The 55,875-nt window shown below is 68.9% G+C and carries 53 protein-coding genes and 1 tRNA gene (2 of these 54 cut by a window edge); 15 read left to right on the top strand and 39 right to left on the bottom strand.

Annotation, left to right across the window (positions count from 1 at the left end; all coding sequences use genetic code 11):
* From ACFYWJ_RS19740 to ACFYWJ_RS19700, 9 genes are all read right to left on the bottom strand, one after another.
* Window positions 1-892, bottom strand: partial view of an MlaD family protein gene (locus tag ACFYWJ_RS19740; protein WP_355280405.1) — the 5' portion only. Its footprint begins 65 nt before the window's first position; only the first 892 of its 957 coding nucleotides appear in the window; it begins with the start codon at window positions 890-892; the stop codon falls past the left edge of the window.
* Between the two features lie 109 nt (window positions 893-1,001).
* Window positions 1,002-1,865 (bottom strand): ABC transporter permease, encoded by an 864-nt coding sequence (locus tag ACFYWJ_RS19735; RefSeq protein WP_355280403.1) that lies wholly within the window; start codon window positions 1,863-1,865, stop codon window positions 1,002-1,004.
* Window positions 1,865-2,716, bottom strand: coding sequence for an ABC transporter permease (locus ACFYWJ_RS19730; RefSeq protein ID WP_355280401.1), 852 nt, complete (start codon window positions 2,714-2,716; stop codon window positions 1,865-1,867). Before ACFYWJ_RS19730 ends, ACFYWJ_RS19735 begins: the two co-directional genes overlap by 1 nt.
* A 342-nt stretch (window positions 2,717-3,058) precedes the next feature.
* Window positions 3,059-3,913, bottom strand: a complete 855-nt coding sequence (locus ACFYWJ_RS19725) for an LLM class F420-dependent oxidoreductase (RefSeq protein ID WP_355280399.1) — start codon at window positions 3,911-3,913, stop codon at window positions 3,059-3,061.
* Window positions 3,898-5,397 (bottom strand): FAD-dependent oxidoreductase, encoded by a 1,500-nt coding sequence (locus tag ACFYWJ_RS19720; RefSeq protein WP_355280398.1) that lies wholly within the window; start codon window positions 5,395-5,397, stop codon window positions 3,898-3,900. The genes ACFYWJ_RS19725 and ACFYWJ_RS19720 overlap by 16 nt, the downstream gene beginning before the upstream one ends.
* The gene (locus ACFYWJ_RS19715) at window positions 5,394-5,777 is read right to left on the bottom strand and encodes a carboxymuconolactone decarboxylase family protein (protein WP_355280396.1); all 384 of its coding nucleotides are present in this window, start codon (window positions 5,775-5,777) and stop codon (window positions 5,394-5,396) included. The genes ACFYWJ_RS19720 and ACFYWJ_RS19715 overlap by 4 nt, the downstream gene beginning before the upstream one ends.
* Window positions 5,774-6,661, bottom strand: coding sequence for an NAD(P)-dependent oxidoreductase (locus ACFYWJ_RS19710; RefSeq protein WP_355280395.1), 888 nt, complete (start codon window positions 6,659-6,661; stop codon window positions 5,774-5,776). Before ACFYWJ_RS19710 ends, ACFYWJ_RS19715 begins: the two co-directional genes overlap by 4 nt.
* Window positions 6,658-7,407: an SDR family oxidoreductase gene (locus ACFYWJ_RS19705; RefSeq protein WP_355280394.1), complete on the bottom strand. Its 750-nt coding sequence runs from the start codon at window positions 7,405-7,407 to the stop codon at window positions 6,658-6,660. The genes ACFYWJ_RS19710 and ACFYWJ_RS19705 overlap by 4 nt, the downstream gene beginning before the upstream one ends.
* 49 nt (window positions 7,408-7,456) lie before the next feature.
* Window positions 7,457-8,926 carry an aldehyde dehydrogenase gene (locus ACFYWJ_RS19700; protein WP_355280392.1) on the bottom strand — a complete coding sequence of 490 codons (1,470 nt, stop codon included), beginning with the start codon at window positions 8,924-8,926 and terminating at the stop codon, window positions 7,457-7,459.
* Between the two features lie 134 nt (window positions 8,927-9,060).
* Here ACFYWJ_RS19700 and ACFYWJ_RS19695 point away from each other — a divergent pair, with 134 nt between their 5' ends.
* The 6 genes from ACFYWJ_RS19695 to ACFYWJ_RS19670 all read left to right on the top strand — a co-directional run bounded on the left by ACFYWJ_RS19695 (window position 9,061) and on the right by ACFYWJ_RS19670 (window position 15,436).
* The gene (locus tag ACFYWJ_RS19695; RefSeq protein ID WP_355280391.1) at window positions 9,061-9,657 is read left to right on the top strand and encodes a TetR/AcrR family transcriptional regulator; all 597 of its coding nucleotides are present in this window, start codon (window positions 9,061-9,063) and stop codon (window positions 9,655-9,657) included.
* A 97-nt stretch (window positions 9,658-9,754) separates the two neighbouring features.
* Window positions 9,755-11,107: a cytochrome P450 gene (locus ACFYWJ_RS19690; protein WP_355280390.1), complete on the top strand. Its 1,353-nt coding sequence runs from the start codon at window positions 9,755-9,757 to the stop codon at window positions 11,105-11,107.
* 47 nt (window positions 11,108-11,154) lie between these two features.
* Window positions 11,155-12,399, top strand: coding sequence for a cytochrome P450 (locus ACFYWJ_RS19685; protein WP_355280389.1), 1,245 nt, complete (start codon window positions 11,155-11,157; stop codon window positions 12,397-12,399).
* 22 nt (window positions 12,400-12,421) lie between these two features.
* Window positions 12,422-13,699 carry a glycosyltransferase family 4 protein gene (locus ACFYWJ_RS19680; protein WP_355280387.1) on the top strand — a complete coding sequence of 426 codons (1,278 nt, stop codon included), beginning with the start codon at window positions 12,422-12,424 and terminating at the stop codon, window positions 13,697-13,699.
* Entirely contained in the window at window positions 13,693-14,424 is a 732-nt protein-coding gene (locus tag ACFYWJ_RS19675) for a methyltransferase domain-containing protein (RefSeq protein ID WP_355280386.1), read from the top strand. The genes ACFYWJ_RS19680 and ACFYWJ_RS19675 overlap by 7 nt, the downstream gene beginning before the upstream one ends.
* Window positions 14,411-15,436, top strand: coding sequence for a prenyltransferase (locus ACFYWJ_RS19670; RefSeq protein ID WP_355280385.1), 1,026 nt, complete (start codon window positions 14,411-14,413; stop codon window positions 15,434-15,436). The genes ACFYWJ_RS19675 and ACFYWJ_RS19670 overlap by 14 nt, the downstream gene beginning before the upstream one ends.
* A gap of 155 nt (window positions 15,437-15,591) precedes the next feature.
* Here the strand turns inward: ACFYWJ_RS19670 and ACFYWJ_RS19665 are convergent, their stop codons facing one another.
* A complete protein-coding gene (locus ACFYWJ_RS19665) occupies window positions 15,592-16,680 on the bottom strand; it encodes a diacylglycerol kinase (RefSeq protein WP_355280384.1) in 1,089 nt (362 codons plus the stop codon).
* An 82-nt stretch (window positions 16,681-16,762) separates the two neighbouring features.
* Between ACFYWJ_RS19665 and ACFYWJ_RS19660 the strand changes: the two genes are divergently transcribed.
* From ACFYWJ_RS19660 to ACFYWJ_RS19650, 3 genes are read left to right on the top strand one after another with little or no spacing between them, the layout of a single operon-like run.
* Window positions 16,763-17,503: a glucose 1-dehydrogenase gene (locus ACFYWJ_RS19660; protein ID WP_355280382.1), complete on the top strand. Its 741-nt coding sequence runs from the start codon at window positions 16,763-16,765 to the stop codon at window positions 17,501-17,503.
* 22 nt (window positions 17,504-17,525) lie between these two features.
* The gene (locus tag ACFYWJ_RS19655; protein WP_355280381.1) at window positions 17,526-18,611 is read left to right on the top strand and encodes an S-(hydroxymethyl)mycothiol dehydrogenase; all 1,086 of its coding nucleotides are present in this window, start codon (window positions 17,526-17,528) and stop codon (window positions 18,609-18,611) included.
* Complete coding sequence (locus tag ACFYWJ_RS19650) at window positions 18,608-19,261, top strand: MBL fold metallo-hydrolase (RefSeq protein WP_355280379.1); 654 nt, start codon at window positions 18,608-18,610, stop codon at window positions 19,259-19,261. The genes ACFYWJ_RS19655 and ACFYWJ_RS19650 overlap by 4 nt, the downstream gene beginning before the upstream one ends.
* A gap of 43 nt (window positions 19,262-19,304) precedes the next feature.
* Here the strand turns inward: ACFYWJ_RS19650 and ACFYWJ_RS19645 are convergent, their stop codons facing one another.
* Both ACFYWJ_RS19645 and ACFYWJ_RS19640 read right to left on the bottom strand, forming a co-directional pair.
* Window positions 19,305-19,889, bottom strand: a complete 585-nt coding sequence (locus tag ACFYWJ_RS19645) for a TetR family transcriptional regulator (RefSeq protein ID WP_355280378.1) — start codon at window positions 19,887-19,889, stop codon at window positions 19,305-19,307.
* Between the two features lie 81 nt (window positions 19,890-19,970).
* Window positions 19,971-20,801, bottom strand: a complete 831-nt coding sequence (locus tag ACFYWJ_RS19640; RefSeq protein ID WP_355280376.1) for an SDR family oxidoreductase — start codon at window positions 20,799-20,801, stop codon at window positions 19,971-19,973.
* Between ACFYWJ_RS19640 and ACFYWJ_RS19635 the strand changes: the two genes are divergently transcribed.
* Window positions 20,686-21,462, top strand: coding sequence for a helix-turn-helix domain-containing protein (locus tag ACFYWJ_RS19635; protein WP_355280375.1), 777 nt, complete (start codon window positions 20,686-20,688; stop codon window positions 21,460-21,462). The genes ACFYWJ_RS19640 and ACFYWJ_RS19635 overlap by 116 nt on opposite strands.
* Window positions 21,463-21,581: 119 nt before the next feature.
* Here ACFYWJ_RS19635 and ACFYWJ_RS19630 read toward each other — a convergent pair whose 3' ends face one another.
* The 12 genes from ACFYWJ_RS19630 to ACFYWJ_RS19575 form a co-directional block, all read right to left on the bottom strand.
* On the bottom strand, window positions 21,582-23,204 hold the full coding sequence (locus ACFYWJ_RS19630) for an acyl-CoA synthetase (RefSeq protein WP_355280373.1): 1,623 nt from the start codon (window positions 23,202-23,204) through the stop codon (window positions 21,582-21,584).
* Between the two features lie 26 nt (window positions 23,205-23,230).
* Complete coding sequence (locus ACFYWJ_RS19625) at window positions 23,231-24,490, bottom strand: hypothetical protein (RefSeq protein WP_387162287.1); 1,260 nt, start codon at window positions 24,488-24,490, stop codon at window positions 23,231-23,233.
* The gene (locus ACFYWJ_RS19620; RefSeq protein ID WP_355280369.1) at window positions 24,487-25,038 is read right to left on the bottom strand and encodes a nuclear transport factor 2 family protein; all 552 of its coding nucleotides are present in this window, start codon (window positions 25,036-25,038) and stop codon (window positions 24,487-24,489) included. Before ACFYWJ_RS19620 ends, ACFYWJ_RS19625 begins: the two co-directional genes overlap by 4 nt.
* Before the next feature lie 31 nt (window positions 25,039-25,069).
* A complete protein-coding gene (locus ACFYWJ_RS19615) occupies window positions 25,070-25,273 on the bottom strand; it encodes a ferredoxin (RefSeq protein WP_355280367.1) in 204 nt (67 codons plus the stop codon).
* Window positions 25,270-26,067, bottom strand: a complete 798-nt coding sequence (locus ACFYWJ_RS19610) for an SDR family oxidoreductase (RefSeq protein ID WP_355280366.1) — start codon at window positions 26,065-26,067, stop codon at window positions 25,270-25,272. Before ACFYWJ_RS19610 ends, ACFYWJ_RS19615 begins: the two co-directional genes overlap by 4 nt.
* Window positions 26,067-27,272 carry a cytochrome P450 gene (locus ACFYWJ_RS19605; RefSeq protein WP_355280365.1) on the bottom strand — a complete coding sequence of 402 codons (1,206 nt, stop codon included), beginning with the start codon at window positions 27,270-27,272 and terminating at the stop codon, window positions 26,067-26,069. Before ACFYWJ_RS19605 ends, ACFYWJ_RS19610 begins: the two co-directional genes overlap by 1 nt.
* Before the next feature lie 146 nt (window positions 27,273-27,418).
* A complete protein-coding gene (locus ACFYWJ_RS19600; RefSeq protein ID WP_355280363.1) occupies window positions 27,419-29,086 on the bottom strand; it encodes a 4Fe-4S binding protein in 1,668 nt (555 codons plus the stop codon).
* Window positions 29,074-30,792, bottom strand: a complete 1,719-nt coding sequence (locus ACFYWJ_RS19595) for an AMP-binding protein (protein ID WP_355280361.1) — start codon at window positions 30,790-30,792, stop codon at window positions 29,074-29,076. The genes ACFYWJ_RS19600 and ACFYWJ_RS19595 overlap by 13 nt, the downstream gene beginning before the upstream one ends.
* Before the next feature lie 93 nt (window positions 30,793-30,885).
* Window positions 30,886-31,776, bottom strand: coding sequence for an SDR family NAD(P)-dependent oxidoreductase (locus ACFYWJ_RS19590; protein WP_387162292.1), 891 nt, complete (start codon window positions 31,774-31,776; stop codon window positions 30,886-30,888).
* Between the two features lie 1,324 nt (window positions 31,777-33,100).
* A complete protein-coding gene (locus ACFYWJ_RS19585; protein ID WP_355280360.1) occupies window positions 33,101-34,030 on the bottom strand; it encodes a hypothetical protein in 930 nt (309 codons plus the stop codon).
* Window positions 34,031-34,623: 593 nt separating this feature from the next.
* A tRNA-Leu gene (locus ACFYWJ_RS19580) sits at window positions 34,624-34,708 on the bottom strand.
* A 50-nt stretch (window positions 34,709-34,758) separates the two neighbouring features.
* The gene (locus ACFYWJ_RS19575) at window positions 34,759-35,271 is read right to left on the bottom strand and encodes a PadR family transcriptional regulator (protein WP_355280358.1); all 513 of its coding nucleotides are present in this window, start codon (window positions 35,269-35,271) and stop codon (window positions 34,759-34,761) included.
* Window positions 35,272-35,374: 103 nt separating this feature from the next.
* Here ACFYWJ_RS19575 and ACFYWJ_RS19570 point away from each other — a divergent pair, with 103 nt between their 5' ends.
* Entirely contained in the window at window positions 35,375-35,929 is a 555-nt protein-coding gene (locus ACFYWJ_RS19570; protein WP_355280357.1) for a hypothetical protein, read from the top strand.
* A 28-nt stretch (window positions 35,930-35,957) separates the two neighbouring features.
* Here ACFYWJ_RS19570 and ACFYWJ_RS19565 read toward each other — a convergent pair whose 3' ends face one another.
* Together ACFYWJ_RS19565 and ACFYWJ_RS19560 are read right to left on the bottom strand one after the other, a co-directional pair.
* Window positions 35,958-37,232, bottom strand: a complete 1,275-nt coding sequence (locus ACFYWJ_RS19565; protein WP_355280356.1) for a glycosyltransferase 87 family protein — start codon at window positions 37,230-37,232, stop codon at window positions 35,958-35,960.
* Between the two features lie 130 nt (window positions 37,233-37,362).
* A complete protein-coding gene (locus ACFYWJ_RS19560) occupies window positions 37,363-37,773 on the bottom strand; it encodes a MarR family transcriptional regulator (RefSeq protein ID WP_355280355.1) in 411 nt (136 codons plus the stop codon).
* Here ACFYWJ_RS19560 and ACFYWJ_RS19555 point away from each other — a divergent pair.
* Complete coding sequence (locus ACFYWJ_RS19555) at window positions 37,763-38,782, top strand: hypothetical protein (protein WP_355280354.1); 1,020 nt, start codon at window positions 37,763-37,765, stop codon at window positions 38,780-38,782. The two genes, ACFYWJ_RS19560 and ACFYWJ_RS19555, sit on opposite strands and share 11 nt — an antisense overlap.
* Window positions 38,783-39,085: 303 nt before the next feature.
* Window positions 39,086-41,161, top strand: coding sequence for a hypothetical protein (locus ACFYWJ_RS19550; RefSeq protein WP_355280352.1), 2,076 nt, complete (start codon window positions 39,086-39,088; stop codon window positions 41,159-41,161).
* On the opposite strand, the gene thpD is transcribed toward ACFYWJ_RS19550, so the two are convergent.
* From thpD to ACFYWJ_RS19525, 5 genes are all read right to left on the bottom strand, one after another.
* Entirely contained in the window at window positions 41,158-42,081 is a 924-nt protein-coding gene (thpD, locus tag ACFYWJ_RS19545; protein WP_355280350.1) for an ectoine hydroxylase, read from the bottom strand. The two genes, ACFYWJ_RS19550 and thpD, sit on opposite strands and share 4 nt — an antisense overlap.
* Window positions 42,068-42,469 (bottom strand): ectoine synthase, encoded by a 402-nt coding sequence (locus ACFYWJ_RS19540; RefSeq protein ID WP_355280348.1) that lies wholly within the window; start codon window positions 42,467-42,469, stop codon window positions 42,068-42,070. The genes thpD and ACFYWJ_RS19540 overlap by 14 nt, the downstream gene beginning before the upstream one ends.
* Window positions 42,466-43,737: a diaminobutyrate--2-oxoglutarate transaminase gene (gene ectB / locus ACFYWJ_RS19535; RefSeq protein ID WP_355280346.1), complete on the bottom strand. Its 1,272-nt coding sequence runs from the start codon at window positions 43,735-43,737 to the stop codon at window positions 42,466-42,468. Before ectB ends, ACFYWJ_RS19540 begins: the two co-directional genes overlap by 4 nt.
* A complete protein-coding gene (gene ectA / locus ACFYWJ_RS19530) occupies window positions 43,734-44,285 on the bottom strand; it encodes a diaminobutyrate acetyltransferase (protein WP_355280344.1) in 552 nt (183 codons plus the stop codon). Before ectA ends, ectB begins: the two co-directional genes overlap by 4 nt.
* Window positions 44,286-44,356: 71 nt before the next feature.
* Complete coding sequence (locus ACFYWJ_RS19525) at window positions 44,357-45,067, bottom strand: response regulator transcription factor (RefSeq protein WP_355280342.1); 711 nt, start codon at window positions 45,065-45,067, stop codon at window positions 44,357-44,359.
* A gap of 291 nt (window positions 45,068-45,358) precedes the next feature.
* Here ACFYWJ_RS19525 and ACFYWJ_RS19520 point away from each other — a divergent pair, with 291 nt between their 5' ends.
* Entirely contained in the window at window positions 45,359-46,306 is a 948-nt protein-coding gene (locus ACFYWJ_RS19520) for a threonine/serine dehydratase (protein ID WP_355280341.1), read from the top strand.
* 6 nt (window positions 46,307-46,312) lie between these two features.
* Here the strand turns inward: ACFYWJ_RS19520 and ACFYWJ_RS19515 are convergent, their stop codons facing one another.
* A complete protein-coding gene (locus tag ACFYWJ_RS19515; RefSeq protein WP_355280439.1) occupies window positions 46,313-47,221 on the bottom strand; it encodes an RNA polymerase sigma-70 factor in 909 nt (302 codons plus the stop codon).
* Between the two features lie 132 nt (window positions 47,222-47,353).
* Between ACFYWJ_RS19515 and ACFYWJ_RS19510 the strand changes: the two genes are divergently transcribed.
* A complete protein-coding gene (locus ACFYWJ_RS19510) occupies window positions 47,354-47,839 on the top strand; it encodes a carboxymuconolactone decarboxylase family protein (RefSeq protein ID WP_355280340.1) in 486 nt (161 codons plus the stop codon).
* A 43-nt stretch (window positions 47,840-47,882) separates the two neighbouring features.
* Here ACFYWJ_RS19510 and ACFYWJ_RS19505 read toward each other — a convergent pair whose 3' ends face one another.
* The 7 genes in view from ACFYWJ_RS19505 to ACFYWJ_RS19475 are tightly spaced (at most 34 nt apart) and all read right to left on the bottom strand, a layout consistent with a single transcriptional unit that may run on beyond the window.
* Window positions 47,883-48,737, bottom strand: a complete 855-nt coding sequence (locus ACFYWJ_RS19505; RefSeq protein ID WP_355280338.1) for an SDR family oxidoreductase — start codon at window positions 48,735-48,737, stop codon at window positions 47,883-47,885.
* Window positions 48,738-48,771: 34 nt separating this feature from the next.
* Window positions 48,772-49,440 (bottom strand): FHA domain-containing protein, encoded by a 669-nt coding sequence (locus ACFYWJ_RS19500; protein ID WP_355280337.1) that lies wholly within the window; start codon window positions 49,438-49,440, stop codon window positions 48,772-48,774.
* A gap of 1 nt (window position 49,441) precedes the next feature.
* A complete protein-coding gene (locus ACFYWJ_RS19495; RefSeq protein ID WP_355280336.1) occupies window positions 49,442-50,731 on the bottom strand; it encodes a VWA domain-containing protein in 1,290 nt (429 codons plus the stop codon).
* On the bottom strand, window positions 50,728-51,744 hold the full coding sequence (locus tag ACFYWJ_RS19490) for a phosphatase (RefSeq protein ID WP_355280334.1): 1,017 nt from the start codon (window positions 51,742-51,744) through the stop codon (window positions 50,728-50,730). Before ACFYWJ_RS19490 ends, ACFYWJ_RS19495 begins: the two co-directional genes overlap by 4 nt.
* Window positions 51,741-54,149, bottom strand: a complete 2,409-nt coding sequence (locus ACFYWJ_RS19485; RefSeq protein WP_355280333.1) for a tetratricopeptide repeat protein — start codon at window positions 54,147-54,149, stop codon at window positions 51,741-51,743. The genes ACFYWJ_RS19490 and ACFYWJ_RS19485 overlap by 4 nt, the downstream gene beginning before the upstream one ends.
* Complete coding sequence (locus tag ACFYWJ_RS19480; RefSeq protein ID WP_355280331.1) at window positions 54,146-55,318, bottom strand: hypothetical protein; 1,173 nt, start codon at window positions 55,316-55,318, stop codon at window positions 54,146-54,148. Before ACFYWJ_RS19480 ends, ACFYWJ_RS19485 begins: the two co-directional genes overlap by 4 nt.
* On the bottom strand, window positions 55,315-55,875 hold the 3' portion of the coding sequence (locus ACFYWJ_RS19475; RefSeq protein ID WP_355280329.1) for a glutamate ABC transporter substrate-binding protein. The gene runs 414 nt beyond the window's last position; 561 of the gene's 975 nt are visible here — the last part of the coding sequence; the start codon falls outside the window, past its right edge — the gene reads right to left on this strand; it ends in the stop codon at window positions 55,315-55,317. The genes ACFYWJ_RS19480 and ACFYWJ_RS19475 overlap by 4 nt, the downstream gene beginning before the upstream one ends.

Here is a 55,875-nt window from a genome sequence, read left to right as displayed (position 1 = left end):
GCACGAGGTCGAGTTCGACGCGGGCGTCGAGCACCGGCCCGTTCGGACCGTCGCGGAACGCGCGGTCGAGCCGATCCATCAGTTCGCTCAGCTGCGTGGCCGAACCCGTCGGGTCGCTGACCGATCCCGAGACTCGATCGAGCAGCATGGTCACGATGGGCAGCAATCCGCCGAAGTAGGGTCGCGCGGTGCCGAACAGGGCGGTGACGGCGGGCAGCAACTCGTTCTGGATGCTCGGCCACATGTAGCCGAACTTGTCGAGATGCTCTTGCTCGGCCAGGTAGCCGTTCCGGTAGCTGGCGTGCAGCACGGTCAGACCGCCGCTCAGCATCGGCGGCACGCCGGCCAGCGCCGCGCCGTAGCGGTCGAACAGCACCGACGGTGGTAGCTGCGCGGTCTCGGTGTAGGAACGCACCGTCGTGCCGATCGCCTGCATGAGCGGAGTGAACGCGCCCAGGTCACGGGCCACGGTGTGCAATAGTTCGGTGAGCCGGGGCGTCAGCACGTCCTCGGTCAGCTCGCCGGTGTAGCTCAGCAGCGAGGCGAGCGTGGCGTCGCGGACTCGATCGGCCCGCCCCTCGGTGAGGTCGACCGTCGACCCGTCCGCCAGGATCACACCGCCGGCATCCGGGTGCACCTCGAGTGCGCTGATGCCGAACAGATTGCCCGGCACGTAGTCGATCGACAGCGCGCTGGTCAGACCGAACAATTGGGATCGGACCAGGTTCAGCTCGATCTGCCGTCGGCCCTGCCCGGCGAAATCGATCCCGCTGACCGACCCGACCCGGACTCCGTCGAGCCGGACATCGGTTCCCGGCCCGATTCCGTCACCGACATAACCGACGATCAGGACGACGTCGATGTCCTCGACCGACTCAGCATCGGGCAACACCCGCCACACTCCGGCAGCTATCAGCGCGAGCGCGACCGCGCACACCCCCAACAACCGAGCTTTGAGTGGCCCGACTTCCGATCCAGGCAATCCATAGACAGGCATGCCGTCACCCCGTAAACGTAATGGGAGATTGGAATCCCCACAGCAGAATTGTCGCGAGCATGTCCAGGGCGATGATCGACACCAGGCTCGCCCGGATGGCCCGGCCCGATCCGATGCCGACACCTTCGGGACCGCCCGTCGCGAAATACCCCTGATAACAGTGGATCAAGACCACAGCGATCGCGAAGATCATCACTTTGATCGTCGCGGCGACGACATCCCAGGTGAGAATGAACTGATCGAAATAGTGGTCATATGTGCCCGAGGGTGTGCCATGTACAACCGTCACGATGAACGCGCAGGAAGAATAGCTCAGGATCAGGGCGACGACGAATGCCGGCGCGACCGCGATAATGCCGGCGATCACACGGGTCGTCACCACGAAAGGCACGGAACGGATTCCCAGTGATTCCAGGGCATCGATTTCCTCCGAGATTCGCATCGAACCGATTTCGGCGGTCATGCGGCACCCGGCCTGCGCGGCGAACCCGACTCCCGCCGCGATCGGCGCCAATTCGCGGGTCACGCCGAACGCCGAGATGAGACCGCTGAGTTGCCCGAGCGACAACAGGTTCAGCGCGCTGAACGCCTCGATGCCGATCGAGGCGCCCATCGCCGCACCCATCAGCAACATCAACGGCACGACCCCACCGCCGACGATGACCGAGCCACGGCCCCAGGTCATATCGGTGATGACGGCGACGGTCTGGCGGCGGTAGCGCACCAGCGTGTAGGGCACCGTCGAGATCACCTGCCAGCAGAACCCGAGAACGAATCCGAGCGAATCGACCGGCCGCAGCGGCGGGAACCGGCGCTGCAGCCAACCCGTCCAGCGAAGCACCGGCGGGCGGTAGGGCGCTGCCGCCATCACGCCATCCTGACCGGCAGAAACATCGTAACCACCTGGGTGATGGCGGTATTGAGGACGACGACGGCCGCGATGGACATCACCACGGCAGCGTTGACCCCGTCCGCGACACCACGCGGTCCCCCCTTGGCCTCCAGCCCCCGCTGACAGGCGATGACGACCACCAGGAAGCCGAACAGAGTCGCCTTGATCAGCGAGACCCAGACATCGACCGGCGTGGTGAAGGAACCGAAGGACTGCCAGTAGCTACCCGGTGTCACATCCATCGCGGTCACCGCGGCCACGAAGCCCGAGGCGATGCCGACGAAAATGATCAGGATGTTGAGCAGCGGAGCGACGAGCATCATCGCCGCGATCCGCGGAACAACAAGGCGCTGCACCGGATCGACACCCATCACACGCAGCGCGTCGACCTCTTCGCGGACGGTACGGGCACCCAGATCGGCCGCGATGGCAGCGGCGCCTGCACCGCCGAGCAGCATCGCCGTCGCCATCGGGGCCCCCTGCTTGATGACGCCGAGCCCACCGGCCGCGCCGATCATCGAATCGGCACCGAGCTGGGACACGATATTGCCGACCTGCGCGGAGACGATGACACCGAACGGAATCGCCATCAGAATGCTGGGCACCGCGGTGACTTTGATGAGAAACCACGCTTGCCGCAGGGTTTCGTCGACCTGAACGCGCAATCGAAAGATATCGGAGACCCCGACCGCGACAGCCTGCGCACCCATTCGCAGCGCCCGCCCCAGCGTCGCAACGCTCGATAGAACGGTGTCGGCGAAATTCTTGCGAATCACAGCCGCCGGGGTCGGAATTGATACCTCGTCGATTTCGGTGTTCATAGTCATCGCGCGACACGCATTCTGAAGTCGAATGATTCGGTGACCGCGCGAACGCGCGAAAAAGCAGCATTGCGCTTTGTCATGAGATTATGTCGTAACTGTTCTACTTCGAGATTGCGGCTGCCGGCCGTGCCGCACGCCAGCCCATCCTGCCACTCCTGTGTGCCATGCCGCGACACTATCATATGATGTGGACCACATTCCAGACATGAATCCAGATTGGTGAGCAGATTACTGTCGGTTCACCGGAACCCGCTGATCAACCGCGTCGGCCGGCGCGAATGCCGAGCAGCTCCCGACAACGACGAGAGGGCGCGAGACTCGTCTCGCGCCCTCTCGTCGTCGGGGCTAGGGAAGCTCCACCGCGGCCAATTTGGCGCTGAGCCGGTCCAGGTATGCCAATACCTCGTCGGCGGACCGGTCCGGCACGCCGTAGAGGACATCGGTGACGCCCTCGGCGGCCCACCGCGCGAGCTTGGCGGGATCCGGTTTGAAATCCAGCGCGACCACACGGGGACGATCCGCCCGACCCGCTTCGGCCCAGATCTTGTGCAGCATCGCGAGCCTGGCCGAGATGTCGGTTTCGGTCGGCGTGGTGATCCAGCCGTCGCCGGTGCGCGCGATCCACCGGAAGGTCTTCTCGGTGCCCGCCGCGCCGATCAACACCGGAATGTGCGGCTGCACCGGCTTGGGCCAGGCCCAGCTGGGACCGAAGCTCACATACTCGCCCTGGTAGCTCGCCTCCTCGTGAGTCCACAGTTCCCGCATGGCCTCGACGTACTCGCGCAGCACGGTGCGGCGCTTGCTCGGCGGCACCCCGTGATCGGTGAGTTCGTCAGTGTTCCAACCGAATCCGGCACCGAGGGTGACGCGCCCACCGGAGAGATGGTCGAGCGTGGCCAGCGTCTTGGCCAGGGTGATCGGGTCGTGCTCGACCGGAAGGGCGACGGCGGTGGACAGTTCGATGTGCTCGGTCACCGCCGCCGCCATGGACAGTGACACCCACGGATCCAGGGTGCGGGTGTAGCGGTCGTCGGGCAGGGAGGCGTCACCGGTCGAGGGATGCGCGGCTTCGCGTTTGACCGGTATGTGGGTGTGTTCCGGCACGAAGAACGACCGGAAGCCGCGTTCCTCGGCCGCCTTGGCGGCGGCCGCCGGCGTGATGCCACGGTCGCTGGTGAACAGTACTAATCCGAATCGCATTGGCGCTCTGTCTCTTTCGTTGTCTGCTCGCACGCGGCCGAGCGGCCGGCTCGACGCCCGTAGAAGCTGCCGTCACCCAGTGACGCGCCACTGGCATAGCCGCCGGTACAGATGCCCGCGGTGCACCGGCCCGCGGCGTGGAGGCCAGGGATCGGGGCACCCGCGGTGTCCAGCACCCGTGCGTCGAGGTCGGTCCGCAGTCCGCCGAGCGGGAAACCGGCGGTGAACCCGCGCATGTCGAAGGCGGCCACCGGGGAACCGATCGGCTGCAGCCATTCGGGCTTCTTGCCCAGCAACGGGTCCGTCCCCTGCGCGGCGTGCTCGTTGTAGTAGGACACCGACTCCCGCAGCGAGCCCGCGGGCAATCCGATCTCGCTTTCGAGTTCGTCGATCGACTCCGCGACCCAGGTGGGCTGCTGACGGAAGAACGGCGTGGCCGTCACAGTGGCGAGGGCCGCTTCATGGGCTCGTTCGTCGATGATCAGGAAGGCCTGGTTGTCCTGCTCGATCAAGGTGGCCTGGCCGATCCGACCGGGGTAGGTGTCCTCGGCGATGTATCGCTGCCCCCGGCCGTTGACGACCACACCGCGGGCAAGCATCTGCGGATCACCGAAGAAGGCGACTTCGGTGGCGTCCATGGCCTCCACCTGCGCGCCGAGCTCCTGCGCGACCTGGATGCCGATGCCGTCGTGCTCCTCGATCGCGGCGGCCGGACGGCCGAGCAAGCGCGGGGCGTATTCGGCCACCATCTCCTGGTTGTAGGCGAAACTGCCGGTGGCCAGGACGACCCCGGTGCGCCCGGCGACGGCGAGGTCCTTGCCGTACCGGCGGGCGAGCACGCCGACCACCCGGCCGCCCTCATCGACGATCAGCCGCTGGATCCGGGTGTCGAATTCCACTCGAACACCGAGCTTTTCGGCGGTCTCGACCAGCGGCTTCATCAGCATGTAGCCGCCGCCCTTCTCCCCCGTTCGCTTGTTCTGCATCTGCGGAACGTGTCCACGCGGCGCGGGCGTGGCGATCGTGTTGAACGGTGCGGCGTTCTCGCCGCCGGAGTACATCAGGCCCTCGTCGTGCGGCGGTTCCCAGCCCGGCTCGCCCCAGAACTCCTCCTTGAACCGGACTCCGCAGTCGACGAGCCAGTGATAGTGGTCGACGCTGCCCGCGCAGTAGTCGGCGATCTTGACCGGATCGGCACTCGGCCCAACGGCGGCCAGCAGGAATTTCTCCATGTTCGCCGCGTCGTCGTCGAAGCCGAGCGCCTGCTGCAACGGGGTGCCGCCGCCGAGGTAGACGAAGCCGCCCGCCAAGGCCGCGGCCCCACCCCAGCCGCCGGTGCGTTCCAGGATCAGGACATCGGCGCCGGCGCGCGCCGCTTCGATCGCCGCGCAGACACCGGCGATCCCGTAGCCGGCGATGACGACGTCGGCCCGGGCGTCCCACTCGGAGATCTCGGCTGCCCGGTGGGGCTGTGCGCCGCTCATGACTGCTTGCGGTGCTGGGACACCACGGTGCCGACGGCGTTGTCGAGCTTCATTCCCGGCGCCCAGCCGATGTAGTGGGTCAGGAACACCGCGATCTCGCGCAACTGCGCTTCGTCGAGTTCGTCGTTGCGCAGTGCCGCGCCCAGCTGGATCTCGGCGACATCGAAAAGCCCTTGGGCACTGAGCGCCCCGAGCAACAGCAGCCGCCGGTCACGGATCGTCAGTCCCGGCCGCGACCAGATCTCGGCGAACAGGTGGTCGGCGGTGATGGCGAAGAGGTCACCGGGGCCGTCGGCGAAATCCCAGCCGTACACCTCGCTCATCTTCGCCAGTCCCCGTTGCCTGCGGCTGTCGCTGTCGGGCTGTCCATCGGTGGTCATGCGGTCTCCTTGCCTAGCAGCTGTTTTCCGACGCCGAGCCCGTCGGCCAACCGCGTGGCGGCCAGCTGGGCCAGCGGTAGTGGCACGTCGAGTCGCTCGCCCAGTTCCACCGCCAGCGCGAGATCCTTCTCGCCGAGGTCGCGGACGTGGCCGAGGATGGGGAACCAGAAGTCGTCGGGGTCGACCGCGCGGGTGGTCTCGCGCAGCATGATCGAGCCCGGTCCGCCGGTGATCGCGTCCGAATGACGCACCACCTTGCCCAGGTCGGCGATGTTCAGTCCGGCACTCTCGGCCAGCCGCTGGGCCTCGGTGGCGGCGGTGAACGCGACGAAGTGCAGCAGGTTGCGGGCCAGTTTCATGCGCGTGCCCGCGCCGACCGGTCCGGCATGCACGATCAGGTCCGAGAAGCAGCCGAACGGTGCCCGGATGCTGTCCACCGCGGCGTCGCTGCCCCCGACCATGACGGCCAGGCTGCCGCGCTTGGCCGCACCCGCACCGCCGCTGACCGGCGCGTCGACGAATTCCACCCCGCGCTCGGCGCAGACCGCGGCGAGCCGCTCCGCGGTCCGGTCGCTGATCGTCGAGTGCACGGCGATGACGGTGCCCGCCACGGCGGTGCTCAGCAGGCCGGCCGGCCCCGTGACGACATCGATGACCTGCGCGTCGTCGAGGACGGTCACACAGATCACCCGCGCCACCGCCGCCAGCGCGGCGGGGTCGGCGGCCGAGCCGGCGCCCTGTTCGGTGAACGGCAGCGTCGCCTCGGGACGCACATCGCAGACCGTGAGCCCGCCCGGCCAGTCCAGCAGCCGCTTCGCCATCGGGGCGCCCATATTGCCCAGCCCGATGAATCCCACCGGGAGATGGCCGGATTCGGTCGTCATCGGATGATCTGCCCGCCGTCGACATTGAGGATCTGGCCGGTGACCCAGCTCGCGTCGTCGGAGAGCAGGTACAGGCACGCGCCGACGAGATCCTGCGGGGTGCCCATCCGCTTGATCGGGATGCGCGAGACCATGTCCTTGACCATGTTTCCGGGCGTGACCGTCTGGGTGGCCTCGGTGTCGATCGGGCCGGGCGCGATGGCGTTGACCCGGATCTTGGAACCGCCGAGTTCGGTCGCCAGCTGCTGGGTGAGACCGTTGATCCCGACCTTGGCCAGACCGTAGAACCCGGAGTACAGCCAGGCGGCCGTGGAGGACTGGTTGACGATGGACCCGCCACCGGCCGCGGTCATCGGCTGCCAGACCGCTCGGGTCACATTGAGCGCGCCGTCGAGGTTCACGCCCATGAACTTCTTGTAGTAGTCCCACGGGACGGTGAGCAGCAGGTCCAGCTTCATCTCGCCATAGATGGCGGCGTTGTTGACCAGGTGGTTGATCGCCCCGAACTCACCGACGGTGAATTCCGCGAGCGCGGTGGCGGATTCGGGGTCGGACACATCGACCCGGTGGAAGACCGCGGTGCCGCCGTCGGCGCTGATCTGCTTGGCGACCTCCTCGCCGCGCTCGACATTGAGATCGGCGACGACAACGTTGGCGCCCTCGGCGCCGAGCGCTGCGGCGTATTCCGCGCCGATGCCCTGGGCCGCGCCGGTGACGATCGCGGTCCGGCCAGTGAAACGTGCCATGGTGTGTTCAGCTCCTCATGCTGGGGTGACAGTGAATTCGGGGTGGAGATCAGGCGGGGGTGGCGACCACTTTGGTTTCGAGGTATTCCTCGAAACCCGCGACGCCCATCTCCCGTCCGATGCCGGATTGCTTGTAGCCGCCGAAGGGCGCGTCGGGGTGGTACCAGAGCCCGCCGTTCACGCTCAGCGTCCCGGTGCGCACACCCGCGACCACCCGCTCGACACGGTCGGGATCGGTGCCCCACACCGCACCGGACAGGCCATAGGGCGAATCGTTGGCCAGCCGGATCGCGTCGGCGTCCCCGTCGTGCGCGATGACGACGAGCACCGGGCCGAAGATCTCTTCCCTGGCGACGGTGGCGGTGTTGTCGAGACCGGCGATGAGCGTCGGCTCGATGAAGAAGCCGTGGTCTTTGTCCGCCGGCCTGCCGCCGCCCACCACGACGCGCCCCCCTTCGGCGCGCGCGATGTCGAGATAGTGCTCCACCCGGTCGCGCTGCCGAGCCGAGATCACCGGCCCGCACACGGTTCCCGGACTCGTCGGATCACCGGCCCGCAGGCCCGACAGCGCCTTGGCCGCGGCGTCCACGGCCGCGTCGTAGGCGGCGCGGGGCACCAGTAGGCGGGTGGTCAGTGCGCAGCCCTGCCCGGCGTGCACGGCGACCGAGAACGCGGTGTAGCTCGCCGCCGTGGCGATATCCGCGTCGTCGAGCACGATGGCGGCCGATTTTCCACCCAGTTCGAGGAAGGTTCGTTTGAGGGTGGCCGACGCACCCGCCATCACCGATCGGCCGGTCTGGGTCGATCCGGTGAAGGTGATCATGTCCACCCGCGGATCCTCGACCAGCCGGGCACCCAGGGTGTGATCGTCGGAGGTGACGATATTGAGCACGCCGGCAGGGAAGTCGGTGTGCTCGGCGATGAGCGGACCAAGGACCGCCGCGCACCATGGAGTGTCGGGAGCAGGCTTGAGCACCACCGTGTTTCCGGCGGCCAGCGCGGGCCCGATCTTCGCCAGGTTGATCTGGTGTGGGAAGTTCCACGGGGTGATGGCGCCGACCACGCCGACCGCTTCGCGCCGGATCACCCGCCTGCTCGAAATCCCCATCTGCTCGGCGACTCCGAGATCGGTCTGCCACTCGTAGTTCTCGGCGAGGTCGGCGGCGAACGACAGGTCCGCGATGGGACCTTCCAGCTGCGGGCCGCTGGTGAGCATGACCGGCGCGCCCACCTCGGCGACGGTGATCGCGCGCAGTTCCTCGATGTTGTCGCGCAGGACATCGCGCAGCTGACGCAGGCAGTGCGCGCGCAGCGCGGGATCGCGGGACCACTCGGTCTCGTCGAAGGCGGTCCGCGCGGCGCCGATGGCGGCGTCCATGTCCTCGGCGGAGGCATTGGCGGCGTGCCCGAGGACTTCTTCGGTCGCGGGATTGATCGTCGCGAACACCCCCGCCCCGCCGGGGACGAGCTTTCCGCCGATCAGCAGCGGCGTGCCGTCGGGAGGAACGAGGCCGTTCATAGAATCTCCGATACATGTCTGGACAGGTGTTCGGACCATAGTTCACATCGACCGCCGGGCGCAAGGCCACGACGGGATGGCGACACCCGGCCGGTAATTGCACCGAACTATTATTGATGATACCGTCCAGACACATGTCCGAACTCGTATCTACCGGTATTGAAGCAACTCGGCGGCGGCTCACCGAAAAGCAGGCCGACACCGTCGACCGCCTGACCACCGCGACGGTCGAGGTCCTGGCCCGCGAGGGCTATTCCGGGACGACGGTCCGGCTGATCGCCGCCGCCGCGGGCGTCGGCACCGCCACCGCCTACACCTACTTCTCCTCCAAGGAACACCTCATCTCGGAGGTGTTCTGGCGGCGCCTGATCGCCAGCCCCGCCGTGGAGTCGAGCGATCCGGATCCGACCACCCGCGTCGTCGCCGTCCTTCGGCAGGTGTCGATGCTGGTGGCCGACGAACCATCCCTGGCCAGCGCCGTCGGGAACGCCCTGCTCGGCGACGACCCCGACGTGGGACACCTGCGGGTTCGCATCGGCTGGGAGATCCGCGGCAGGCTCGCCGCCGCGCTCGGCGTCGACGCCAAGGACACCGAGCGCGTCTCGATGCTCGAACTGCTCTACTCGGGCGCCCTGCTGCAGGCAGGCATGGGACTGCTGTCCTACCTCGAGGTGGCCGAGCTGCTCGAGGCCTCCGCGCGACGCCTGCTCGCCGAGCCGGGCACGCACTGAACGTCACCGGCGGGCCTTGTCGAACCAGCGTAATCATAGTACCGTCCAGACACATGTCCATCACCTGTCTGGACATTTCTCTCGGGAAGGATTGTCAATGACGCTGATCAAGCCGCAGCGAGTGTCCGGAGGCGAGGACGAGCACGGGCACCTCGAGGAGTTCCGCACCGATCCCATCGCACTGATGCAGCGGGTGCGCGCCGAATGCGGCGATGTCGGAACATTCGAGCTCGCCGGGCGAGACGTCATCCTGCTCTCCGGCGCCGAGGCCAACGAGTTCTTCTTCCGCGCCAGCGACGAGGACCTCGATCAGGGTGCGGCCTACCCCTTCATGAAGCCGATCTTCGGCGAAGGCGTCGTCTTCGACGCGCCGCCCGAGCGCCGCAAGGAGATGCTGCACAATCAGGCGCTGCGCGCGGATCACATGCGCGGGCACGCCGTCACCATCGCCCGCGAAGTGGACGCCATGCTCGCCCAGTGGGACGACGAGGGCGAGATCGACCTGCTCGAGTTCTTCGCCGAGCTGACCATCTACACTTCCTCGTCCTGCCTGATCGGGGTGAAGTTCCGCAACCAGCTCGACGGCCGCTTCGCGCACCTGTACCACGAACTGGAACAGGGCACCGACGCCCTGGCCTACGTCGATCCCTACGCGCCGATCGACAGCTTCCGCCGCCGCGACGAGGCCAGGGTCAAGCTCGTCGAGCTCGTGCAGGCGATCATGGACCAGCGCGAGGCGAACCCGCCCACCGGCAAGGACGACCGGGACATGCTCGACGTCCTCATCTCGGTGAAGGACGAGAACGGCATCGCGAGGTTCTCCGCCAGCGAGATCACCGGCATCTTCATCTCCATGATGTTCGCCGGCCATCACACCACCTCGGGCACCGCGGCCTGGACGATCATCGAGCTGCTGCGCAACCCGCAGACACTCGCGACCGTCGTCACCGAACTCGACGAGTTGTACGCCGACGGGTCGGAGGTCAGCCACCATGCGCTGCGCCAGATCCCGAATCTGGAATCGGCCCTCAAAGAGGCACTGCGCCTGCATCCCCCACTGATCGTGCTGATGCGCATCGCCCGCGACGAGTTCGAGGTGTGCGGTCAGCGGATCGCGCCGGGCGACATGGTGGCCGCCACACCGGCGATCTCCAACCGGATTCCCGAGGACTTCCCGAACCCCGACACCTTCGATCCGGGCCGCTACCTCGATCCGCGGCAGGAGGACATCGTCAATCGCTGGACGTGGATTCCCTTCGGCGCCGGACGTCATCGCTGTGTCGGCGCGCCGTTCGCGCTCATGCAGCTCAAGGCCATCTTCTCGATCCTGCTGCGGGACTGGGAGTTCGAGCTCGCCCAGCCGTCGGACACCTACCGCAACGACCATTCCAAGATGGTGGTCCAGCTGCAACAGCCCTGCCGCGTCCGCTACCGCCGCAGGCAGCGGTGACCCGCGCACCCCGGTCCACCACGCCGTCGGCCTTTCAGGAGGAAGCTGTGCCAGCGCCGTCCATCCCCGCCGGATTCGACTTCACCGATCCGGCACTGTGGGAAACCCGAAACCCTGTCCGGGAATTCGCCGAGCTGCGCCGCAACGCTCCGGTGTGGTGGAACTCCCAGCCCGACGACAAGTCCGGCGGCTTCAAAGACGGCGGCTACTGGGTGGTCTCCAAACACGAACACATCAAAGAGATCTCCCGGAAACCGGAGCTGTTCTCCTCCCAGGTCAAGGGCTCGGTCATCCGCCTGCCCGGTCAGATCACGGTCGACCAGATCGAACTCACCAGCGCGCTGCTGCTCAACATGGATCCGCCGAAGCACACAAAGATCCGCCGCATCATTTCCAAGGGCTTCAGTCCGCGCGCGGTGGAAGGGTTGCGCGCCGCCCTGGCCGCGCGAGCGCAGGCCATCGTGGCCTCGGCCAAGGTGGCAGGCACCGGCGACTTCGTCGAACAAGTCGCGTGTGAGCTACCCCTGCAGGCCATCGCCGAATTGATCGGCGTCCCCCAGGAAGACCGCCGCAAGCTGTTCGACTGGTCCAACCAAATGCTCAACTACGACGATCCGGAATACGGCGACACCGCCACGACCACCGTCAGTGACAACGCCTCGGTCGAGTTGCTCGGCTACGCCTGGAACATGGCCGAGCAGCGTCGCGCCGATCCGCTCGACGATATCGTCAGCCGGCTCGTGCACGCCGATCTCGACGGTGAAGCCCTCGGCTCCGACGAGTTCGGCTTCTTCGTGATCCTGCTCGCCGTGGCAGGCAACGAAACCACCCGCAACGCCATCACGCACGGCATGAAGGCCTTCGTCGACAACCCCGACCAGTGGGAGCTGTTCAAGCAACAGCGCCCGCGCACAGCGGCCGACGAGATCATCCGGTGGGCGACCCCGGTGACCGTCTTCCAGCGCACCGCCACCGCCGACACCGAACTCGGCGGGCAGCTCATCCGCGCGGGCCAGCGCGTCGGCTTGTTCTACAGCTCGGCCAATTTCGACGAAGAGGCCTTCGATGATCCGTTCCGATTCGACATCCTGCGCGATCCCAACCCCCATCTGGCCTTCGGCGGCACGGGCGCGCACTACTGTGTCGGTGCGAATCTGGCCCGGCTCGAGATCGATCTGATGTTCAATGCCATCGCCGACGCGATGCCGAACCTGTCGCAGGTATCGGCGCCGGAGCGGCTGCGCAACGGCTGGATCAACGGCATCAAGCATTGGCACGTGCGCTACGAGTAGCACCCGAACGACAGGCGAGAACATGCGCATAGCCCTGCTGTCCTACCGCAGCAAAACCCACTGCGGCGGCCAAGGGGTCTACGTCCGGTACCTGAGCCAGGGCTTGGCCGAGCTCGGCCATCAGGTCGAAGTCTTCTCCGGCCAGCCCTATCCGGAACACCTCGATCCGCGCGTGCGGCTCACCGAGGTGCCCAGCCTGGATCTGTACCGTGACGACGATCCGTTCCGCACTCCGCACCCGCGCGAGATCCGCGACCGGATCGACCTGCTCGAACTCGCCACCATGTGGACCGCCGGGTTCCCCGAGCCGCGCACGTTCAGCAGGCGCGCCGCGCGGCTGCTGCGCTCGCGCGCCGGCGAGTTCGACATCGTGCACGATAATCAGTGCCTCGGTGACGGCCTGCTCGACATCGCCGAACTGGTGCCGCTGGTCGCGACGATCCACCATCCCATCACCAGGGACCGGGCGGTGGACCTGGCCGCGGCGCCGTGGCGACGTAAGCCGCTGGTGCGGCGCTGGTACGGATTCCTCGGGATGCAGCAACGGGTCGCCCGCGCGATTCCCGATCTGATCACGGTCTCCAGGTCCTCGGCGGACGACATCGCCGCGGACTTCGGCGTGTCGCCGCGACAGCTGCACACGGTTCCCCTCGGGGTGGACACCGAGCTGTTCCGGCCTCGCGCCACCGGCCGGATACCCGGGCGGATCGTCGCGGTGGCCAGCGCCGACAAGCCGCTCAAAGGTATCGCCCATCTGCTGAAAGCGCTGGCGCGACTGCGCCATACACGGGACGTGGAACTGCGCCTCGTGGCGAAACTGGAGCCGAACGGACCGACCGAGAAGCTCATCGCCGAGCTCGGCCTGGCCGACATGGTCACCACGGTGAGCGGCCTGAGCGACGAGCAGCTGGCCGAACTCCTCGCCTCGGCGCAGATCGCCTGTATCCCTTCCCTGTACGAAGGGTTCTCGCTGCCTGCCGTCGAGGCCATGGCCAGCGGAACCCCGCTGGTCGCCAGCCGGGCCGGGGCACTACCCGAAGTGGTCGGCGACTGCGCCGAACTCGTCGAACCCGGCGATGTCGACGCGCTGACCAGCCGGCTCGGGGCGCTGTTCGGCGATCCGGGTCGGCTACAGCATCTGGAACGCGCGGGCCGCCAGCGCGCCCTCGACGTCTACAGCTGGGCCGCGGTCGGCGCGCAGACCGTCGCGGTCTACGAACAGGCGATCGAGCGACGTCACCGGGTCAAAACCCGATCTATTCATCCTTCCCCTTCGAACAGCCAGGAGCGCACATGCTGACCGTCGACTTCGATCGGCTGGGCGTCGGCCCGGGAAAACGCGTCATCGACGTCGGCTGCGGGGCAGGCCGGCATTCCTTCGAGGCCTACCGCCGCGGCGCGGATGTGGTGGCCTTCGACCAGAATTCCGAGGATCTGGCCGGCGTGCAGCTCATGTTCGAGGCGATGGCCGATGCCTGCGAGGCGCCGGACTACGCGAAGGCCGAGACGGTGCGCGGCGACGCCCTCGATCTGCCCTACGGTGACGGGGAATTCGACGTCGTCATCGCCTCGGAGATCCTCGAACACATCCCGCACGACAGCCAGGCCATCGCCGAGCTGGTCCGGGTGGTCAAACCCGGTGGCACCCTGGCGGTGACGGTGCCACGCTGGTTGCCCGAACGGATCTGCTGGGCCCTGTCGGATGAATACCACGCCAACGAGGGCGGCCACGTGCGCATCTACCAGGCCGACGAGTTGCGCGACAAGATCACCGCACGCGGCGTGCGGTTCGTGCGCCAGGACTTCGCCCACGCCCTGCACTCCCCTTTCTGGTGGCTCAAGTGCGCGTTCGGGGTCGCCGACGACAAGCACCCGGTGGTAGCCGCCTATCACCGGCTCCTGGTGTGGGACATGATGTCCGCGCCCACACTGACCAGGACCGCCGAAAGCCTGCTCAATCCGCTGATCGGCAAGAGCGTGGCCCTGTACTTCACGAAACCGGCTGTGGCCCATGGCCTTTCTTGATCTTCCCGCGGTCCCCGGAGTCCTGACCACCCGGGATATCCGCCGAACCGGCGAGTCCATCGCCGCCACACAGGAACCCGACGGTGCGCTGCCGTGGTTCACCGGCGGCCACACCGATCCCTGGGACCACATCGAATCCGCCATGGGCCTCACGGTCGCCGGCCTGTGGGACCGAGCGCGCGACGCCTACATCTGGTCGGCCAAGACCCAGCGCGACGATGGCTCCTGGCCCACGCAGATCCGCCAGGGCGTGATCGAGAACGCCGATGCCGACACGAACTTCTGCGCCTACCTGGCCACCGGGATGCTGCATTTCCTGACCGTCACCGGTGATCGCGGCTTCGTCGCCGACCTGTGGCCGACCGTGCGCGCCGGCATCGATTTCGTCCTCGGCCTGCCACGGGGTGCGCACGGCGAAATCCACTGGTCGGCCGGTGAATCCGGCACCTCGGGCGAAGCCCTGCTCACCGGCTGCTCGAGCATCTACCACAGCCTCGGCTGCGCGCTCGAGCTCGCCGACCGCAACGGCGATCCCCGCCCCGACTGGGCGAGCGCGCGCCGCGGGCTCGGCAACGCGCTGCGCGATCACCCGGAAGCCTTCCTGGACAAGAGCCGCTACTCCATGGACTGGTACTACCCGATCCTGGCTGGGGCGCTGCGCGGCCGGGCGGCACACGCGCGCATCGAGCGGCACTGGGGCGAATTCGTCGTGCCCGAGCTCGGCATCCGCTGCGTCTCCGATGCCCCGTGGGTCACCGGCGCCGAGACCTGCGAGCTGGTCCTGGCACTGGACGCCAACGGCAACGACGCCGCCGCCAACGCGCTGTTCACCGCTGTCCAGCACCTGCGGGAATCGGACGGATCCTATTGGACCGGCCTGGTCTTCACCGACGGGAAGCGCTGGCCCGAAGAACGCACGACCTGGACCGCGGCGGCCGTCATCCTGGCCGCGGACGCCCTGTCGCGCACCACCCCGGGCAACGGCATCTTCCGCGACGCGCACCCCAGCTGAACCCGCGTCGGCACCCTCCCGCCGGGGGGGGGGGGGGGCCCCGGGGGGGGGCGCCCCCCCCCGGGGGGGGGCGGCCCCCCCCCCCCCCCGGCCCCCCCCCCCCCCCGCGGGGCGGCCCCCCCCCCCCGGGGCCCCCCCCCCCCCCGGCGGTGGCGTCAGACTCGGACCGCGGCCTCGACGAACCGTCCGGGACGAGTGACCAGCGGAAGATCCAGCGTCGTCCGGATGCCCGACGGCGCGGCCACGACGGTGGCGATCGCGTTCACGATGCGGCCCGCGGCGGCGACGATAGCGGCGTGGTTGTGGTCCCCGTTGCGGCTGGTCGGACAGATGTCGACGTGATACGAGGGCTCACCGACGATCTCGACGCGATAGGAGCCACCCTCCTGCGCGGGTCGCGGCCAGTCCGGGCACAGGTCCTCGCGCAGCCTGGTGATGTGTTCGACGACGATCACCGGCCGGTCCGCGACCATGCCGCGGACCTGGAAGCGCAGCGCGGCCAGACCCCCTTCGGGAATGTGCCCGGCCGCGATATCGAATCCGGTCGGCGCCGCGACCCGTTCGTAGTCCTCGGTGATCGCGTCCAGCGTGAGACCGAGCCCCGAGGCGAGTTGCCGGATCGCGGGCCCCCAGGCGAGGCTGAGAATCCCCGGCTGCAGCAACATCGGGATCTCGTCGAGCGGCAGCCCGAAGCCCATCACGTCGAACATCACGGTCGCGCCGTCGTAGGTGGCGTAGTCGGCGATCTCGAGGCAGCGCACCTGCTCGACGGTCTGACAGGTTCCGGTCAGCGCCAGTGGCAGCAGATCATTGGCGAATCCCGGATCCACGCCGGTGATGAACAGGCTCGAATCACCCTGCTCAGCAGCGTCTTCCACCTTCGCGACAAGTTTGGGCGGGAGCGCGTTCCAGGGATACTGCAGCATTCCCGGCGCCGAACCGACGACATTCACCCCGGCGGCGAGCAGGCGCCGGCAGTCCTCGATCGCCTCCTTCAAACGCGTATCACCCATGGCGCAGTAGACGACGCATTCCGGATCGGTGGCCAGCAGGTCGTCGAGGTCACCGACCGCGGCGATCCCGGTGGTGACCTCGAGTCCCGCGAGCTCACCGGCATCGCGGCCGAGTTTCTCCGGTGACGACACACAGACCCCGGTCAAGGTGTAGTCAGGGCTCTCGAGCAGACCGGCCAGCGCCAGCCGGCCGACGTTTCCGGTGCCCACATGGGCGACACGGATAGGCATCCGTCCTCCTAAACATTCGTCCACTCTATCTTCCAGACACGAGTCTGGATTTCATTCCAGTTTGCATGTTAGCCTCTCCCGCATGGGACGTGTAGACGGAAAAGTCGCCATCATCAGCGGCGGCGCACGCGGAATGGGCGCCGAACACGCGCGCGCACTGGTCGCCGAAGGCGCCAAGGTCGTCATCGGCGATGTACTCGACGACGAGGGCCGGGCGCTGGCCGAATCACTCGGTGACGCAGCGCTGTACGCGCACCTCGACGTCGCCGACCTGGAACAGTGGGAGGCCGCGGTCACACAGGCGGTGAACCATTTCGGCACGCTGAATGTGCTGGTCAACAATGCGGGCATCGTCAACGGCGGGCCGATTCAGAAGTTCGATATGGCCAAGTGGCAGCGGATCATCGACGTCAACCTCACCGGGACCTTCCTCGGTATCCGCGCCTCGGTCGACGCGATGATCGCTGCGGGTGGCGGCTCGATCATCAACGTCTCCTCGATCGAGGGGCTGCGCGGCGCGCCCTGGGCACACGGCTACGTGGCGTCCAAATGGGCGGTGCGGGGATTGTCGAAATCCGCCGCGCTGGAACTGGCCCCGCACAACATCCGGGTGAACTCGCTGCACCCCGGCCTCATTCGCACGCCCATGACCGAGCGCATCCCGAACGACCTGCTCAACATCCCGCTCGGGCGGCCCGCCCAATCCAGCGAAGTGTCGCCGTTCGTGGTGTTCCTGGCCAGCGACGAATCGTCCTACTCGACCGGGTCGGAATACATCGTCGACGGCGGCCTGGTGACCGCGGTGGCCCACAACGGCTCGTAACCACCCAGAAGGAGCAGCGACAATGACCGAAACGGTCCGGGGCATCATCGCCCGCCAGCCCGGCGCCGCCGTCGAAATGGTCCAGATAAACCTCCCCGATCCCGGCGCGCACGACGTCGTGGTCCGGGTGCTGGCCTGCGGCGTGTGCCATACCGACCTCACCTACCGCGAGGGCGGAATCAACGACGAGTTCCCGTTCCTGCTCGGCCATGAGGCCGCCGGCGTCGTCGACCGGGTCGGCGACGGCGTCACCCATGTCGCGGTCGGCGATTTCGTCGTCCTGAACTGGCGTGCGGTGTGCGGGGCCTGCCGCGCGTGCCGGCGCGGGCGTCCGTGGTACTGCTTCGACACCGCCAACGCCGAGCGCCGGATGACCCTCGACGACGGCACGGAGCTCACGCCCGCGCTCGGTGTCGGGGCGTTCGCCGACAAGACTCTCGTCCACGAAAAGCAGTGCACGATAGTCGATTCCGCTACCGACCCCGCCGTGGCGGGCCTGCTCGGGTGCGGCGTGATGGCAGGCCTCGGCGCGGCGCTCAACACCGGCGCGGTCGGCCGGGGCGACACCGTGGCGGTGATCGGATGCGGCGGCGTCGGCGCGGCAGCGGTCGCCGGCGCGAAACTCGCCGGTGCCACCACCATCATCGCGGTCGACCGTGACGAGACGAAACTGTCGGCCGCCGCCGAACTCGGCGCGACGCACTCCGTCGACGCCACCGCGCACGATGTGGTCGAGCGAATCAAGGACTACACCGGCGGTTTCGGTGCCGATGTCGTGATCGATGCGGTGGGCCGGCCCGAGACCTGGCGGCAGGCCTTCTACGCGCGCGACCTTGCGGGGACGGTCGTCCTGGTCGGGGTACCGACCCCGGACATGCGCCTGGACATGCCGCTGCTCGACCTGTTCTCCCATGGTGGCGCGCTGAAGTCGTCCTGGTACGGCGACTGCCTACCCGAACGCGACTTCCCTGTCCTGATCGAGTTGTATCGCCAGGGGCGGCTGCCGCTGGACCTGTTCGTCACCGAACGGATCGGCCTCGACGAGGTGGAGAAAGCCTTCGCCACGATGAAGTCCGGCCGGGTCCTGCGCTCGGTGGTCACCTGGTGACCACCGATTCCACCGCCGTGCCGTCCACCGAGCACATCCGGCAGGTGATCACCTCGGGAACCTTCGAACTCGACGGTGGCAGCTGGGCGGTCGACAACAATGTGTGGGTGGTCGGGGACGCCACCGAGGTCGTCGTCATCGACGCGGCCCATGACGCCGAGGCGATTCGCGAGGCGATCGCCGGGCGAGCGGTCCGCGCGATCGTCTGCACGCACGCGCACAATGATCACATCGGTGTCGCGCCCGCTCTTGCCCGATCGGTCGACGCCCCCGTCCTGGTGCACCCCGGTGACGACATGCTCTGGCGCGCGGTCCATCCGACCGCGCGCTACCAGCCGATCGAGGACGGCCTGCGAATCACCGTGGCCGGCACCGAATTACACGTCCTCCACACGCCAGGCCACTCCCCCGGGTCGATCTGCGTGTGGGCGCCGGAACTGTCGGCCCTGTTCAGTGGCGATACGCTTTTCGCGGGCGGCCCGGGCGCGACCGGGCGCTCCTTCTCGGATTTCCCCACCATCATCGGCTCGATTCGAGACCGCCTGTTCAGCCTGCCCGCCGAAACGACCGTCCTGACCGGTCATGGTTTGAGTACCCGGGTGGGCACCGCGGCCCCCTGTCTCGACGAGTGGATCGACCGAGGCTGGTAACACGCCAGGGAGTGCGGTGACTCGCGATCGACCGGATCGCGAGTCACCCCAGCAGGCGACGAGCGCACCGCTCCAAACGATCGGCCGCCGCGGCGTAGGTCAGATGTCCCATCCCCGCCTGCAGCATCGCGCCGTAGTACACCAATTCGAGGTCCTCGAGATCCTCGACGAGCTCGGGGTTGTCCGATCCCAACGCCTCGACCAGGCGTTCGTGCAGTGCCATGCCGATCCGGACCCGCAGATGCGCGACATCGGGGTCCTCACCGAGCAGGGCTTGGCTCATCGCGGCCGCCAAGGCGGGCTCGTCGGCGACGAGCGTGGATACCTGCCGCAGCACCGCGATGGCGCGGGTCGCCGGATCGGCGTCGGGGAGGTCCTCGGGTTCTGTGGCGGTGAACCGCCGCCAGTACACCTCGGCGATGATGTGATCCTTGGAGGAGAAGTAGGTGTAGGCGGTGGCCGTACCGACCCCGGCCTCGGCCGCGATCAATCGGATGGTGGTGGCCGCGTAGCCTTCCCGAGCCAACACGACGACGGCGGCGCTGGTCAGCCGGGCAACCGTCTCGGCTTGTTTTCCGGTCAGACGGCGCCGGGTGGCTTCCATAGGGTTCGACGCAGGAGCAGACATATGTCCGAATACTACACCGACATCTGTCCAGAATGGTAAAGGCGCCCCGCCTGTCGCCGGACCGACGGGGCGGTGGCACGGTCAGCGATGGAGACGCTCGTTGTAGCCGCGCCGTGCGGACTGGTCGACATCGTCGAGGAAGATGTGGTCGATCCCGAGCCGCCGGACCATGAACTCACTGATCGGCCGCGGCGTCACCTTGTCCATCGCGGCCAGCCAACCGGCTCGGCGCGTCACCGTGACCCGTCGGCGCGGTCGTGCGACCAGGCCCGCGACTGCCCTGGCGACGTCCTCGGGTTCGGCCAGCAGCCCGAAAGGCGCACGCGTCCCGGCGATCATCTCGGTACGGGTGAACGTCGGCAGGACCACCGAGAAGTGCACACCACGGCCACGATGCTCCCGGCGCATCCCTTCGGTGAAACTCAGCACCGCCTGCTTGCTGGCACAGTAGGTCGCCATCCCCGGAGTCGGGTTCTCCCCCGCCAGCGAGGAGATGTTCACGATGTGCCCGCGCCCACGCGAGAGCATCTGCGGCAGTGCCAGTTTCGTGCCGGCGATGACGCCGTAGACGTTGATGTCGAGTATCCGGCGGGTGATGTCGTCGGATTCTTCGACGAAGGGCCCGACGGGCATGACCCCGGCATTGTTGATCAGGACATCTAGGGGGCCGACCACTTTCTCCGCACTGCCGAGGAAGCGCTCGAACGAAGCCGGGTCGGTGACATCGAGCGCGAAGGCACCCGCGAGACCGACAGCTGCCGCCGTATCGGCCGCCGTGTCGAGATCGATGTCGCCGATGACCACCGAGCACCCGCGCGTTGCCAACTCGGCGGCGATGGCCCGCCCGATTCCGCGCGCGCCTCCCGTGATGGCGATCGTGCGCGCCGCGGTCCCGCCGATGCCCCGTTGCATCCTCATCAAGTGTCCGCACCTCCTGGAGGATATGACCGTTGTCTCAGCCGCTATCCATTGCCTTGCAGTGGTGTCCAGAATAGCATCTAGACTTGTGTCCGAAACAGTGTCTTCCACCGCTGAATATGACCGACGGATTCCCGACGACAGGGCCGAGACCTGCGCGCGAATCCTGGATGCCACGATTCGAGTCCTGTCCCGCAACGGCTTCGACGGCCTCAGCCTTCGTGCGGTCGCCGACGATGCCGGAATCACGACAGGCATCGTGCGGGCCTATTTCGGCTCGCGCGAACGACTCGCGGCCGAGACGATATGGCGCAGCCTGTCATTGGCCGCGCACAACCCCCCACCGGCCGGACTCACCGTCGCGCCCGGCCTCGACTCCGACGACACCTCCATGCCGCTCACGATCTCCCGCATGGCGGATTCGGCCGCCGATCTCGGCGACGACCCCAGGATCACCGCGTTACGGGATCGGCTCAGCGCCCGTGTTCGCCGCCGTGCCATGGCCGCCCTCGGACCCGATGCCGATGCCGAATCCGTCGACCTGCTCGAGCGGGTCTACACCGATGCGCTCATCGATGCGGGCACGGGATACAGCTCGCGAATACTCGAGCTGAACGCTGCGCATGCTCCGGAACAGCCGGTCGCCGACCATTGAGCCGAGCTACCGGTTCGCGCCGAGGAGACCGGTCGCGAACCGGGAACAGCAGGCCCACAACAGTTGTCGCACGACCGGACGACAGAGCGCCGTACGGGCGTGCGGCAACGGGCGCCGGGTCAGGGGCGAGCCGACGTCGCGGTCCGGTAGTCGGGATCGCGGCCGGTGGCGTAGTTCTCGGCCCAGCGATAATCAGGTTTGCCACTGGGCGAACGAGTGACCGACTGCGCGACCCACAGTGTCCGCGGCACCTTGTAGCCGGCGAGATGGGTGCGCACGTGGGCGATGATCGAGGCGAAGTCGGGTTCGGTTCCGGCCGACAGTGACATCACCGCCGCGACCTGCTGTCCCCATCTTTCGTGCGCGATGCCGACGACCACCGCGTCGAACACGGCCGGGTGCGCTTTCAGCACGCTCTCGACCTCTTCCACGAAGACTTTCTCGCCGCCGGTGTTGATCACCATATTGCCGCGCCCGATGAGCGTGATGGAGCCGTCGTCCTCGACGCGGGCACGATCGTCGGTGACCACCATCCGGGCGCCGTCGACGGTCTTGAACAGCTTCCGGGACTTCTCGTCGTCCTTGTAATAGCCCAGCGGCACCGCGCCTGTCTTCGCCAGCCACCCTTGTTCTCCGACCGCGACCGGGCGGCCGTCCTCATCGACGACCACGGCACCGCGGCCGGTCTGCACCCGCGGACCTCGCCCCGGATCGTCGTGCTTGGTCGCGAAGCCGATACCACCGAATCCGGTCTCCGACGATCCGATCGAATCGGTGACCACGGCGAACGGAAACTGTTCGAGGAGTTGGTTCTTCACCGGCTGGGACAACAGTGCCGCGCCCGAGGCGACGGCCACGAGGGAGCTCGCGTCCGGCAGCGCGAGCCGGTACGCGTCGAGCAGCGGGCGGGCCATCGCGTCACCGGTGAGCACCATGATCGCGGGCCGTTCCCGCTGCACAGTCCGCCAGATGGCTGCCGGGTCGAATCTCGATTCGTAGACGATGGTGTTGCCGCTCCACAGCGCGGCGAAGGTGGGCATCATCCCCGCCGCGTGAATCAGCGGCGGCAGGATCAGCCACCGGGTCGGCTCGGCCTGCGCGCCGGCGCGCGACTGCGCGAACTCGTCCGCCACCGGTTCCCCGGTGTAGAAGTCGATGCCGCCGCCGAGGACCCGCCACATGTCCTCCTGGCGCCACATGACGCCTTTGGGCAGGCCGGTGGTGCCGCCGGTGTACATCACGAACAGGTCGTCGGCGTCGCGGGCCGCCTGCGGCCGCGCCGTCGATGCGGCGAGTACGGACTCGTAGCGCGCCGCGCCGGTGTCGAGGTGATCGCTGCCGAGATCGTCGTCGACGACTATCGCGTGACGAACCCGCGGCACCTGCCGCAGCGCCTGCTCGACCGGCTCGGCATAGCTGCGGTGGAAGACCAGGGTGTGGATATCGGCGTTGTCGTAGAGGTAGCGCAATTCCTCGGCGCCGTAGCGATAGTTGATGTTGATCGGCACCGCCCGCACTTTGAAGCAGGCGATGATCGTTTCCATGGTCTCGATGCTGTTGTGCATCTGGAATCCGACATGGACTCCGGGGCCGACGCCGATCGAGATCAGATGGTGGGCAAGGCGATTGGCCCGGGCGTCGAGTTCAGCGAAGGTGCTGCGCCGATCGCCGTGGATCAGCGCGGTGCGCCCGGGCATCGCGTCTACCGCGTGCTCGAACAGGTCAGCGAAGGTGCACGCCATAGGAATTCAATCTCTCGGTGGTGCTGTCAGACCACGGTCAGCGGAAGGGGAATGCCACGATCGGCGAATTGGAAGGTCGCACCGGTGCTGAACCGGGTGATGGCGACATCGCCCGACTCGGCGAACGGCTTCTCCGCCAGGAGGAATCCGACCGCGAGTTCATCGTCGGTGTCGTCGATGACGTGGACCGTGAAACGCGGGTTCACCCCGCGCGCCATCGCCTCCAACGGCGCCAGATGCGTGGCGTCGATCAGCGCGGGCCAGACCTTGTCGGTCACGGCCCCGCTGCGCTTCGGGATGCGCAGGCGCACCCCGATGTCGGCGTGATCGACACGGATGCCGGTGTAGCACAGCGGGTTCCAGGCCGGATGCCGCCGCAGCACCTGGGCCAGGGCGGCATCGTCGTCACCGAGACCCAGCGCCAGGCGCAGCCGCTCGGCGGTCAGGCCCGCGATGCCGGCGAACTGCCTGCGCCCGATGTCGGCGGCCGCCGCGTCCTCGGCCCTGGCACCCACCGCGATGAGGAACCCGAGGGTCAGCAGGTGGTGCTGGAGGCACACCTCGTCGGCCATGCGGATCAGCGCCGAGCGCGAGAAGTCGCCGAACCGCAGATCGCTGAGCAGCGGGCCCGCGTAGTCGCCGAGTCCGGGGTCGAGTGGATCGATCGGATCCAGCACCACCTGGGCGGCGTGCGATCGCGCGACGGTCTCGAAGTTGGCCGGAACCGGTGGCGGGACATGCGAGTCGTCGATGACCACCGTCCACGCGCAGACCGGATGACGGTCGGCGGGCACCCGTGGCGGCCGATGGATCGGCCGCACCTGGGCGTGCGGATTGGTGGCCAGAGCGGTGGCGTCGAAGGTGGGGTCCTCGATGTCGTGGCACATCGAGCGCACGTAGGACTCACCCATGGGTTCCACGTCCGCGAGCGCGCCGCAGTGATCGAGCCAGAACTCGCCGTGCCGGTGGTCGTGCACGCGGTAGCGGAAGTCCATGAACTGCGGTGGCGCCCCGATATCGAGTTGCAGCCCTTTGAAGATCGTCTCCACGCCGTCGCCGGTGAAGCCGAGCGCGCGCTGCATCCGCCGGGTGTAGACGGGACTGGCCACCTGCCATTCTTCGATGGCCACCTCGGCCATGCCCTCGCGACCGAAAGCCGCGATGCTGTGTGCCATCCCGGAGCGGTCGATCAGGTGCCCGCTCAGCAGCAGTTCGGGCACCAGGATCGCCAGTTCGGTCCGGCTCAGGTCCGCGAAACCGCTGCGCGCGCGGTCCGGTTCGCTCACCACAGCGGCACCGGGGCTTCGCCGATCTTGTACCAGCCCGGCAGCGGGTCACCGGAGACGGCCCGGGTGATGCGCTTGTTCATGCCCGGTGACAGCGCGTCGGCCGACATCATCTCCAGGAACAGCGAGCTCACATTGCCGAAGTCGAAGAAGTCCCGCTGCCAGGACCACTGGAAATTGCCGCCGTAGCGGAACCAGCTGCCGCCGATACCCGCCGGGGAGTAGTGGCTACCGTCGGGACGGGTGGTGTCGGCGACCTGCTTCCAGAAGCCGATCACCGTGCCGCTGCGGTCGTCGACGACCATCTCCTGATACGGGTAGGTCCAGCCCTCGAGGCCGTCCATTTCCACGCCGATGGCGATGTCGCGGATCTCGTCACGGCCGACCGCCATGAATTCCTGTGTCGGACCGTAGTTCCAGCCGTACGTGGCGTCCTCGGTGTAGTACTCCGCCAGCGGACGCCAGTCGCCCTCGGCTTCACAGTCCTTGTTGGCCTGCAGCCAGCGGGTCACCATCTCGTCGAGCTCGGCGCGATCGAAAACAGCCATGTTCTCAGTCCTTTCGGGTTGTATCGGCAAGTCAGTTGTCATCGCCGTCGATGATCGACAGCGCGCGAGTGGGGCAGTAGCGCGCGGCGTCCATGACGGCGGCACGGGCTTCCGGCGCGGGATCGGTGTCGAGGATCTCGACCTTGCCCCGACGGGGAACGGTGAAGACCTCGGGTGCCTCGGCCGCGCAGACCGCGTGGCCCTGGCACAGATCCAGGTCGACGACGATTTTCATGCGAGGCTCCCGTCGGTCCTCGGCCGCACGCGCGCCTCGGGTTGCACCTCGGTCAGCCGGATATGCGCGCCGCGCGGCGCCGACACCACAGCCAGGACGGCCGCGGCCAGATTGGACGCGCGCAGCATCTCGGAATGCCGGGCGAATCCCCAGGTGGCCCAGTCCTGCAGAACCGGCCCGATGATCTCGGCGGTGGTGTCGGAACCCATCGAGGTCTTGGTCGGGCCGGGCCGCACCACCGAGGCGCGCACGCCGGTGCCCTCCAGTTCCATCCACAGCTGCTGGGCCATCGCTTCCAGGCCCGCCTTCGCGGCGGGGTAGGCGCCCGAACGCGGGCGCGGCGACGGCGCGGTGTCGGAGCTGATGATGACGAAATCGCCACGTTCGCGCTCGATCATGCCCGGGAGCACCCGGTGGGCCAGCCGCTGCGGGCCGACCAGATGGACGTCGACCTGGCGAAGGAACTGTTCGGGGGTCAATTCGTGGACCTGACCGAAGACCAGGTTCCCTGCCCCGGACACCAGGATCTCGGTCGGCCCGAACTCGGCTTCCGCGGCGGTGACAAAGCTGTCGACGGAGTCGGTGTCGGTGACATCGAGGCGACAGGCCAGCGCCTGGCCGCCGTCGGCGCGGATCTTGGCCGCCAGCGTCTCGCATTCGTCGAGCCGACGCGCACCGAGTACGACGGGATGACCGGCCTCGGCCAGCGCCTGTGCGGTGGCCGCGCCGATGCCCGATGAGGCTCCCGCGACGAGCGCCGGACGGGAGTCGGGTTGGGGGGCGAAGCGGGGCATCAGTGGACCTCCGTAGTGATGGGAAGCGTGGCGAAGCCACGCACGTTCGTCGAATGCACTCGCACGATCCCGGCGTCGTGGAGCGTGTAATCACCGACCCGGGACGCGAACTCGCGCAGCGCGATGGTGGTCTCCAGCCGCGCCAGATGGGCGCCGAGGCAGAAGTGCACGCCGGCGCCGAAACTGGCCAGCGCGCCCTTCTCCGGCCGGTCGATGCGGAAGATGTCGCCGTCGGGAAAGACCGCGGAGTCCCGGTTGGCCGACCCCATCAGCAGCAGCACTTTCGCGCCCGCCGGGATCGTCCGGCCGTGCATCTCGATGTCGGTGGTGGCGCTGCGGGCGACGATTTGACTGGAGGTGTCGAACCGCAGCGTCTCCTCGACCCAGTCCGGTACCAGGTCAGGGGCGGCGACCACCTTGGCGTACTCGCCCGGTGTGCGCGCGGCCCAGTAGAGCGCGTTGCCCAGCAGTTTGGTGGTGGTCTCGTTGCCCGCGACCACCATCAGGAACATGAACCCGATGATCTCCTCGTCGGTGAGCCGGTCACCGTCGATCTCGGCGTCGAGCAGGGCCGAGGTGAGATCGTCGGTCGGCAGCTGCCTGCGGCGGGCGACCATCTCGCTGTAGTACACGATGAGTTCGAGCGCGGACTCGATGGCCGCGGCGGGCATATCGAGTACCCCGTCGTCGCGGTGGACCACCAGATCGGCCAGCCGCCGCACCTCGGCACGGTCGGCGACCGGGACACCGAGTAGTTCGGAGATGACGTCCATGGGCAGTTTGCCCGCGAAGTCCTCGATCCAGTCGAAGGTTCCCTTGGCCAGCGCCGGTTCGAGGTGCTCGAGGGTCAGTTCGTGGATCCGGCTGTCCATCTCGGCGACCCGGCGCGGCGTGAAGCCCTTGAACACCAGCTTGCGCATCCGCATGTGCCGCGGGTCGTCCATGGCCAGAAACGACATCGTCTTGTGCGCGTGCGGTCCCCAGGCCGCCGGGTCGAGGGAGACCCCGTTGGCGCTGGACAGGCGCACGTGGTCACGGAATCCGGCGATCACATCGGCGTGGCGCGACAGGGCCCAGAAGTCCAGATCCGCGTTGTGGTAGAGCGGGTTCTGCGTGCGCAGGCGCTCGTAGGTCGGATAGGGATCGTCATGAAACGCGTAGTCGTACGGATCGAACGTGAACGGCTCCACTGCGGCCGACGGCATCACGTGTACCTCGAATTCAATAGCGGGCGTGTCCGGTCCCCGGTCAGCCGACCGGGCCGGAGGGACAAATGACTGGACATGTGTCTGGACACTATCATCGACGTGACCCCAGAACAATGCTCATGGCGAAATACGCCGCGACACAGTCACATTCCGCGAAGCGCGAGGTCGACGATCTCCCCGGCGCGCACGAACTTGACCCGAGGCCGCCCCGCCAGAGCGCCATGGGCCCGTTCGGCGGCATCGACTGTCATCCAGCCGCCACGGTCGATGCGCTGCGGGCAGCGCTGGGTGAGCAGTTCCTCGAACGCCTCGCGGTCTCGATCCGGCTCGGTCAAGCTGCCCGCGAGGAAGTCCTCGATCAGCCCGGTCACCGTCTCCTCGGCGTCACCCCGGTTCGTGCCGATGACACCGCGCGCGCCCCGCTTGATCCAGCCCGCGGTGTAGACGCCGGGTGCGACCGTGTCCGCCGCGTCGACCACTCGGCCATGCCGGTGCGGAATCACGCCGGCGACGGAGTCGAACGGGACATCGGGCATGGGATTGCCCCGATAGCCGACCGCCCGCAGGATCAGCGAGGAGGGGACGACTTCCGTTCGGTCGGTGGCTACCGCTGTCACGCCGTCGGCCGAGGCGCGCAACTCGTTGTGCACGATCCGCACCGCGTCCACCGCGTCAGCGCCGCTCACCTCCGCCGGGGAGACGAGGAACCGGAAGACGATGCGCTTGCGATCACCGGTACCCGCCCGTCGCGCGTACTCCTCGGCCAGGGTCAGCTTGAGCCGCAGCGCCGGATCGGTCGAGGGATCCGCGAGCGCCGCGGCCACGTCGTCATCGATGTCGGCGGGATCGATCACCACGTCGACATCGAGCTCACCCAGCGCCAGGAACTCGGGCCCGGTGAACGCGGCGTGCCGCAGACCCCGGCGGCCGAGGAGAACTACCTCACGAACATTGCTGTGCCGCAGCGCTTCCAGCGCGTTGTCGGCGATGTCCGTGCGACCCAGCGTCGCCGGATCGGCGGTGAGGACGCGGGCGATATCGAGCGCTACGTTGCCGTTGCCGACGATGACGGCGCGTTCACCCGACAGATCGAAGCGCCGGTCGGCGAAGTCGGGATGTCCGTTGTACCAGGCCACGAACTCGGTGGCCGAGTAGCTTCCCGCGAGATCCTCACCGGGGATGCCCAGCCGGCGATCACCGGAGGCCCCGACGGCGTAGATGACGGCGTGGAAGTGCGCTAGCAGCTCGTCGTGGGTGACGTCTCGACCGATGTCGACATTGAGGTGCATCCGCACCGCGTCCCGCTTGAACGCGGCGTTGAACATGTCGGTCACACCGCGGGTTTCGGGATGGTCGGGCGCTACGCCGTAGCGGGCAAGGCCCCACGGAGCGGGCAGCCGGTCGAACATGTCGATCTCGACTCGGCCACGTCCCAGAAGCTGCTCGGCCGCGTAGCAGGCCGCCGGGCCCGTGCCGACGACGGCCACGCGCAGCGTCGCCGATTCCCGTGGCACGCGGATCGGGTTCGGCACCGGCGCGATGGCGGTGTCGAGTGGATTGCGCTCGAAATAGGCGGCATTGATGTCGGCGTAGCGCTCCAGAGCGGGTGGCAGTTCGTCGGCACCGAAAATGGCGTCGACGGGGCACGCCTCCACACACGCACCGCAGTCGATGCAGGTATCGGGGTCGATGTGCAGTATCTCGGCGGTGGCGAACGCCGGCTCGTCCGGCCGGGGCCGAATGCAGTCGACGGGGCACTCCACCACACAGCTGGCGTCGTTGCAGCAACGTTGGGTGATCACGAAGGCCATGGGGCGTCCTCACGTCTGGGGAACCGAGGAGTCGATTCAGGTGGCGATGATGCGGTCGAGGTCGCGCGTACCGCGAAGTCCTGCGCCCACCGGTAATCCGCTTTCCCGGTAGGCGAACGCACGATTTCCGAACATCGGAGAATCGCCTTCGGAAGTTTGTAGCGGGCAATGTGTTTCGCACCTTCGGCCAGCAATTCCGCGTCGGTGACGGCGTCGTCCATCAGTTCCACGATCGCCACGACCTCGCTCCCCCATCGACTCGACGTCCGTCCGACCACCACCACATCCGCTACGCCGGAATGCGCCGCGATGGCCCGCTCGACTTCCTCGACGAAGATCTTCTCGCCACCGGAATTGATGGTCAGGTTGTCGCGGCCGAGCAGTTCGATCTGGCCTCCGTCGCGCAGATTCGCGCGATCCCCTGCTATCGCCCAGCGCTGTCCGTCGATCACCGGAAACGTCCGTGCCGTCTTCGCTTCGTCGTCGAGATATCCGAGCGGAATACGGCCCCGCCGCGCCAGCCAGCCGTGCGACCCTGGCTCGGTGAGCACCCGGCTCATCTCTTCGTCGACGATCGCGGTGTCCGAGCTCTGGGGCGCGAAGTTTCCGCCCGCTTCCGGGTCGGCGGAACCGTAGACCTGTGTCATCTGGATCCCGGATTCCGAGGAACCCACGGAGTCGATCACCATCACCTCGCGGCCCAGCGCGGTCATCAGCCGCTGACGAACCGTCGGGGTGAGTGGCGCGCCCGCGTTGTGCACCGCGGCGAGCGTGCCCAGGTCGTAGTGACCGGCTTCGAGTTCACCCGCGATCGGACGAGCCATCGCGTCACCGACGATCGGCAGCGCGATCACGCTCTCCCGCGACACCGCCCGGAGCACGGAGGCCGGGTCGAAACGGTCTGTCACCGAAGGCAATACCAGTGTGCCCCCGTGCGTCACCGTCTGGAACAGCAACCACCCGCCTGCCCCGTGCATGAACGGGGCGGCGACAACGAGCCGGTAGTACCCCTCGGTCGCCCGTGCCGATTCGACCAGCTCCGCATAGGAGCCGAGCTGCTCGCCGGTGCCGAACCGGGTGCCACCCATGGCGGCCATGTAGATGTCGTCCTGCTGCCACAGCACGCCCTTCGGCATCCCCGTCGTGCCGCCGGTATACAGCAGGTAGAGGTCCTCGCCACGGGGAGCGGGGAGCCCGTCCGGCGGCGGTGGGGTCGCGACCGCGTCTTCGTAGGCGACGGCTCCCGGCAGCAGCGCATTGTCACTGCCGTCGGCGACTTGGACGAGCAATACCGGTCCGGGCAATTCGTCGAGAATCGCCGCAACCCGGGGGGCGAATTCCGCTTGATAGACAAGCACTTTGACCTGGGCGTCGCGCAACAGGTAGACGAGCTCTTTTTCGACGTAACGGTAGTTGACGTTGAACGGCACAGTGCGCGACCGGTAGGCACCGACGAGTATCTCCGGATATTCGGTGCAGTTGCGCAGGTAGATGCCGACATGGTCCTGGCCCGAGGCATGACCGGCCAACGACGACCGCTCGATCCGGCAACCGAACCCCCGAGCCGCGAGAAAGCCGGCGAATCCACTGCTGCGCCGGTCTGCCGCGCCATAGCTGATCCGCCGGTCGCGCCAGACTATGAATTCCCGATCCGGCACCGCCGCGGCGACCGCGGCGAAGACTTCCGACAGATTGAATTTCACCATTGAAACCATCCCGATGGTATGTAGCTTGATTCATCAATTGCACTCAGAAACCGTGGCCGGTTCGGGGGCGGACGGCGGCGTCCCGCCGGACTACTACGTGGCACTCACATCGGTGGCGATCATGCGATGCAGGTCCTCGATCGGCCAGACCGGCGATGTCCGGTGATCGCGGTAGCCGAGGACCCGCGGAGTCTGCCGTCGATACCTTCCGACGAATCCTCCTGCGGCAACGAAGATCTCGCCCGTGATCGACACCGCCGACGCACTGCTCAGATACAGATACAACGCGGCGGCGTAGTCAGCAGGTGGTGGATCCAGCGACGCGTCCATCGTCACCTGGTCGATCATCCCCCGGCGGTACAGCTCCTCCAGGTGATCCTCGTATACCGGCCCCGAGGAAAGCCGGGTCCGGGCGCCAGGACAGACGACATTCGCGCGCACCGCCCTGTCTTTCAACTCAGCCGCGATCGCCAGCGTGAGGCTGTTGACCGCACCTTTCGCAGCGGCGTAACCGGTACCACCGAAGTCACCGAGGAACGCGAAGGACGAGGTGTTGATGATCGAGCCACGCTGCTGGGCCACCATGCGCGGGGCGGCGATGCGGCAGGTCGTGAATGTCGTCGCGAGATGGGAATCCAACTGCGCCTGCCAATCCCGCGGATCGACCGAAAGAATCGAGGAACCGGACGGTTCCGCGATCCCCGCGCAATTGACGAGCACATCCACCGCGTCGCATTCGGCAACACACGTTGCGACCAGCTTCTCCGCGACCAGCGCATCGGCCGCCGACCCGTCGACACCCCATGCCACGCCACCCGCGGCCCGGATCTCAGCGACGGCCCGATCCACAGCCGCCCCGTCCCGTCCGTTGATCACGACTCCCGCACCGTTCATCGCCAGCAAGCGCGCCACAGCGAATCCCACCCCGCTGCTACCGCCGACGACCACCGCCCCCCGGCCGAACATGATCTGCGGTCGGCTCACTCGACACCACCCGCGATGCCCGGCCCGCACACCGCTGTGACATCCGGACACCACTCGACATCACATCGAGCACTCGGCCTCCGCCGCATCAGGCTCTCCTCACCTTGCACGTTCTCCGGATGGAGTGCATGACCGTCGACCTCCGCTACGACCGGAAGCGACCTCCACCTGAGACCTCTCAGTGTCTGGACAGATGTCTATCACACATTCTGACACTTGTACATCGAACTCTCCCACTCGGAGCACACCACTGACCATCGACGGTGAACATGAGCCGGCACTCGCTTCCCCGACCGACAGCGACCAAGACGGCGCGCCCCCTGCCGACGGCGCGCGAATGCCCAATTCCGAAGCCATCAGGACCTGATCGCCGATAGCGATGTCGGCCTGTCGGCGTCGCCGGTTGGGGATGCGGGCACAACCACTACCCACGTCAAAGCCGACATACACGAAATCGCCACTGCCCTGGTAACTCTGACGCAGCAAGCCCGCCCACTCGCCATGCCGACTACCGCATGGGAGGCAACGCCCCGGCCCAGCCCTCCAGGTCGGTGGGCCGGGCCGGAACGACGTGGTTACCGCGTGACCTCGAAGAGGCCGCCAAATTCGCTCGAGGAAGAGAACAAGCGATGACCGATACCCAGCGGTCAGTCCGATCTGCTGCGGCAATGTTGTCCAGCTTCGTCCACACGATCATGAACACCGAAGTCGACAGCATGTGCTGCGCCGACTGTGGGGTCGAGGAACATCGGTGCGGAATGTCCGGGTAGTACCCGAGCTCCTTTGGCCGAGACAGATGCGATCTTGTCGGCCACCACGGCCTTGCCGCGACATCAGGGGGACGCGACGGCGAAATCCTCCCGGTAGCCGCCGGCCGCGCGGCGTGTCACAGCTTACCGACGTACTGCTCGCCTCACGTTGCGACTACCGCCGTCAACGTCGCACAGAACGGCCGCCAGCCACTCCCAACCCGCGTGGTCACAGACAGAACCGCATGACCTGCTACTGCGTAGCCAGAACAAGCGAGATCTCTACGAAACACTGATGCTCCAGGTGCGGTATTCGCACCTGGAGCATCGAGCAAATATATGGGGTTGCCTGAGCCGAGAATTGCCCCGATTGTGGACCGCGTCCACAGGGCGAATCTGCCCGAATCGGCTGCGGCACCGGCACTCCTAGTCCTTGATCCCGGCGTAGTTGGCGAGGCTGCGGAGATCGTGAGACGCACGGCGCTGCTTGGCTGCTGCCGACTTGATCACGCTCTTGGTGGCGCTGCTCTTGCGGAAGTGCTCGGGCGCTGCGATCCGGCTCTCGTAGAGCGCCGCTACAGCCTCGTCGACCTCACCGGCGAGCAGGTGTGCCCGGGCCGTGTCGAGCCAGAAATAGCCGTGCCGCTCTTTCGGGAACCGCGACGGGAACCGAGTCGCCTTCGCGATCGCGAGCGCCTTGCCCGGCTCGCCGAGGTCGACCTCGGCGCACACCTTGTACAGATCGATGTTCGTCGGCCCGACGGGGGTGTCGTAGACGATCCGGTCGCCGCCGAATGCCGCGCCAGGTGCTCGGCCTCGCGCGGGTGCGAGCGCGCGGTGTCGGCGTCGCCTGTCGCCGCGGCGATCGTTCCGGCCAGCATGCGCAGGATCGAGTACACGGCCGCCGCGGTGGCGTCGTCATCGACCATGTACTCGATGTCTGACATCGCCCGGGTCAGCAGTCGCAGGGCGTGTTTCGTGGCGCCGACGCGAGACAGCGTCGCCGCCTTCACGTAGTGCGTGGTCGCGAGCAACAGCGGATCGCCGGACTTGGTGGCGGCCCACTCCATCTGGGCGATGTGGTCGACCGCGGCATCGTAGGTGCCGAACACGCGTGAGTGCACGAGCCCGCGATCGTCCATCCAGATCGCCTCGAAACCGCCCGGCACGCGCTCGATCTCGCCGAGCAGCCGAGCCGCACATCGCGCCGCCGGCGCGCCTGCTCCAGATCGAGGACGTGCGCGCGCAGCCGGGGCAGCCTGCCCGCAATGGCCTCGGCGCTCGCCGCGCTCGCCGCCGCCGAGATGTGCCCGTACCGCGCGTCGGTGATCGCGATCGACGAGTGCCCGGCGGTCGAGATCGAGGCGGGCCACGGTTTCCAGCGGCACGAACGTCGTGCAAATGCCGCGGACCGATTTCGGGTCGCCGAGCTTCAACCGGCCGTTGTCCCACTTCCACGCCTTGGTGATGCTGATCGCGCCGGTCTCGCGGTTGATGTCGCCCACCTCGAGCGCGCCCTGCTCGCCGGGGAGGCACATCGACATGACTCCGAACTCCCGCCAGAACGGGCGAGCAGCGCGTCGACGAGCTCGAATTCGTCCTCGCTCAGGTGGTTCACCTCGCGCGCCATCCGCTTCGGCAGCCTCGTCACATCGCACGGGTTCCACGGAATGATCGGGGTCGGTCGCTGCTGCGCGGCCCTGGTGAGGGCAGCGGACAGTAGGCCGTGCTTGTTGGCGATCGTCTTGGGCCCGTTGCCGAATTCGGCTGCGAGCCACTCGACCCACGCCGCGACCATGTCCTGTGTGACGGCGTCGACCGGGAGATGTTCGCCGTTGAAGAACGGGTGATGTCGTGGGCGATCATGCTCAGGTACTTGCGTTTGGTTTCGTCTTCGACGGACTGCCCGAGCAGGTGCACGTGCCGTTTCAGCCACGGCGTCAGCATGATCACGTCACAGGTGGCGGCGAGCTGGGCGGCCAGGACCCGTTCGGCCTCGACCGGGCCGACGCGGTCGAGCAGCCGCGCCCAACGGACCGCGGTGTGGACGCAGAAGGGGCGCAATCTCGCGATTGCGCCCCTGACCTGCTGTTTACTGTGTCCGGAGGGGGACTTGAACCCCCACGCCCTAATACGGGCACTAGCACCTCAAGCTAGCGCGTCTGCCATTCCGCCACCCGGACTTGCTGGTGTGCCAAAAGATTATCCGACGCGGTGACGGAATCCAAATCGCCTAGGTGACCTGCTGTTTTGCCCACTCTGCCCACTCCTGGTTCATGCGGTAGAAGCGCTTGCCCCACTCGAGGGCGATGTGGCCGTTGGTGGAGAAGGGGTTGGCGGTCCAGTCGACCGCGGATTCGAGGGTGCCGAGTTCGGCGAGGGCGGTGGCGGAGCGGGTCTCGAGGGTGGTGAGGTAGGTGATCGCTTCGGCGGGGGTGAGGGCGTCGAGGAAGAAGACGCGCAGGAGGGTTTCGTTGCGGGTGATCGGTTTGGGGGCGACTTCGGTGAGCCAGTGGTGGAGGTCGGCGCGGCCGTCGGGGGTGATCGTGTATTCCTTGCGCCCGCGGGGGCCCTCGTCGGAGACGGTGATCTTGCCGGTGTCGGCGAGCTTGGTGAGCTCGGTGTAGATCTGGCTCTGGGTGGCGGGCCAGACGTTGGCGAGGGATTCCTTGAAGCGGTGGATCAGGTCGTAGCCGCTGGCGGGGCGGTCGGCGAGCAGGCCGAGCAGGGCGTGACGGAGGCTCATGCCTCTCACCTTACATTCCACTCTTGACATGTCGAAGTAGGAACCTCTAATTTCGACCTGTCTGAATTGGAATGTCGCGCCTATCGCGTACTCAGGAGTCACCATGTCCTACCTGCGCACCTTTGCTCCGTGGATCGTCTACGCGCTGGTTCCCGGCTCGTACTGGCAGTGGGCGGCGCTCGCCGCAGCCGTGCTCGCGCTCGCCGAGCTGGTGGTGCGCAGGCGGAGTGGGGCCACGTTCGACGCGCTGATCATCGAGATCGGGACGCTGGCCTTCTTCGTGGGGCTGGCCGCCCTGGCGTTCAGCGATCCCGACACCGGATTACACGCCTACTCCCCCGCGCTCTCGCACACCGCGCTGGCACTGATCGCCGGCGTCTCGCTGGCCGTCGGGATGCCGTTCACCCTCGGGATCGCGAAACAGACCACACCACAGGAGGTCTGGACGGAGCCACTGTTCGTGCGGACAGCGTATGTGCTCACCGCGGTGTGGACGGCGAGCTTCGCGGTCGGCGCGGTGCTGCTGGCGGTACTGGCGCACGCCGACACCTGGCCGCGGACACTCGCGCACGCGCTGACGTTCGCGGTGCCGATGGTGTTCACCGTGCGGTACGTCGCCTACATCCAGGCCAAGGCGGCCGCGTTCGACGCTGTGTGAGCCGTTCAGGGCCCCCTACGTCACCGGCTCAGCCGGCGCGGGCGGGCTCCGCGTCGACGGCGGGCTCGGCCGTCGACGCGGTGGCGGTGTGGCGGCCGGTGACCAGGAACAGCACGACGAGGCCGACCGCCAGCCACACATAGGTGTCGCCGACGACGTGTTGCCACCACGCCCACGAGGTCTCCCGGTGTTCGCCGTCGGGCAGGAAGCTGTGCGGCGCGATGACGAAGACCGCGGCCACCACGACCGCCGTCGCGTACCAGCCGCGCGCGCTGGCGATGGGCAGGGTGCGCGCGTGGCAGACGATGGCGAGCAGGGCGGGCGCGATCCACACCCAGTGGTGCGACCACGAGATCGGCGAGAGCAGCAGGGTGAAGACCGCGTTGAGGGCTAGCGCGATCGCGGGGGCGTCGGCGGCCTTGCGCATGGCGGCGACGACGAGCACCAGCAGCAGGGCGCCCAGGACCAGCCAGAGGGCGTCGAAGGGCAGCCCGGTGACGTGCAGGCGGGCCAGCACGGCCTGGATGGACTGGTTGGTATGGAAGGCCGAGCCGCTCAGGCCGGAGACGTTGCCGAGGCCGCCGAACCAGTAGCGCGTGGATTCACCGGGCAGCAGCGCGAACGAGGCGATGGTGGCGACGGCGCCGGTGGCCGCGGCGGTGGCGGCGGCTTTGTAGTCCTTGCGGACCAGGAAGAACAGCACGAACGCGGCCGGTGTCAGCTTGATGGCGGCAGCCAGGCCGATCAGCATGCCGCGCGGGTAGCGGGTCTTGGGCAGCAGGCAGTCGGTGGCGACGAGCACCATCAGCAGCAGGTTGACCTGGCCGAAGTCGATGGTCGAGCGCACCGGTTCCAGCAGCATCGCGGCGGGCAGCGCGCACGCGGTCACCAGCAGCGCGGCCTGGCGGTTGTCGCGGTGGTAGCGCCGGGCGACGAGGAACAGCGTCCAGGCGAGCGCGGCGATCGAGGCCACGACGTAGAGGATCTTGGCCACTCCCCAGGGCAGCAGCGCGAACGGCGCGAGCGCGATGGCGGCGAACGGCGGATAGATGAACGGCAGGCCGATCCCGATGGAGGTCTTGGGCAGCTGGCCGTACATGTCGGCGCCGTCGCGCATGGCCTCGATGCCGAGGCGATACACCTGCAGGTCGATGAAGCCGCCGGAGTACTGCTCGAACGGCCAGAGCGGGACGCGCACGCACACGATCGAGACGACGGTGAGCAGCACCGGCACCAGCCACCATGCTCGATTGATCGGGCGTGGGGAGGGCTGCCGCACGGGGTGGGTGGTGTCACTACTCATCCGCGGCCACTATACCGACTCACGTGCCGCGCCGCGCCATCGCCCGTCGGCGGCGGTGACCCGCGCAATAGCCAGCGGGATGCCCGATCGGGCTGGTCGGAGCGATGCCGGAGCCGACGGTGCGAGGGGGTCAGTCGCCCCGGTTGTAGCGGGTGAGGAGGCTCGCCAGCGTCGCGACGTCGGCGTCGGTCCAGTCCGCGAAACGGTCGGCGAAGGCCTCGCGACGGCGTTGCTCGGCCGCGCGCGCCACGGCCCGGCCTGCCTCGGTGGCGCGCAGGAGATGGTTGCGCCGGTTACCCGGGTCGACCTCGCGGGTGAGATAGCCGAGCCGCTCGAGCGCGCCGACCTGCCTGCTGACGGTCGACTTGTCGAGCAGGAACTGTTCGGCCAGATCGGTGGCCTGATAGCCGCCGCGCTCCAGGATCAGGTCGAGGATGCTGTAGGCGACCAGGGTGAGCTCGGGGTGCAGTTCGGCCGCGCGGCCGCGGGCGCGGCGGGCGAAGGCGGTGAGCTCGCGCTGGATGGCGGCGATGACCACCACCCAGCTACGGCATGTTGCCGGACATCTGCTGACGCCGTTGCTGATGTGCCTCGGGATGGCGTTCGCCTATCTCGGCGCGTTCCATCAGCCGACGCCGAACCATCTCGAGCTGGCCGTGGTCGGCGACTCACCGCAGGCGATGGTGCTGGCGCAGACCATGAAGGACAAGGCGGGTGACGGGGTCGACATCATCACCGTGCCGACCCGGGACGCGGCGCTCGCGGCGCTCGGCGACCGTGAGCTCACCGGCGCCTACGTGCCCGACGAGCGACGGCCGGAGCTGCTCGTCGCGACGGCGGGCTCCGACACCACCGCGATGGCCGCCGAGGTGGCCTTCCGGCGGGTCTCCGACCATCAGGGCGTGCCGCTGGTCGTCACCGATGTGACCGCGAAGGCGGACGGGGACCCGACCGGGCAGGGGCTGTTCTTCCTGCTGGTCGCGTTGAGCGTGGGCGCGTACGGCAGCGTCGCGGTGATCGGGGCCGCGGGCGCGATGCTGCGGATGCGGGTGCGCGTGGCGATCGGTGTGGTGACCGCGTTCGTCGTGAGCCTGATCGGAATCGTGGTGGCGGGTCCGGTGTTCGGGGTCGTCGACCACGACTACGCGGCGGTGTTCGGGGTCGCCTGGCTCTACAGCGCGGGGATCATCCTGATCGGCATCGGACTGCACACCTTCCTGAAGCGGTGGACGACGCTCGCGCTCATCACGCTGTTCGTGATGCTGAACTTCACCACCTCCGGCGGCGTCTACGGGCCGCAGCTGCAGAACGGCTTCTTCGGTGCGCTGCACTCGTTCTGGAACGGCGCCGACTTCGTCGAGGGATTGCGGACCCTGCTGTACTTCGACACCGCTACCGGGTTCGGGACACGGCTGCTCGGTCTGTTCGCGTGGCTCGCGGTCGGCGTGCTGCTCGTCGTCGTCGCGGGTCGGCACGAGGCCCGCAACACGCCGAAGCCGGTCGGGTCCGCCGCGGTCGAGGAGGAGATCGGCGAGTCGGTCGCCGTCTGACGGACGCGGCAGGAACCTCGCTCGCCGAAAATCGTTGCCGAGGCTTCGGATCCGGGATTCGGGCGCAGGTCAGCGGGTTCGCCAGGGCGTTGCGCGGAAAGGGTCGCGGTATCGCGTAGGGGCGAGTACGGTGTAGCGCGCAACCGCGGCCAGCGTCAGGCGCCGCGTGGGGGTCGAACGCGGAAAGGGTGGGCTGCACCGATGAATCATCCCGGCGCGCAACCTTTCGGCGACCCGATCCCGCTCGAACAGCGCTACACCAGCGCCGACCCGATCGACTGGTGCGGCGCCGAGGTGTATCCGATGTACGCCGAGGCGTTGCCGGCCGGGACGACGGCGGTGCGGTTGCGCGCGGTGTCGGTGCTGCCGCCGCCCGAGGTGTCCGGACTCGGCCTCGGGCTGACCGTGCAGGGCGGGTATGTGCACCTGAACGGGAAATCGTTGCAGGGCGTCGACATCTGGTACGACGCGCTCGCCGACGGGGTCGACATCACGGTCACCGCGGAGGGGCCCGAACCGCTGTTCACCCTCACACCGGTCTGGGCGGTCGGCTCGGGGACCCAGCAGTCCTGGACCGGCAATTACGGCATGGTCATCGACCTGTATCCGGGCGGCTCGTCGACGCTGTGGTGCAGTACCGGTCCCGGCACACCGGATTTCAACGAACTCGTCGTCGAGCTGACCACCTTCCCGGCGCCCGACCCCGCGCCGTTCGTGGCACCACCCTCGTCGTCCGCGGCGCCGTCGATCCGGGCGGCCAGCGCGCACACTCCGTTCGCACCGGTCACCATGCCGCCCACGCCGGCGATCACGGCCGCGATGCTGGCGGCCGGTCCCCCAGCGGAGCACGTGTTCTCGGCGGCCGACGCTCCGCCGGATGTCGCGCCCACCCCGCACCTTCCGGGACCGGCCGCGATGCGGACGGCCGACCACCCGGCGGAAGCCATTTCGGCGGCTGCGATACCGATCGTCGGCGGCCTGCCGACGGCTCATTCCCCGGCTCCGGCCGCACGATCGGCAGCCGAGCCGTCCTCTGCGGCCGCGTCGCAGGCCGCCGGCTTCGGGGCATCCGCGAGATCGGCAGCCGAATCTCCGCCAGGGGCTGCGACGGCCGGTGCACTGTGGGCGGCCGATCCCCGGGGGATGGCCGCAGGACCGGCTACCGAATCTCCTTCGGCAGCCATGATGCCGATGCCCGGTGCCCTTCCGGTGGCCGATGCTCGCGCAACGGCCGAGGGGTGGGCCACCAAACCTCCCTCGATGGCCGCGATGCCGGTACGTGGTGGCCTGTCGACGGCCAGTTCCGAAGCAACGGCCGCACGATCAGTAGCCGAGTATCTCCCTGCGGCCGCAGTGCCGGCGGACAGCTACTCGGGGACGGACAGTTTCCGGATCGGGGACCCGACACCAGCTGCCGAATTTCCGACGGCTGCCGCGCGGCCGACAACCGGCTATCCGGCGGCGGCCTCCGGGCAACCGACCCTGCCTACGCGACAGCCGACTCCGCATCCTGTGGATCCGACACCTGCCGTCGAGGACGGACTTTCCCTGGCACCGGCAGTCCCGCCGCCGTCGACCATCGCGGGGCACCAGGCAGCCACCGCACCGGAACTCATGGCACCCACGATCGCCGGGCGACAAGCAACCAGCCCACCCCCAGACCTGCCGCCGACCACCGCGGCACAGCAAGCAACCGCCGCACCGACACTCATGCCACCCAGCATCGCGGCACAACAGGCAGCCACTGCACCGGCGCTCATGCCACCCACGATCGCGGCACAACAGGCAACCGCCGGACCAGCATTCATGCCACCGACCATCTCGGGGCGACAAGCATCCAGCCCACCTACAGACCTGCCGCCGACAACCGCGGCACAACAGGCAACCGCCGCACCAGCATTCATGCCACCCACCATCGCGGAGCAACAGGCAACCACCGCACCGGAACTCATGCCACCGACCAGCGCCGGGCGACAGGCAACCAGCGCCCCGGCAGACCTGGCGCCCGAGCACCCCGCACCGCGCGACCTCAGGGCGGGGCATCCGGCTCCCCCGCCCCCGGCGATCACGCCGGACCCGCGCGTCGAGACGGCCCCTACGATCGCACCGCCGACCCTGCGCGCACCGCAGGCTTCGGGGGGACAGAGTATCGGGCGGGCGCTCTACGATCTGGGGACCGCGATGAACGAACGGGGCGAACATGATTCGGCGCGCACGCTGTTGACGCAGGCCGCCGAGGCGGGGCACAGTGCCGCGGCCTACGACCTGGGGGTGCTGTTGCTGCGCGATGGTGATCGCGCCGGTGCCGAGCACTGGTGGAAGGCCGCGGCCCACGACGATCCGCGGGCCGCGGCCTCCCTTACCGAACTGCCGCGCTAGCGCGTCTGATCCGCCAGCGCCGACACCGCGCGCGGGCCGACCTCGCGCACCGGAGCGACCTCACGGGACGCGATGTGCGCGGGTCTGCGCCGCGGCGCCGCGAACGGTTCCGCCAGCGCGTTGTCCACGCTGTTGAACACCAGGAAGATGTTCGACCGCGGGTACGGCGTGATGTTGTTCGACGAACCGTGCATCAGGTTCGAGTCGAACAGCAGGGCCGACCCGGCCCGCCCGGTGAACTGCGTGATGCCGTAGCGGGCGGCGAGGAAGGTGATGTCGTCGTTGGTCGGCACCCCGAACCGCTGCTCCCGCAACGATTCCCGGTAGTGCCCCTCGGGCGTCTCCCCCAGGCACGGCACGAAGGTGCGGTGCGAGCCGGGCATCAGCATCAGGCTGCCGTTGAACGGATAGTTGTCGGTCAGCGCGATCGACAGGCTCACCGCTCGTGGGGCCGGCATCCCGTCCTCGGCGTGCCAGGTCTCGAAATCGGAGTGCCAGGCGAACCCGCTGCCACCGAACCCGGGCATGTAGTTGACCCGGGTCTGGTGCAGGTACACCGCCGATCCGAGGATCTGCTCGGCCAGCCCGACGATCCGCGATTCGGCCAGCAGCTCCGCGATCGGCTTGCTGAGCCGGTGCACCTGGAACACCGAACGCACCTGTCCGGCCACCGGTTCCACCACCACCCGGTCGTCACCGTAGAGCACGGGATCGGCGGCGAGGTGGCCGATCTCCGCGCCGAACGCGGCGACCTCGTCGGGGCTGAGCAGGTCGGGGATGACCGCGTACCCGTTGGCGTCGAAGCCGGCCAGCTCGGGCGAGGTGACCCGGCCCCACACCGTCGGATCGGTGCGTTCGATGTGCGGGGCCGGCTCGATCAGCCGGGTCGGGTAGCGGTCGAGCCGATCAGACACGGGCATCCTCCTCGACGATGAGCGGATACACCCCGTTCTCATCGTGTATTTCGCGGCCGGTGACGGGCGGGTTGAACACACACAGCATGCGCAGCCGGGTGCGCGCGTGCACCTGATGACGTTCGTTGCCGTCGAGCAGGTACATCGAGCCGGGGCCGAGCTGGTGGACGGTCCCGTTGTCGAGGTCGAGCAGACTGCCCTCGCCCTCGACCAGCCAGACCGCCTCCACGTGGTTCTGGTAGTGGAACTCGTGGATGGTGCCCGCGTCGATGGTGGTCTCGTGGAAGGAGAAGCCGACGCGGTCCCCGGCCAGCACGATGCGCTTGCTGCGCCAGCCGGGACCCGCCACGTCGCGTTCGGTACCGGTGATCTCGGCGGTGGTGCGCACGATCATGCGGCACCTCCGCACACGGCGTCGATCGAGGCCGACAGGACCGACAGGCCACGGGCGAGTTCGTCGCTGCCGAGTGTCAACGGCGGCAACAGTTTCACCACCTCGTCCATCGACCCGGAGGTCTCCACCAGCAGCCCGTCCTCGAAAGCGGTCCGGCAGACCTTGCCCGCCTGCGACGGATCGTCGAAGACGATGCCGTGGACCATGCCGCGGCCCCGCGTCGAGACCCCGTCGTAGCGGTCGGCGACCGCGGCCAGGGTGCGCCCGACGTACTCGCCGTTGGCGGCGGTGCGCTGGGCCAGGGTGTCGTCGCTCCAGTACTCGCGCAGCGCGGCCGTCGCGGTCACGAAGGCGGGGTTGTTGCCGCGGAAGGTGCCGTTGTGCTCGCCCGGCGCCCACTGGTCGTGCTCGGGCTTGAGCAGCACCAGCGCCATCGGCAGGCCGTAGCCACCGATCGACTTGGACAGCGTGACGATGTCGGGCGTGATGCCGGCGATCTCGAAGGAGAAGAACGGACCGGTCCGGCCGCACCCCATCTGGACGTCGTCGACGATGAGCAGGATGTCGCGCGCGGCGCACAGGCCGGCCAGGTGCCGCAGCCATTCCGCGCGGGCCAGGTTGACGCCACCCTCGCCCTGCACGGTCTCCACGATCACCGCGGCGGGGCGGTCGAAACCGGACGAGCTGTCGTCGAGGACGCGCTGCATCCAGCCGAAGTCCTCGATGGTGTTGTCGAAATACCCGTCGTAGGGCATCGGGGTGGCGTGCTCGAGCGGCACGCCGGCACCGGCCCGCTTGGCGGCGTTGCCGGTGACCGACAGCGCGCCCAGGGTCATGCCGTGGAAGGCGTTGGTGAAGCTGAGCACCGTCTTGCGGCCGGTCACCTTGCGGGCCAGCTTCAGCGCGGCCTCGACGGCGTTGGCGCCGGTCGGGCCGGGGAACTGCACCTTGTAGTCGAGGCCACGCGGGGACAGCACGGTGTCCCGGATGGTCTCCAGCAGTTCGCGTTTGGCGACGGTCGACATGTCGAGGCCGTGGGTGATGCCGTTGCCCGCGATGTAGTCGAGCAGCGCGCGTTTGAGCACGGGGTTGTTGTGGCCGTAGTTCAGCGCACCGGCGCCGGCGAAGAAGTCGAGGTATTCCCGACCCTGCTCGTCGCGCAGCCAGGCGCCCTCGGCGGTGGTGAAGACCGTCGGCCAGTCACGGCAGTAGCCCCGCACATTCGATTCCATGGCCTCGAAGATGCTGGAGTCGGTGGTCGTGATCATCGTCGTTCCTCCTGGCGCTGAGCGGGTGCGATGACATACAGCAGCTCGGCCTCGTGTGAATCGGGGAAATCGTGCGTTTCGAACAGCGAGACGGTGCGCAAACCCGCACCGCGCTCGCGGGCCACCGCGGCGAACAGCGCCTGGGAGGCGGTGTTGCCGGGTGAGATCGTGGTTTCCAGCGTGGTGATGCCCGCGGGGGCCACCGCATCCAGCAGCGTGTGCAGGATGCGGCCGGCCAGGCCGCGGCCACGGAATTCGGCGTCGACGGCGATCTGCCAGACGAACACGGTGTCCGGCGCTTCGGGGCGGACGTACCCGATGACGAATCCCACCGCGCGGCCGTCGCTGTCGGCGACCAGCGAGGTGGCGGCGAAATCGCGACACCACAGCAGGTAGGCGTAGCTGGAGTTGACGTCGAGTACCTGCGAGTCGCGGGCGATCCGCCACAGCTGGGCTCCGTCACCCAGCCGGGGTGGGCGCAGTATCGGTTCGGAACCGAGAACCGCAGGGGCGGAAGCGGATTCGATGGACACGGTGGACGAAGGCATACATCTACAGTGTCGAACCGACTTTGCGGTCTCTGTGTCGAGCTCTTTGCAGTTGTATGACGAGTCTTTTACTACGCTTGCGGATCGAGCCGATAGCCCAGACCGCGCACCGTGACCACGATGCGCGGGTCGGACGGATCGCGTTCGATCTTGGTGCGCAACCGGCGCACGTGGACGTCGACGATCCGCTCGTCACCGAAAAAGCCCTGGTCCCAAACTCTTTCGAGCAGGACGGCGCGACTGAGCACCCGGCCGGGAGTCTCGGCGAGCTCACAGAGCAAGCGGAACTCGGTGACCGTGAGGTGGATCTCGGTGTCGCCGCGGCGGACCGCGCCCGCGTCGGTGGCCAGCACCAGCGGCGCGACCGGGTCGGCGTCGAGCACCGCTTCGGGCGTGACGTCACGATCGGCGGTGATCCGCGCGCGCCGGCGCAGCGCGCGCATCCGCGCGGTGATCTCCTTGATCTCGAACGGCTTGCTGACGAAATCGTCGGCGCCCGCCTCGAGGGCCGCCACGACATCGTGGGTGTCGTAGCGGGTGCTGATCACGATGATCGGCACGTCGTGGTCGCGGCGGATCTCCCTGATGCAGTCGAAGCCGTCGGTCTCCCCACGCATGAGGTCGACGATCATCAGGTCGGGCGGTCCGTCGCTGCGGAGCTGGTCGAGCGCGTCCTCGGGGACACCCGCCTCGGCGACGGCGTATCCCTCGTCTTCCATCGCGCGGCGCAGATCGCCGCGCATCTGGACGTCGTCGTCCACGATCATCAGGTTCGCGCTCATGCCCGTACCTCGCTCTCGCGAGATCCGACCATGACCACGCCGGTGGCCGCGTTCGTCCACCGTTCGCTTCGCTCGCTCATGTGCACATCCTTTGCTGACACGCCGGGCGTGCGCCGGATCACTGCGGGGAGTTCGCGTCCCCAGACCGACACGACATCCCGTCTTCGAGCTCGTTACCGATCCGTTATGTACCCAGACCCGGGGTCGCGTAAACCCGCCGTAACAATTCGCCCGGTCAGCGGGCGATCCGGACGGCCGTCGGGAGCGCTGGTCCGGTGGCATAGTCGAGGCGTGACACCGACCTATGACGACATCGAGGCCGCCGCCGCCAGGATCGACGGGCTGGTCCGCCCGATCACTGTCGCACCGGCCGCTCCCGGCCCGGCACCGCTGACCTTCGCGCTGGAGTTCCTGCAGTTCACGGGCACTTTCAAGGCGCGTGGCGCGCAGAACTTCGTGCGCGCGCACTCGGCGGCGGGGACGCTGCCCGCGGCCGGTGTGACAATCGCCTCGGGCGGCAACGCGGGACTCGCGTGCGCGTGGGCCGCGCGCGAGGCCGGGGTGCCGGCGACGGTGTTCCTGCCCGACACCGCTCCCCCGGTGAAGATCCGTCGATTGCGTGACTACGGCGCCGAGGTCCGCCTGATCGGTCCGGAGTACAAGCAGGCCCTCGCCGCGTGCCAGGAATTCGCCGCGACCAGCGGGGCGCTGTCCTCGCACGCCTACGACCATCCGCTCATCGCGGCGGGCGCCGGCACGCTGATGCGCGAGATCCATGCGCGTGTCCCCGATCTGGACACCGTGCTCGTCGCCGTCGGCGGCGGCGGGCTGTTCACCGGAACCGCCGTCGCCGCACAGCATGTCGGGATCCGCACGGTCGCGGTCGAGCCGGTGGGCAGCCGTTCGCTCCACGCGGCGCTCGCGGCGGGCAGGCCGGTGGACGTCACCGTCGATTCGGTGGCCGCCGATTCCCTGGGCGCGCCGAATGTCTCGGCCATGGCGCTGGCCGCAGCGCAGCATGACAGCGTGCGCTCGGTCCTGGTCGACGACGATCTGATCCGGCGGGCCCGCAGGCAGCTCTGGGACGAGCACCGGATCGCGGTCGAATGGGGTGCGGCGACCGCGTTGGCCGCACTGCTCGACGGCGGTGCGGGCGCGGCGTATCAGCCCGAGCCCGGCGAGCGGGTCTGCGTGATCCTGTGCGGGGCCAATACCGATCCCAGCGATCTGGTGCGCTGAGCGCGGTCAGCGGCGCAGGGCGGTCGGCTGTCCGATCCGGGCGAGCTTGTCGGGGTTGCGCATCGCGTAGAGGCCGGTCACCAGCCCGTCGTCGACCCGGACGGCGATGACCGTGTCGATCGTGCCGTCGAGGCGCAGGATCAGCGCGGGGTGGCCGTTGACCGGCACCGGGGTGACGGTCATCGTGGCACCGATCCGGGGCATGCTGCCCGCCAGCAGCGCCGCGACGCGGTCGGCGCCGACGACGGGCGCGAGCGCGGCCTGCACGACGCCGCCGCCGTCACCGAGGAACACGACATCGGGGGCGAGGATGTCGAGCAGGGACTGCAGGTCGCCGGTTTCCACCGCCCGCTGGAACGCGTCGATCGCGTCCCGGGACTGCGCGGGCGAGACGATCCCGCGCGGGCGGCGCGCGGCGACGTGAGCGCGGTCCCGGTGCGCGATCTGGCGGACCGCGGCGGGCGTCTTGTCCACGGCTTCGGCGATCTCGTCGTAGGGCAGGTCGAAGACCTCGCGCAGCACGAACACGGCGCGCTCGGTCGGTGTCAGGGTCTCGAGCACGAGCAGCATCGCCATCGAGACGCTCTCGGCCAGTTCGACATCGGCGGCGACATCGGGCGTGGTGAGCAGCGGCTCGGGCAGCCACGGACCGACATAGGACTCCCGTCGGCGGCCGAGGGTCCGCAACCGCATCAGCGCCTCCCTGGTGGTGATCCGTACCAGGTAGGCGCGGTGGTCGAGCACCACGCCGAGATCGACACCGACCCAGCGCAGCCAGGTCTCCTGCAGGACGTCCTCGGCGTCGGCGGCCGAGCCGAGCATCTCGTAGGCGACGGTGAAGAGCAGATTGCGGTGGGCGACGAAGGCCTCGGTGGCGGGGCCCGGTGTGCTCGGCGAGGTGGCATACACGCCCATCAGATGCCGACGCCGGGCATTCTGTGACAGCAGCAGGGTGTGGTCCACGTCACGGCGCCAGGGCTGTCACACCGGGCGGGCCCGCGGCATCTCCATGGTCGTTCGCAAGACCCACGATGTGAGGACGAACTCATGGAACCCCGTTTCACCCTGGTGGACAACGAGATCGGCGCGAAATTCGCCAAGCGGTTCGGCAACGCCAGCCTGGTCATCCTGCAGTCGACACTGCCCAAGACCACCCAGGATCTGGTGATGCTGCGCGTCAGCCAGATCAACGGGTGCGGATGGTGCACCGACGTGCACACCAAAGACCTGGCACACGCGGGAGAACCCGCGACGCGGATCAACCTGGTCGCGGCCTGGCACGAGGCGGCGGTGTTCACCGAGGCCGAGCGTGCCGCACTCGCGCTGGCCGAGGAGGGCACCCGGATCGCCGACGCTGCGCGCGGGGTCACCGACGAGACCTGGGCGCGAGTGCGTGAGCACTACGACGACGATCAGATCGCGGCGCTGGTCGCGCTGGTGGCCCAGATCAACGCGGCCAACCGGCTCGGCGTGATCGTGCGTCAGCAGGGCGGATCGTACGTGCCCGGCGCGTACGACATCGTCGCGTCCTGACCCCGAATCGGGCCCTGGATCCGGCGATCCGGGGCCCGTCCGGTCAGCGGACCAGGGCGTTCTTGGCGGCGTAGCCGGACATGGCCGAGTTGAGACCGCGCATGGCCAGGGTGTAGCCGTAGGGCACATAGCGCTGGCCCCAGTGCGCGAGCTGGATGTCGCGCGAGGTGTAGACCCAGTAGCGGTTACGCTCCACGCCCTTCACCACGGCGGTCGCGGCCTGCTCGGGAGTCACCGCGTGGCGCAGGAACAAGCGCATCGCCTTCTGCAGTGCCGCGTTGTCGCGATCGACACCGGCGATGTCGACGCTGTCCACCATCGGGGTGGCCATCGCGCCCGGCAGCACCAGGCTGACGCCGATCTTGTGCCTGCGCAGGTCGAACCGCAGCACCTCCGACACCCCGCGCAGGCCGAACTTGGTGGCGCTGTAGGGCGCGTGCCAGGGCAGACCGAACAGCCCGGCCGCCGAGGAGACGTTGACGATGTGGCCGCCGCGGCCCGCCGCGATCATCGGCGGCACGAACTCCTCGATGATGTGGATCGGCCCCATCAGATTGATGTCGACGGTACGCCGCCACTGCTGGTGGGTGAGCTTGTCGACGGTGCCCCAGGTGGCGATGCCCGCGACGTTCATGACGATGTCGACCCGGCTGACCGCCTCGAAGGTGTGCGCGGCCAGGCCGACGACGGCGGCATGGTCGCTGACGTCGGCGGCGTGCGCGAGATGCACGGTGGCACCGGTGGCGCGCAGCTCGGCCGCGGTGTCGGCGAGCGCGTCGGCGCTGATGTCGGTGAGCACGAGGGCAGCGCCTTTGGCGGCGGCCGCGAACGCGGTGGCGCGGCCGAGCCCGCTGGCGGCACCGGTGATCAGGCAGGTCTTCCCGTCGAACTTCGTCATGGCCCCGACCCTACGGTTCGGTGAACGGATTCGTCTATGGTCGCGTGGCGATCTCTATGGTGGTCCACCCGCCGACGTGGATCCGGCTGCCCGCGCGCAGTTCGACGGCGACCTGGGGCCGGATCGGCTGCGCGGCGCCGTCCAGGCTGGTCCCGTTGGTGGAGCCGAGGTCGGTCACGGTGAGACCGCCCGCCGGGTCCACCCGGATCAGCGCGTGCGCGCGGGACACCCCGATGTCGGCCGGGGCGATGCCGAGGTCGATCTCGGGCACGATGCCCTGCGAGTCCGAGCGTTTGCCGATCAGGAACTGGCTCCCGTGCAACGGGATCCGCCGCTCCGGATAGAAGTCGGGGAAGGCGACGCGCTCGGCATCGGGCCCCTTGTCGGCCTGGACCCTGGTGTAGAACTCGCGGTCGGCGAACACACGGGCCTCCCAGGCCGGCGCGACCCGGTCCCCGCGCGGCCCGTCCGCGCGGACGAGGGTCGGTTCGGCGCGGCGCGGATCGGGCTCCGGACGCGGCGCCGGGGGCAGGGCCGAGTCGTAGCCGCAGACCTCGCAGAACCGGCCGCTGGTCGGCGTCGCGCAGGACGGGCACAGGCGCAGGTCGGCCGGATCCGGCGCGCCGGCACCCGCCAGCGCCGAACCGCACACGTCGCAGTAGTCCAGCGAGCGCGACTGGTGCCCGTCCGCGCAGATCGGCATGTCAGGCACCCTCCGGACGGACCCGCGCGGTCTTGGTCGAGCGGATGTCGAGCGCGAGTTCGTCGGCGGCGGCGACCTGGCCGCGCAGCTTGACGGTGCCGTCGCGGTCGTCGACCTCCACCACGCCGCGCAGCAGCTTGGCGGTGGACTCGTGCCCGGAGGCGGCGGCCAGTTCCACCGCGCGCCGCAGTTTCGCGGTCGCCGTGGTGAGGTCGCCGTTGCGGCGGGCGGCCAGGCCCTCCTGGACGGCCTGGGCCAGTTCGACCTGCCCGGTGTAATGGGCGACACGCGTGCTGATCCGGGTGGACAGGGTGGTGTCGGTGGTCCACACCGCGCGCACCAGCCCCTGGCCGAGCACCTCGTCACCGGCCAGCACACTCAGCCGCGCGGCCAGCTTCTCGCGGCCGGGCGCGGCCGGTTCCAGCTCGATCTGCACGTGGTACTCGCGCTCTTCGGCGGCCCAGGACGAGAGCGGGTACTCCCCCACCTGCGGGCCGGTGTCGGTGCGGCGGGGAGTGAGGTCCTCGAGCACCGGCGCGACCTGTTTGACCATCCGCACCCGCGCGCCCGCCGGGGTCCACACCCGCAGGGTGAGCTCCGGGATGACCCGCGCCACCGAGGACCGCATCATCTTCGCGAAGTCGGCGGACAGGTCCTTCGGATCGGCCACCATGTCGGCGTCGCCGGACAGTTTCGAGGAGATCTTGTGCAGATCGGCGGCCATCCAGTCGTCGCCGACACCGCGGCAGTCGCAGACGAAAAGGCCTTCGGCGCGGTCGAGTTCGGTGGCCAGCTGCTCCGGCGTCTCGTGCTCGTTCTTGCCGTCGGTGAGCAGGATGGCGTGCGCCTGCGCGCCGGGATGCGCGGCGGCGACCTGGCGGGCCAGCGCGAGCCAGGAACCCATGGCGGTGCCGCCGTCGGGCCGCAGCTTGTCCAGTGCGCGCCGGGCGGCGCTGCGATGGGTGCGATCCGCCGGCGCCGACATGGTGCCGGTCGGGTAGATCAGCCGGGCGGCCTCGGTGCCCTCGATGATGGCGAACGCGGTGCCGTCGGGGATCTCGTCGAGCGCGGTCCTGGTGGCGGTGCGCGCGTTCTCGAACTTGCGCTTGTTACCCATCGACCCCGAACAGTCGATGATCAGGATCTCCAGCCGGGGCGGCGGGGTGGCGACGGCGGCCAGTTCGGGGCCGGTGGCCACCGTGAGCACCGCGTCGACCACCCGCGTGCCCTCGGCGAGGAACTCGTTCTGGTCGACGGCGATCGAGATACCTGTGGTCTCGGCTGAGCTCATGACACTCCTGGATCGTGCGGTACGGCAGCGGGCGCGGGCACCGGGGCCAGCGCGACCGTGATGTTGTCGCTGCCGCCACTGTTCAGCGCGAAGTCGGCCAGCGCGCGGGCCGCCGCCTGCGGTGAGGTCTCGACGGTGAATCCGGCCAGGGCGACGGCATCCGGTAGGTAGTTCCACAGGCCGTCGCTGCACAGCAGCAGGGTGCCCGGTTCGGTGACGACCATGCTCTGCAGGCAGTGCGCCGACCAGGGCGCCTCGCCGCCGTCGGCACCGAGCCAGCGCAGCAGCGTGTGCGCGCGGGGATCGTGCATGGCGGCGTCCTCGTCGAGGGCGCCCGCGTCGACGAGGGCCTGGGCCCAGGAGTCGTCGACACTGAGCCTGCGCGAGGCGGTCGGGTCGCCAGCGGCCAGCCAGAACGCCCGGCTGTCACCGACATTGGCGACGGTGATCTCGGTGCCCTCGGCGGTCGTGCGCACGATCGCCGACACGTAGGTGCACGAGGGCGCGTACTCGCTGCTGCGCGACATCCCGCGCACCGCCGCGGTCGCGGTCGCCAGGCCCGCCATCACGCTGTCGCGGGCGGACCGGCCGTCGGCGAGGGCGGCCAGCGCGGCGTCGACGCCGGAGCGGGCCGCGGTGCCGGAGGCGGCCTGCGGGTCCTGCGAGGTGGAGACGCCGTCGCTGACGACGATCACCCGGGTGCCGTCGCCGTCGCGGACGGCCGCGGCGACGGCGTCCTCGTTGCGCGCGTGGCTGATTCCGCGGTCGGTGAGCAGATACACCGCGCCCAGATCGTCCTCGAACCGGTCGGGCACCGGCTTCGGGCTGCCGCACTGCACGCAGAAGCCGCCCTCGTAGCGGCGCTCACCGCAGGTCGAGCACTGCGGCACCGCGGCCGGATCGTGCACCGGGAGCGCGACCTTGCGCACGCCGAGTTCCCGCCCGCACCCCTCGCAGAAGCGGTGCCCCGCCCTGGCCGACCCCGCGCAGTCCGGACACCCCGGCGCGCTCACAGCGTGGTCCTCGGCCGCACCGCGTTGGCCTGATCCACCAGCACGAACCGGGTCCACATGTCGTCGGCTTCCCGAGCCAATGTCCGCAAGCATCGTTCCAACCCCGTCCGCACTCCCTGCTCGGTGAATTCCACGTCCAACAGCTTGCCTGGCGCCCTCGGCCGCTGTCCCGACCGGATCCAGTTCAGCGCCGCCTCCAGGACCCGCATGCGCACCCGCGCGGTCCGCGTCCGCGAGTCCAGGCTGAGTCGTTCGACCCGCTCGCCCGCCTCCCGCAGCAGCGCCTCGTCCAGCTCGGCGGGCGCGCGGTCGGCCAGCAGGGTCTCGACGGCGGAGACCCTGGCCTCGGTGAACATCGACGAGCTGCGGTCAACCTGGTCGAGCACCGCGACGGCGCCCGTCCGGTCCGCGCTCGCGCGCCGCAGCCGGGCCGCGCCGAAGGCGCCGGACAGATAGGTGTGGTCGGTGCGCCACACCAGCTCGTAGAGCGCCAGCGCGCGATCATGCTGTGCCGCAACAGCTTCGGTCTGGGCCGCGCCGAGTTCCAGCGCCGCCGCCAGTGCCAGTTTCGGCGCGGGCTCGCCGGGCAGTGCGGCGTAGACGGCCTCGAAGTCGGCGGCGGCCGTGGCGTACTCGCCGGTCAGCAGCGCCGCCTGGGCGCGGTACCAGACCCGGCGCCAGTCGTATTCCAGGTCGATGTCCAGCGCGGCCAGGCGGGTCAGCGCGGCCTCGGCGTCGCCTGCCTCGAGTTCGGCGCGGACCAGGCGCAGCGGAATCTCCACCGACTCACCCGATCCGGTGACCACCGCGCGCAGCCCGGCCGTCAGCGCGGCCTCGAGTTCGGCGGGGGTGGCCGCGTCGGTGGTGGCCAGCAGGGCGGCGCCGCTGTCGGCGGGATCGACCAGCGGCGCGGGCAGGCCGGCGATCAGCGCGGCAGGCTCCGGGGTGGCGCTGTCGATGCCGAACACCGCGCGGGCGGGACCGAACGAACTCGACATGCCGGGCCGCGGGACCCCGTCGCCGGTGGCCAGTACCTCCCGCAGGACGCCGGTGAGCTGATCGGCCATCTCCGCCATCGATCCGAAGCGGGCCAGCGGGTCATCGTCGGTGGCGCGCAGCAGGAATCGGTGCAGGGAGTCGTGGCGGGCGAGCAGGGGCTCGGCCTCGGGAGCGGGCAGCGGGCCGAGTTTGCCGTCGACGGAGGCGATCCGCATCATCAGCACGGCCAGCGTGCGGCCCGCGGTGTAGACCTCGGTGGCCACGGTGGGACCGGTCTCGGCGATCTCGGGCGCCTGGTAGCCGATGGTGCCGTAGATCGGGCTCGTGCGGTCGTCCATCGAGATGACGGCGCCGAGGTCGATCAGCTCGAGCCGTTCCTCGGTCTGCATCACGTTGTCCGGCTTGAAATCGCAGTAGGCCCAGCCACGCGCGTGCAGGTAGCCCAGCGCGGGCAGCATCTCCAGCACGTAGGCGATGGCCTGCGCGGGCGGCAGGTAGCGGTCGTGCTCGGCGCGGTAGGCGCGCAGGATCTGCTTGAGCGAGGTGCCACCGACATAGGCCATCACGATGTAGCCGACCGGATCACCGTCGGCGTCGGCATGTTCGGTGAAGTTGTGGATCTTGACGATGTTCGGGTGGTCGACCTCGGCCAGGAAGCGCCGCTCGGCCACGGCCGCCGCGAGCGCGTCCGGGTCGCCGGTGTCGATCAGGCCCTTGAGCACCACCCAGCGCCGGTTGACGCGATGGTCGACGGCCAGATAGATCCAGCCCAGCCCGCCGTGCGCGAGCGCGCCCGCCACCTCGTACTGACCGCCGACGAGGTCGCCGGCGCGCAGGCGGGGCACGAAGGAGTAGCGGGTGCCGCAGTGCGGGCAGAACCCGGCGGTCCGGCCTGCCACACCGTCGTGGCTGCGGCCGACGGGCTTGTCACAGGTGCCGCAGTACCGGTCGGATTCGGGGACCTGCGGGTCGGCGAGCACCGCGGTGGCCGGGTCGACGCGCGGAATCGGCGGCACCTCGACCAGCCCGGCGCCGAGCCTGCCGCGCGCGGCCGAGCGGGCCGACCCGGACCGGTGGGTGCGCACCGAGCGGCTCGAGGTGCGGCCACTGGCGCTCACCGTCGGCGCGGACGGGCTGTACACGGGGGTCGCGGTGGGCGCGGTACCGCAGGTGTCGCAATACCCGTCGACGATCGTTCCGCCGCAGTCGGGTTCGGCGCACGCGCCCGGGGTGACGGGCGGGGGCGTCGCGCCGTTGCGCGGCTGGGCCGTGGTCCGCGAGGACCGGCCCGCAGCGGACGGCGACACCGCGCTCGGCGGCGGCGCGCTCGCCACCGGGGCGGTGCCGCAGAGGACGCAATAGCCGTCCTCGACGGCGCCGCCGCACCCCGGTTCACTACATGTCATGCTGTCCGCCCCGCTTTCTCCCCGATGATCGAACGATAGTCGGCGACCGCCCGGGTGACCGCGGCCAGATCGCAGGGCGTACGGCCGAGCAGGCCGGCGGCGATGCGATCGGCGGCGAGGACGTCGCGGTCCTCGCTCACCCCGAGCCGGGACGCCTTGGCCCGGTAGGCCGTCAACCGGCCGCGTAGTTCGGCGCGCCGGTCCAGCAGTCCGCGCGCCAATTCCTGTCGCCGCGTCGCGGTGTCGACGGCCTCGGTGGTGCGCGCCCGCAGCGCGAGCAGATGCTCGACCGTCGGTCTGGTCGGCGGCGCGCCGAGGCCGTCGAGCGCGGCGAGCAGTCGCGCGGCCGGTTCCCCGCCGCCGGGGAGCTCGCCGGTCGCGACCTTGCGCGCGGCGTCGGCGGCGGTCTCGTCGGCCGCGCGTTGCAGCGCGTCGAGATCGGCGAGCCGGGCCCGCAGGTGCGCGACAGCACCGGGCAGGTCGGCGGCGACCGCGAGATACTCGGCGTGCCGGGCGGATTCGGTCTCGATCAGCGCGGTCAGCGAGGCGAGCGCGGCGGTGATCTCGCCCTGCCGGAACCCCAGTGGGTCGGTGCCCGCGCGGCTCAGCATCTTCGCCAGCGGTTCGGCGGCGGCGTCGAGCGCGCCGTGCGCCTGCTCGACCCGCTGCTGGAGCGGGGCGAGCGCGCCGAGCACCTGCCGGTCGACCGCCGCCACCTCCTCGGCGAAGGGCGCGACGAACGCGAAGGCGGCGCGCATCCGGTCCAGGGAATCGGCGATGCCGACCGTCACGAGGGTCTCGGCGGGACCGGTGAGTCCGCGCTGCGCCAACGGGATCGGGATCCGGGCGACCTCGTGCGGACGGCCGCGCAGCAGTTCGGTAAGGCGGCCGCGGGCGCGGTCGTCGATCCGGCCGCGACCGCCACGGACCGTCTCGGCCTCGGACAGGATCGCGCGCACCCGGCCCAGGTCCTCCCAGAGCCGGCCGAGCGCCTCCTCCACCGGCGCCCAGCGGCGCGCGGTCTCCCCCGTCGGCGGATACCGGCGCACCAGGGTCAGGCCGGGATGCCGGTCCAGTTCCAGCAGGGTCGTGGTCACCTGGGCCAATTCCGCGGTGCGCGTGGCCAGTTCCCGATCGATCTCGGCGAGACCGAGCAGCGGCCAGGTCATCCGACGTACCGGGGCACCGGCGGGCCCGGCGACGGCCCGAGCACCCCCAGATGCTGCTGGTAGATCCGCTGCCAGGTGCCGTCGGCGCGGGCCCGGTCGAGCACGCCGTTGACGAACCGGACCAGATCGCCGCTGCCCTTGGGCACGCCGACCGCGTAGGCGCCGGTGCCGATCTCGTCGCCGACCAGTTCCAGGTTGCGGTCCTGGGCGACCAGTCCGGCCAGGATCGGCTCGTCGCCGCTGATCGCGTCGACGGTGCCCTGCTGCAGGGCGACCAGGCAGTCGGTCCAGTTGGTCACCCCGAGCACGGCGGGCGGCGTTGGCAGCGCGAACAGCGGCGCGGCCGCGGTGGTGCCCTTGGTGACGCACACCCGCTTGCCCGCGAGCCCGGACGCGGTGGTGATGCCCGAGCCCTTCGGTGCCGCGATGCGTTGCGCCGCACGGTAGTACACGCTGGAGAAGTCGACGTCGCGGCGCCGTTCACAGGTGGCGGAGAAGGTGCGCACGATCATGTCGACCTTCTTCTCCTGCAGCAGCGGGATCCGGTCGGCCGCGGC

Source organism: Nocardia sp. NPDC003269, assembly GCF_042888005.1.
Classification (GTDB): Bacteria; Actinomycetota; Actinomycetes; order Mycobacteriales; family Mycobacteriaceae; genus Nocardia.
Note: the sequence above shows the minus strand (reverse complement) of the source record. Positions and strands in the feature narration are given on the sequence as shown.

Excerpts from the sequence above, each read along its gene's own strand:
- ACFYWJ_RS19735 (WP_355280403.1), bottom strand. The coding sequence starts at position 1,865 with ATGGCGGCAGCGCCCTACCGCCCGCCGGTGCTTCGCTGGACGGGTTGG.
- ACFYWJ_RS19730 (WP_355280401.1), bottom strand. The coding sequence starts at position 2,716 with ATGACTATGAACACCGAAATCGACGAGGTATCAATTCCGACCCCGGCG.
- ACFYWJ_RS19725 (WP_355280399.1), bottom strand. The coding sequence starts at position 3,913 with ATGCGATTCGGATTAGTACTGTTCACCAGCGACCGTGGCATCACGCCG.
- ACFYWJ_RS19720 (WP_355280398.1), bottom strand. The coding sequence starts at position 5,397 with ATGAGCGGCGCACAGCCCCACCGGGCAGCCGAGATCTCCGAGTGGGAC.
- ACFYWJ_RS19715 (WP_355280396.1), bottom strand. The coding sequence starts at position 5,777 with ATGACCACCGATGGACAGCCCGACAGCGACAGCCGCAGGCAACGGGGA.
- ACFYWJ_RS19710 (WP_355280395.1), bottom strand. The coding sequence starts at position 6,661 with ATGACGACCGAATCCGGCCATCTCCCGGTGGGATTCATCGGGCTGGGC.
- ACFYWJ_RS19705 (WP_355280394.1), bottom strand. The coding sequence starts at position 7,407 with ATGGCACGTTTCACTGGCCGGACCGCGATCGTCACCGGCGCGGCCCAG.
- ACFYWJ_RS19700 (WP_355280392.1), bottom strand. The coding sequence starts at position 8,926 with ATGAACGGCCTCGTTCCTCCCGACGGCACGCCGCTGCTGATCGGCGGA.
- ACFYWJ_RS19695 (WP_355280391.1), top strand. The coding sequence starts at position 9,061 with ATGTCCGAACTCGTATCTACCGGTATTGAAGCAACTCGGCGGCGGCTC.
- ACFYWJ_RS19690 (WP_355280390.1), top strand. The coding sequence starts at position 9,755 with ATGACGCTGATCAAGCCGCAGCGAGTGTCCGGAGGCGAGGACGAGCAC.
- ACFYWJ_RS19680 (WP_355280387.1), top strand. The coding sequence starts at position 12,422 with ATGCGCATAGCCCTGCTGTCCTACCGCAGCAAAACCCACTGCGGCGGC.
- ACFYWJ_RS19675 (WP_355280386.1), top strand. The coding sequence starts at position 13,693 with ATGCTGACCGTCGACTTCGATCGGCTGGGCGTCGGCCCGGGAAAACGC.
- ACFYWJ_RS19670 (WP_355280385.1), top strand. The coding sequence starts at position 14,411 with ATGGCCTTTCTTGATCTTCCCGCGGTCCCCGGAGTCCTGACCACCCGG.
- ACFYWJ_RS19665 (WP_355280384.1), bottom strand. The coding sequence starts at position 16,680 with ATGCCTATCCGTGTCGCCCATGTGGGCACCGGAAACGTCGGCCGGCTG.
- ACFYWJ_RS19660 (WP_355280382.1), top strand. The coding sequence starts at position 16,763 with ATGGGACGTGTAGACGGAAAAGTCGCCATCATCAGCGGCGGCGCACGC.
- ACFYWJ_RS19655 (WP_355280381.1), top strand. The coding sequence starts at position 17,526 with ATGACCGAAACGGTCCGGGGCATCATCGCCCGCCAGCCCGGCGCCGCC.
- ACFYWJ_RS19645 (WP_355280378.1), bottom strand. The coding sequence starts at position 19,889 with ATGTCTGCTCCTGCGTCGAACCCTATGGAAGCCACCCGGCGCCGTCTG.
- ACFYWJ_RS19635 (WP_355280375.1), top strand. The coding sequence starts at position 20,686 with ATGACCACCGAGCACCCGCGCGTTGCCAACTCGGCGGCGATGGCCCGC.
- ACFYWJ_RS19640 (WP_355280376.1), bottom strand. The coding sequence starts at position 20,801 with ATGCAACGGGGCATCGGCGGGACCGCGGCGCGCACGATCGCCATCACG.
- ACFYWJ_RS19630 (WP_355280373.1), bottom strand. The coding sequence starts at position 23,204 with ATGGCGTGCACCTTCGCTGACCTGTTCGAGCACGCGGTAGACGCGATG.
- ACFYWJ_RS19620 (WP_355280369.1), bottom strand. The coding sequence starts at position 25,038 with ATGGCTGTTTTCGATCGCGCCGAGCTCGACGAGATGGTGACCCGCTGG.
- ACFYWJ_RS19615 (WP_355280367.1), bottom strand. The coding sequence starts at position 25,273 with ATGAAAATCGTCGTCGACCTGGATCTGTGCCAGGGCCACGCGGTCTGC.
- ACFYWJ_RS19610 (WP_355280366.1), bottom strand. The coding sequence starts at position 26,067 with ATGCCCCGCTTCGCCCCCCAACCCGACTCCCGTCCGGCGCTCGTCGCG.
- ACFYWJ_RS19605 (WP_355280365.1), bottom strand. The coding sequence starts at position 27,272 with ATGCCGTCGGCCGCAGTGGAGCCGTTCACGTTCGATCCGTACGACTAC.
- ACFYWJ_RS19600 (WP_355280363.1), bottom strand. The coding sequence starts at position 29,086 with ATGGCCTTCGTGATCACCCAACGTTGCTGCAACGACGCCAGCTGTGTG.
- ACFYWJ_RS19595 (WP_355280361.1), bottom strand. The coding sequence starts at position 30,792 with ATGGTGAAATTCAATCTGTCGGAAGTCTTCGCCGCGGTCGCCGCGGCG.
- ACFYWJ_RS19575 (WP_355280358.1), bottom strand. The coding sequence starts at position 35,271 with ATGAGCCTCCGTCACGCCCTGCTCGGCCTGCTCGCCGACCGCCCCGCC.
- ACFYWJ_RS19570 (WP_355280357.1), top strand. The coding sequence starts at position 35,375 with ATGTCCTACCTGCGCACCTTTGCTCCGTGGATCGTCTACGCGCTGGTT.
- ACFYWJ_RS19565 (WP_355280356.1), bottom strand. The coding sequence starts at position 37,232 with ATGAGTAGTGACACCACCCACCCCGTGCGGCAGCCCTCCCCACGCCCG.
- ACFYWJ_RS19555 (WP_355280354.1), top strand. The coding sequence starts at position 37,763 with ATGACCACCACCCAGCTACGGCATGTTGCCGGACATCTGCTGACGCCG.
- ACFYWJ_RS19550 (WP_355280352.1), top strand. The coding sequence starts at position 39,086 with ATGTACGCCGAGGCGTTGCCGGCCGGGACGACGGCGGTGCGGTTGCGC.
- thpD (WP_355280350.1), bottom strand. The coding sequence starts at position 42,081 with ATGCCCGTGTCTGATCGGCTCGACCGCTACCCGACCCGGCTGATCGAG.
- ACFYWJ_RS19540 (WP_355280348.1), bottom strand. The coding sequence starts at position 42,469 with ATGATCGTGCGCACCACCGCCGAGATCACCGGTACCGAACGCGACGTG.
- ectB (WP_355280346.1), bottom strand. The coding sequence starts at position 43,737 with ATGATCACGACCACCGACTCCAGCATCTTCGAGGCCATGGAATCGAAT.
- ectA (WP_355280344.1), bottom strand. The coding sequence starts at position 44,285 with ATGCCTTCGTCCACCGTGTCCATCGAATCCGCTTCCGCCCCTGCGGTT.
- ACFYWJ_RS19525 (WP_355280342.1), bottom strand. The coding sequence starts at position 45,067 with ATGAGCGCGAACCTGATGATCGTGGACGACGACGTCCAGATGCGCGGC.
- ACFYWJ_RS19515 (WP_355280439.1), bottom strand. The coding sequence starts at position 47,221 with ATGGGCGTGTATGCCACCTCGCCGAGCACACCGGGCCCCGCCACCGAG.
- ACFYWJ_RS19510 (WP_355280340.1), top strand. The coding sequence starts at position 47,354 with ATGGAACCCCGTTTCACCCTGGTGGACAACGAGATCGGCGCGAAATTC.
- ACFYWJ_RS19505 (WP_355280338.1), bottom strand. The coding sequence starts at position 48,737 with ATGACGAAGTTCGACGGGAAGACCTGCCTGATCACCGGTGCCGCCAGC.
- ACFYWJ_RS19500 (WP_355280337.1), bottom strand. The coding sequence starts at position 49,440 with ATGCCGATCTGCGCGGACGGGCACCAGTCGCGCTCGCTGGACTACTGC.
- ACFYWJ_RS19495 (WP_355280336.1), bottom strand. The coding sequence starts at position 50,731 with ATGAGCTCAGCCGAGACCACAGGTATCTCGATCGCCGTCGACCAGAAC.
- ACFYWJ_RS19485 (WP_355280333.1), bottom strand. The coding sequence starts at position 54,149 with ATGACATGTAGTGAACCGGGGTGCGGCGGCGCCGTCGAGGACGGCTAT.
- ACFYWJ_RS19480 (WP_355280331.1), bottom strand. The coding sequence starts at position 55,318 with ATGACCTGGCCGCTGCTCGGTCTCGCCGAGATCGATCGGGAACTGGCC.